The 57671-nt window shown below is 45.9% G+C and carries 58 protein-coding genes and 1 pseudogene (1 of these 59 running past the window's edge); 23 read left to right on the top strand and 36 right to left on the bottom strand.

The window, feature by feature from the left end; all coding sequences use genetic code 11:
* Positions 1-67: 67 nt before the first annotated feature.
* The 4 genes from rho to GL2_RS15075 all read right to left on the bottom strand — a co-directional run bounded on the left by rho (position 68) and on the right by GL2_RS15075 (position 3485).
* A complete protein-coding gene (rho, locus tag GL2_RS15090) occupies positions 68-1027 on the bottom strand; it encodes a transcription termination factor Rho (RefSeq protein WP_143731423.1) in 960 nt (319 codons plus the stop codon).
* A gap of 259 nt (positions 1028-1286) precedes the next feature.
* Complete coding sequence (locus GL2_RS15085; RefSeq protein WP_143731422.1) at positions 1287-1664, bottom strand: nuclear transport factor 2 family protein; 378 nt, start codon at positions 1662-1664, stop codon at positions 1287-1289.
* Positions 1665-2194: 530 nt separating this feature from the next.
* Positions 2195-3043, bottom strand: a complete 849-nt coding sequence (locus GL2_RS15080) for a PA4780 family RIO1-like protein kinase (protein ID WP_143731421.1) — start codon at positions 3041-3043, stop codon at positions 2195-2197.
* Between the two features lie 157 nt (positions 3044-3200).
* Entirely contained in the window at positions 3201-3485 is a 285-nt protein-coding gene (locus GL2_RS15075) for a hypothetical protein (protein WP_143731420.1), read from the bottom strand.
* Positions 3486-4284: 799 nt separating this feature from the next.
* Between GL2_RS15075 and csrA the strand changes: the two genes are divergently transcribed.
* Positions 4285-4473 carry a carbon storage regulator CsrA gene (csrA, locus tag GL2_RS15070; RefSeq protein ID WP_143731419.1) on the top strand — a complete coding sequence of 63 codons (189 nt, stop codon included), beginning with the start codon at positions 4285-4287 and terminating at the stop codon, positions 4471-4473.
* Positions 4474-4816: 343 nt separating this feature from the next.
* Here the strand turns inward: csrA and GL2_RS15065 are convergent, their stop codons facing one another.
* The gene (locus GL2_RS15065) at positions 4817-5260 is read right to left on the bottom strand and encodes a hypothetical protein (RefSeq protein ID WP_143731418.1); all 444 of its coding nucleotides are present in this window, start codon (positions 5258-5260) and stop codon (positions 4817-4819) included.
* 106 nt (positions 5261-5366) lie between these two features.
* Positions 5367-5897, bottom strand: a complete 531-nt coding sequence (locus GL2_RS15060) for an AAA family ATPase (RefSeq protein WP_197736464.1) — start codon at positions 5895-5897, stop codon at positions 5367-5369.
* Positions 5898-6670: 773 nt separating this feature from the next.
* On the opposite strand from GL2_RS15060, the gene GL2_RS15055 reads away from it, so the two are divergent.
* The gene (locus tag GL2_RS15055) at positions 6671-7612 is read left to right on the top strand and encodes an IS110 family transposase (RefSeq protein WP_143731417.1); all 942 of its coding nucleotides are present in this window, start codon (positions 6671-6673) and stop codon (positions 7610-7612) included.
* A 28-nt stretch (positions 7613-7640) separates the two neighbouring features.
* Here GL2_RS15055 and GL2_RS15050 read toward each other — a convergent pair whose 3' ends face one another.
* The 3 genes from GL2_RS15050 to GL2_RS15040 form a co-directional block, all read right to left on the bottom strand.
* Positions 7641-7925 carry a hypothetical protein gene (locus GL2_RS15050; protein ID WP_143731416.1) on the bottom strand — a complete coding sequence of 95 codons (285 nt, stop codon included), beginning with the start codon at positions 7923-7925 and terminating at the stop codon, positions 7641-7643.
* 94 nt (positions 7926-8019) lie between these two features.
* Positions 8020-8646, bottom strand: coding sequence for a methyltransferase domain-containing protein (locus tag GL2_RS15045; protein WP_143731415.1), 627 nt, complete (start codon positions 8644-8646; stop codon positions 8020-8022).
* A gap of 64 nt (positions 8647-8710) precedes the next feature.
* Positions 8711-9019 carry a hypothetical protein gene (locus tag GL2_RS15040; RefSeq protein ID WP_143731414.1) on the bottom strand — a complete coding sequence of 103 codons (309 nt, stop codon included), beginning with the start codon at positions 9017-9019 and terminating at the stop codon, positions 8711-8713.
* 335 nt (positions 9020-9354) lie between these two features.
* On the opposite strand from GL2_RS15040, the pseudogene GL2_RS15035 reads away from it, so the two are divergent.
* Positions 9355-10309 (top strand): annotated as a pseudogene (locus tag GL2_RS15035) (IS110 family transposase).
* A 42-nt stretch (positions 10310-10351) separates the two neighbouring features.
* On the opposite strand, the gene GL2_RS15030 reads toward GL2_RS15035, so the two are convergent.
* The 3 genes from GL2_RS15030 to GL2_RS15020 form a co-directional block, all read right to left on the bottom strand.
* Positions 10352-10966, bottom strand: coding sequence for a hypothetical protein (locus tag GL2_RS15030; RefSeq protein ID WP_143731413.1), 615 nt, complete (start codon positions 10964-10966; stop codon positions 10352-10354).
* Positions 10967-11274: 308 nt separating this feature from the next.
* A complete protein-coding gene (locus tag GL2_RS15025) occupies positions 11275-12135 on the bottom strand; it encodes a M23 family metallopeptidase (protein WP_143731412.1) in 861 nt (286 codons plus the stop codon).
* Positions 12136-12189: 54 nt separating this feature from the next.
* Complete coding sequence (locus GL2_RS15020) at positions 12190-13530, bottom strand: IS4 family transposase (RefSeq protein WP_172621166.1); 1341 nt, start codon at positions 13528-13530, stop codon at positions 12190-12192.
* Between the two features lie 433 nt (positions 13531-13963).
* Between GL2_RS15020 and GL2_RS15015 the strand changes: the two genes are divergently transcribed.
* Positions 13964-14905, top strand: coding sequence for an IS110 family transposase (locus tag GL2_RS15015; RefSeq protein WP_143731410.1), 942 nt, complete (start codon positions 13964-13966; stop codon positions 14903-14905).
* Between the two features lie 40 nt (positions 14906-14945).
* Here GL2_RS15015 and GL2_RS15010 read toward each other — a convergent pair whose 3' ends face one another.
* The 13 genes from GL2_RS15010 to GL2_RS14945 form a co-directional block, all read right to left on the bottom strand.
* Positions 14946-15179 (bottom strand): hypothetical protein, encoded by a 234-nt coding sequence (locus GL2_RS15010; protein ID WP_143731409.1) that lies wholly within the window; start codon positions 15177-15179, stop codon positions 14946-14948.
* Between the two features lie 112 nt (positions 15180-15291).
* A complete protein-coding gene (locus GL2_RS15005; RefSeq protein ID WP_143731408.1) occupies positions 15292-15666 on the bottom strand; it encodes a hypothetical protein in 375 nt (124 codons plus the stop codon).
* Between the two features lie 535 nt (positions 15667-16201).
* Positions 16202-16423: a hypothetical protein gene (locus GL2_RS15000; RefSeq protein WP_143731407.1), complete on the bottom strand. Its 222-nt coding sequence runs from the start codon at positions 16421-16423 to the stop codon at positions 16202-16204.
* A gap of 987 nt (positions 16424-17410) precedes the next feature.
* The gene (locus tag GL2_RS14995) at positions 17411-17842 is read right to left on the bottom strand and encodes a hypothetical protein (protein ID WP_143731406.1); all 432 of its coding nucleotides are present in this window, start codon (positions 17840-17842) and stop codon (positions 17411-17413) included.
* Positions 17843-17958: 116 nt separating this feature from the next.
* Positions 17959-18354, bottom strand: coding sequence for a VOC family protein (locus tag GL2_RS14990; RefSeq protein ID WP_143731405.1), 396 nt, complete (start codon positions 18352-18354; stop codon positions 17959-17961).
* Positions 18355-18425: 71 nt separating this feature from the next.
* A complete protein-coding gene (locus tag GL2_RS14985) occupies positions 18426-18839 on the bottom strand; it encodes a hypothetical protein (protein ID WP_232053637.1) in 414 nt (137 codons plus the stop codon).
* 34 nt (positions 18840-18873) lie between these two features.
* Positions 18874-19323, bottom strand: coding sequence for a hypothetical protein (locus tag GL2_RS14980; RefSeq protein ID WP_143731404.1), 450 nt, complete (start codon positions 19321-19323; stop codon positions 18874-18876).
* 478 nt (positions 19324-19801) lie between these two features.
* Positions 19802-20167: a hypothetical protein gene (locus tag GL2_RS14970; RefSeq protein ID WP_143731402.1), complete on the bottom strand. Its 366-nt coding sequence runs from the start codon at positions 20165-20167 to the stop codon at positions 19802-19804.
* Between the two features lie 159 nt (positions 20168-20326).
* Positions 20327-20779 (bottom strand): hypothetical protein, encoded by a 453-nt coding sequence (locus GL2_RS14965; RefSeq protein WP_143731401.1) that lies wholly within the window; start codon positions 20777-20779, stop codon positions 20327-20329.
* Positions 20780-20826: 47 nt separating this feature from the next.
* Positions 20827-21246 carry a HEAT repeat domain-containing protein gene (locus GL2_RS14960; RefSeq protein WP_143731400.1) on the bottom strand — a complete coding sequence of 140 codons (420 nt, stop codon included), beginning with the start codon at positions 21244-21246 and terminating at the stop codon, positions 20827-20829.
* Between the two features lie 459 nt (positions 21247-21705).
* A complete protein-coding gene (locus GL2_RS14955) occupies positions 21706-23097 on the bottom strand; it encodes a class II 3-deoxy-7-phosphoheptulonate synthase (RefSeq protein WP_143731399.1) in 1392 nt (463 codons plus the stop codon).
* A 69-nt stretch (positions 23098-23166) separates the two neighbouring features.
* Positions 23167-24357: an amino acid aminotransferase gene (locus GL2_RS14950; protein WP_143731398.1), complete on the bottom strand. Its 1191-nt coding sequence runs from the start codon at positions 24355-24357 to the stop codon at positions 23167-23169.
* Positions 24358-24382: 25 nt separating this feature from the next.
* On the bottom strand, positions 24383-24883 hold the full coding sequence (locus GL2_RS14945) for a MarR family winged helix-turn-helix transcriptional regulator (RefSeq protein WP_143731397.1): 501 nt from the start codon (positions 24881-24883) through the stop codon (positions 24383-24385).
* A 274-nt stretch (positions 24884-25157) separates the two neighbouring features.
* Between GL2_RS14945 and GL2_RS14940 the strand changes: the two genes are divergently transcribed.
* The 4 genes from GL2_RS14940 to GL2_RS14925 all read left to right on the top strand — a co-directional run bounded on the left by GL2_RS14940 (position 25158) and on the right by GL2_RS14925 (position 29563).
* Entirely contained in the window at positions 25158-26288 is a 1131-nt protein-coding gene (locus GL2_RS14940) for a homogentisate 1,2-dioxygenase (protein ID WP_143731396.1), read from the top strand.
* A gap of 54 nt (positions 26289-26342) precedes the next feature.
* Positions 26343-26987 carry a maleylacetoacetate isomerase gene (gene maiA / locus GL2_RS14935; RefSeq protein ID WP_232053635.1) on the top strand — a complete coding sequence of 215 codons (645 nt, stop codon included), beginning with the start codon at positions 26343-26345 and terminating at the stop codon, positions 26985-26987.
* Positions 26988-27452: 465 nt separating this feature from the next.
* Entirely contained in the window at positions 27453-27917 is a 465-nt protein-coding gene (locus GL2_RS14930; RefSeq protein ID WP_143731395.1) for a helix-turn-helix domain-containing protein, read from the top strand.
* A gap of 179 nt (positions 27918-28096) precedes the next feature.
* The gene (locus tag GL2_RS14925; protein ID WP_143731394.1) at positions 28097-29563 is read left to right on the top strand and encodes a ricin-type beta-trefoil lectin domain protein; all 1467 of its coding nucleotides are present in this window, start codon (positions 28097-28099) and stop codon (positions 29561-29563) included.
* Positions 29564-30070: 507 nt separating this feature from the next.
* On the opposite strand, the gene GL2_RS14920 is transcribed toward GL2_RS14925, so the two are convergent.
* Positions 30071-33565, bottom strand: a complete 3495-nt coding sequence (locus GL2_RS14920) for a hypothetical protein (protein WP_143731393.1) — start codon at positions 33563-33565, stop codon at positions 30071-30073.
* A 515-nt stretch (positions 33566-34080) separates the two neighbouring features.
* Here GL2_RS14920 and GL2_RS21975 point away from each other — a divergent pair.
* Together GL2_RS21975 and GL2_RS21970 are read left to right on the top strand one after the other, a co-directional pair.
* The gene (locus GL2_RS21975; RefSeq protein WP_232053634.1) at positions 34081-34338 is read left to right on the top strand and encodes a transposase; all 258 of its coding nucleotides are present in this window, start codon (positions 34081-34083) and stop codon (positions 34336-34338) included.
* A gap of 9 nt (positions 34339-34347) precedes the next feature.
* Positions 34348-35001, top strand: coding sequence for an IS1595 family transposase (locus GL2_RS21970; RefSeq protein WP_370452156.1), 654 nt, complete (start codon positions 34348-34350; stop codon positions 34999-35001).
* Between the two features lie 468 nt (positions 35002-35469).
* Here the strand turns inward: GL2_RS21970 and tnpA are convergent, their stop codons facing one another.
* Both tnpA and GL2_RS14905 read right to left on the bottom strand, forming a co-directional pair.
* The gene (gene tnpA / locus GL2_RS14910) at positions 35470-35901 is read right to left on the bottom strand and encodes an IS200/IS605 family transposase (protein ID WP_143731392.1); all 432 of its coding nucleotides are present in this window, start codon (positions 35899-35901) and stop codon (positions 35470-35472) included.
* A 135-nt stretch (positions 35902-36036) separates the two neighbouring features.
* On the bottom strand, positions 36037-37041 hold the full coding sequence (locus GL2_RS14905; RefSeq protein WP_143731391.1) for a hypothetical protein: 1005 nt from the start codon (positions 37039-37041) through the stop codon (positions 36037-36039).
* 605 nt (positions 37042-37646) lie between these two features.
* On the opposite strand from GL2_RS14905, the gene GL2_RS14900 reads away from it, so the two are divergent.
* Both GL2_RS14900 and GL2_RS14895 read left to right on the top strand, forming a co-directional pair.
* Positions 37647-37826: a hypothetical protein gene (locus GL2_RS14900; protein WP_143731390.1), complete on the top strand. Its 180-nt coding sequence runs from the start codon at positions 37647-37649 to the stop codon at positions 37824-37826.
* 850 nt (positions 37827-38676) lie between these two features.
* A complete protein-coding gene (locus GL2_RS14895) occupies positions 38677-39114 on the top strand; it encodes a hypothetical protein (protein ID WP_143731389.1) in 438 nt (145 codons plus the stop codon).
* Between the two features lie 181 nt (positions 39115-39295).
* Here the strand turns inward: GL2_RS14895 and GL2_RS14890 are convergent, their stop codons facing one another.
* Entirely contained in the window at positions 39296-39733 is a 438-nt protein-coding gene (locus GL2_RS14890; RefSeq protein WP_232053633.1) for a phytanoyl-CoA dioxygenase family protein, read from the bottom strand.
* Positions 39734-41037: 1304 nt separating this feature from the next.
* Between GL2_RS14890 and GL2_RS14885 the strand changes: the two genes are divergently transcribed.
* The 7 genes from GL2_RS14885 (at position 41038) to GL2_RS14855 (ending at position 49327) form a co-directional block, all read left to right on the top strand.
* Positions 41038-41652, top strand: a complete 615-nt coding sequence (locus tag GL2_RS14885; RefSeq protein ID WP_143731388.1) for a polymer-forming cytoskeletal protein — start codon at positions 41038-41040, stop codon at positions 41650-41652.
* 73 nt (positions 41653-41725) lie between these two features.
* Complete coding sequence (locus GL2_RS14880) at positions 41726-42958, top strand: class I SAM-dependent methyltransferase (protein ID WP_143731387.1); 1233 nt, start codon at positions 41726-41728, stop codon at positions 42956-42958.
* Positions 42958-44268, top strand: coding sequence for a MotA/TolQ/ExbB proton channel family protein (locus GL2_RS14875; RefSeq protein WP_143731386.1), 1311 nt, complete (start codon positions 42958-42960; stop codon positions 44266-44268). The genes GL2_RS14880 and GL2_RS14875 overlap by 1 nt, the downstream gene beginning before the upstream one ends.
* Positions 44261-44962 (top strand): OmpA family protein, encoded by a 702-nt coding sequence (locus GL2_RS14870; RefSeq protein WP_143731385.1) that lies wholly within the window; start codon positions 44261-44263, stop codon positions 44960-44962. The genes GL2_RS14875 and GL2_RS14870 overlap by 8 nt, the downstream gene beginning before the upstream one ends.
* Complete coding sequence (locus GL2_RS14865) at positions 44959-46050, top strand: hypothetical protein (protein ID WP_143731384.1); 1092 nt, start codon at positions 44959-44961, stop codon at positions 46048-46050. The genes GL2_RS14870 and GL2_RS14865 overlap by 4 nt, the downstream gene beginning before the upstream one ends.
* An 811-nt stretch (positions 46051-46861) precedes the next feature.
* Positions 46862-47959, top strand: coding sequence for a serine hydrolase (locus GL2_RS14860; protein ID WP_172621165.1), 1098 nt, complete (start codon positions 46862-46864; stop codon positions 47957-47959).
* Between the two features lie 846 nt (positions 47960-48805).
* Positions 48806-49327, top strand: coding sequence for a GNAT family N-acetyltransferase (locus GL2_RS14855; protein WP_143731382.1), 522 nt, complete (start codon positions 48806-48808; stop codon positions 49325-49327).
* A 254-nt stretch (positions 49328-49581) separates the two neighbouring features.
* On the opposite strand, the gene GL2_RS14850 is transcribed toward GL2_RS14855, so the two are convergent.
* The 4 genes from GL2_RS14850 to GL2_RS14835 all read right to left on the bottom strand — a co-directional run bounded on the left by GL2_RS14850 (position 49582) and on the right by GL2_RS14835 (position 51684).
* Positions 49582-49956, bottom strand: coding sequence for a hypothetical protein (locus tag GL2_RS14850; RefSeq protein ID WP_143731381.1), 375 nt, complete (start codon positions 49954-49956; stop codon positions 49582-49584).
* On the bottom strand, positions 49949-50503 hold the full coding sequence (locus GL2_RS14845; RefSeq protein WP_143731380.1) for a sigma-70 family RNA polymerase sigma factor: 555 nt from the start codon (positions 50501-50503) through the stop codon (positions 49949-49951). The genes GL2_RS14850 and GL2_RS14845 overlap by 8 nt, the downstream gene beginning before the upstream one ends.
* Before the next feature lie 9 nt (positions 50504-50512).
* The gene (locus GL2_RS14840; protein ID WP_232053632.1) at positions 50513-51316 is read right to left on the bottom strand and encodes a DUF6249 domain-containing protein; all 804 of its coding nucleotides are present in this window, start codon (positions 51314-51316) and stop codon (positions 50513-50515) included.
* A 71-nt stretch (positions 51317-51387) separates the two neighbouring features.
* Positions 51388-51684 carry a hypothetical protein gene (locus GL2_RS14835; RefSeq protein ID WP_143731379.1) on the bottom strand — a complete coding sequence of 99 codons (297 nt, stop codon included), beginning with the start codon at positions 51682-51684 and terminating at the stop codon, positions 51388-51390.
* Positions 51685-51864: 180 nt separating this feature from the next.
* On the opposite strand from GL2_RS14835, the gene GL2_RS14830 reads away from it, so the two are divergent.
* The 3 genes from GL2_RS14830 (at position 51865) to GL2_RS14820 (ending at position 53758) form a co-directional block, all read left to right on the top strand.
* Positions 51865-52470: a DUF924 family protein gene (locus tag GL2_RS14830; RefSeq protein WP_143731378.1), complete on the top strand. Its 606-nt coding sequence runs from the start codon at positions 51865-51867 to the stop codon at positions 52468-52470.
* Positions 52470-53087, top strand: a complete 618-nt coding sequence (locus GL2_RS14825; protein ID WP_143731377.1) for a LysE family translocator — start codon at positions 52470-52472, stop codon at positions 53085-53087. The genes GL2_RS14830 and GL2_RS14825 overlap by 1 nt, the downstream gene beginning before the upstream one ends.
* Before the next feature lie 377 nt (positions 53088-53464).
* On the top strand, positions 53465-53758 hold the full coding sequence (locus GL2_RS14820; protein WP_143731376.1) for a YebG family protein: 294 nt from the start codon (positions 53465-53467) through the stop codon (positions 53756-53758).
* A gap of 140 nt (positions 53759-53898) precedes the next feature.
* On the opposite strand, the gene GL2_RS14815 is transcribed toward GL2_RS14820, so the two are convergent.
* From GL2_RS14815 to GL2_RS14805, 3 genes are all read right to left on the bottom strand, one after another.
* The gene (locus GL2_RS14815) at positions 53899-54294 is read right to left on the bottom strand and encodes an MAPEG family protein (RefSeq protein WP_143731375.1); all 396 of its coding nucleotides are present in this window, start codon (positions 54292-54294) and stop codon (positions 53899-53901) included.
* A 174-nt stretch (positions 54295-54468) separates the two neighbouring features.
* A complete protein-coding gene (locus GL2_RS14810) occupies positions 54469-55770 on the bottom strand; it encodes an amidohydrolase family protein (protein WP_143731374.1) in 1302 nt (433 codons plus the stop codon).
* Entirely contained in the window at positions 55767-57179 is a 1413-nt protein-coding gene (locus tag GL2_RS14805) for an amidohydrolase (protein WP_143731373.1), read from the bottom strand. The genes GL2_RS14810 and GL2_RS14805 overlap by 4 nt, the downstream gene beginning before the upstream one ends.
* A gap of 321 nt (positions 57180-57500) precedes the next feature.
* Between GL2_RS14805 and GL2_RS14800 the strand changes: the two genes are divergently transcribed.
* A protein-coding gene (locus GL2_RS14800; protein ID WP_143731372.1) for a PAS domain-containing sensor histidine kinase crosses the window boundary here: on the top strand, positions 57501-57671 show its 5' end (the start). The gene runs 1461 nt beyond the window's last position; only the first 171 of its 1632 coding nucleotides appear in the window; its start codon is at positions 57501-57503; its stop codon lies off the right edge, out of view.

Genomic DNA, 57671 nt, shown 5'->3' with positions numbered 1-57671 from the left:
AACATAAAAATATCGATCTTAAAGAAACAGCCAGGCCGTCAGTTAAGGATGTATTTAGAGATAAGAACTATTCTTTTGGTAAAAAACGGCTTAGCAGATCTTCGTTTAATGGATACTTTTTAAGCAATTCCACCAATTTCCCAGCCCCTTCCATAGGTTTCAGGCTGCTTAGCGCTCTACGTAGAATTCTTATACTTTCAATATTTTTGGAGTTCAGAAGTAGTTCCTCACGGCGGGTACTACTTTTAGCTATATCTAACGCAGGAAAAATTCGCTGTCTCGCAATTTCCTTTGATAAAACCATTTCCATATTACCAGTGCCCTTAAATTCTTCAAATATTACCTGATCCATCCTGCTCCCAGTATCGACAAGAACGGTCGCCAAAATCGTAAGCGACCCACCATTTTCTATCTTTCTTGCAGCACCAAACAACTTTCGCGGAATTTCCATGGCTCTAGCATCAATGCCACCCGACATTATACGCCCTCTACCCTTTTGCTCCGCATTATGTACACGTGCAAGCCTTGTCAGTGAATCAATAACAATCATTACATTGTGACCCTTACCTGCTTCCTCTCGAGCACTTTTGAGAAGATCATTAGCTACACGAACATGTTGTTCATAGCTATTATCCGAAGATGAAGCATGTACCTGAGCAGGAACACTACGCTTAAAGTCAGTCACCTCCTCTGGCCTTTCATCAATAAGTAATGCATAGAGTTTTATTTCTGGATAAGCTTCCCCTACAGCCTGGCAAATATGCTTTAAAATAGTAGTTTTACCGCAACCTGGCGGGGCAACAATCAAACCTCTCTGCCCCATGCCGATTGGTGTAATTAAATCCATCGCCCGCACTGTGAGCTCCGAAGAACCTAACTCGAAACGAATTGCCTCTGAAGGATTAACAGCCACACCATTTAAAAACCGCTTTTCAGGGTCAATATGAGAACCATCTTCCGGCTTTTTATCAGGTTGTTGCGAATCCAGATTCCTTTTAACTTTCAGAGATAAAATCTTTCTAGCCATAGCGTATATTTGAACACCTAATTAAATATATATTTTGGCGCAAGAACAGCACCATCAAAAAACTACCAATTTGATTCTGGACTTTCTTTGAGTGTTAGATCTAGCAATGCCACACCCCTTGACTCACCAACAGTAAGATTGTCATTTACTTCTTATTTTTAAGTAAATCTCACATCCCAGTCTTTTCAGATCAGCCGCCCAAAAACATATGGCAAACTTTCAGCAAAACCTTTGAATATAAAGTTTATATTTTTCAATGTTAGGCAATGATCCCTGAGTGGGCCGCAACAACCTGCCAACTCCCAGATACCTTTGACCATACACGTGTAAAAGCAAAACACCCTCCCGCCGACTCACCAGAATAGATTCCGTCAACTTTTGCTTTTACCGATACTACAGCCAAACTATCCCCGCTAACCAATATCTTTTGATCAGACAGCTCTATTGAAGAAAGGGCAAGATTACCACTTTCATGCGCAACAAGATCCATACTTTTGCTCAAGCGCTGCCCTAGATGATTTGTAAATATGAGATTTTCACTCAAAAGCTGATCAAGAATAGGTAAATCAGAAGATATCATGGCAAGACGCAGTCTTTCTTCAGCCTCAACAATCTCTTCTTCTAAAATGTTATTCATAAGATCCATCTCTGACTTTTCTGGATACAGAAATAATAGCAGTTAAAATAGGGCTAACCTTCCGGCCCTATTAAAAATCTCATAAATTACAATCGTATATTCAAGAGTAAATTACTATGAAGGCAGACTAGTTGGAGCCGAACTTCATAGGGTTTTTCCCATGCACTCTAAGCATAGTCATTTTAGCTTTTGAAACTGCACTGGGAGATCCACTTGTAAACCCAAAAAACAATTATCGCTATCCAGGCAAATATAAACACTACCCCTATATATTGCCATTTCCTGCGGGAAACGTGGAACCCCCCTATAATTCATGGAAATTTTGCAATTCCATCGAAGAAAACAGCCGCGAAAACGCTGGCAAAAAGATACTCAATCTTGCTCAATTTATCATACATAAACAAGCAGTTATACCCACCAAGTTAGGCCGGAACATCCAGTGCGGAATCTAACCAATTTTAGCTGCAACCTGATACACATCTCAAAACTCCAGGCGCATTTGCTAAAATCTAATCCGCACTTGGTGCAGCTCACTCAACGTTACCCACGCGTTCTTGCCTTTCCAGCTCCTCCTTCATTACCGCTTTGATCTCTTCTAGTACAGCATCCACATCTGCACTATCCGATGAGTTCTCAAATTTACCACTGAGCGTCGAATTGGGCCTTAGGTTGCCCTCTTCAAAGAGTGCCCACATTTCTTGAGCGTATTGTGTATCTAATAGGGCTGGTGAAAATTCACCATAATATCGGCGCATATTGTTGACGTCGCGTATAAACATTTCTTTTGCGTTATTATTGGCGGCGGCATTAACGGCTTGGGGTAAATCAATAATCACTGGCCCACTGCCATCGACAAGCACATTAAATTCTGACAAATCACCATGTACAATACCTGCACATAGCATTAATTTAATGTAATGCATCATAAGAGCATGGTCTTCATTTGCTTGCTCTTCAGACATCAGTACATCCCCGAGCCGAGGAGCAACATCGCCCTCTTCGTCGGTGACTAACTCCATTAATAGCACACCATCAACACAACCAAATGTCTCGGGTACACGTACACCAGCATTAGCTAAATTTGATAGGGCATCAACCTCGGCATTTTGCCAGGTCTCCTCCTGTAATTTACGTCCATAACTTGAACGCTTTTCCATGGCCCGTGCACGACGACCACTGCGAACTTTTCGGCCTTCTTGATATTCCGCTGCCTTTTTAAAGCTGCGCTTAGCCGCCTCTTTATAGACCTTGGCACAACAGATTTTGTCACCACGGCGGACAACAAACACATCGGCTTCTTTTCCACTAGTTAACCGACTAATAACTTCACTAATTAAACCATCTTCTACCAGAGGCTTTAAACGCTGGGGAACTCTCACTTATTACCTGCTAAAACAAAGGGGAATCAATACTTTCTTGAATATCTGTTTATCTATTTTCGTACACCTCACACTCAGCTGCAAGCCGTTATTACCACAAACAAATATCAAAGTCAACCCCCAAAGATCAAGAAAGAGGTCATGAATTGATTAGATGCTAGCTGAAGATTGAGCCTATTGCTTCTAGCACACCAGTAACCGCATCGACCAAGCCTTCAACAAAAGCGGTCAAAACACTAGCGAAAACCTCAATCAGCCCCTCACAGGATTCGGCCACAACAGCTGGGAGGAATAGACCCGCTACTGCGGATACAGCAATAGCTGATGATATTAATTCAGCGCCATATATTGCGCTATAACAAACAACACAAACTATTGCCAGTGAGAAAACTGACTGTAAAACTTTCAATAATTTAGATTTTTCTTTGGCATTCTCAGCCATAAAACTTCCTATATAACTCCCAAATAATCGGGAGTAAATTCTTCTGAAACAGAAGCATAATTTGTTGTTCGCTGTAAAATTTCCGCCTAAAGTGTGCTGGACATTGGGCAATGTTTAAGCGATTTGTTATGCATCATCGTTACTAACTGTGGATTTCTCTCGACTGTAGTAGTCATCGCATCCCTACACCTTGCCTGCAAAAAACCTAGTACCTTTTTAGCTGTAATTCTTCATCGTGCTTAGAGGCACGCGGCCAGTTGAACCCTGATAACCCTTAGTGGACAACTCTAAGTAAATATGAATAGAAATATAGGCGCCAAAATTAACTTATTATATTCCATTAAGTTTTCTTTGGCACCAAAGCTGCGTAAAATCGATAGACACTAAATGATATTAGTGGCTTCGATTGAGCTGGCTCCTGTGAGCCAATTGCTTAAGAGCTCCAAGAGACCCCAAAACTAACGACTAGATCCATCCTCTCAACAGGAGAACGGTAGCGTGATGTAAAAGTAGATAAAAGGCGCTGACCCAAGGTGCTACCAACACCAGGGGCCAGCTAACCAAATTGATACGCTAATTATCAAAATGGCTATATGCATAGTACGCTAGAAACCCGCTCGCCTTCAATAAAGTCGAGTACATTCAGCAGCTTGGAGCGATTCCCCAGGCTCTGGGAGCGTAGCGCCCGCCTTTTCTTCTTTTACGCCTACCGTTCTCGCGCTCCCCCTCGCATTTCCTCCATACGTTACTTTCGAAGCACTCCCACCGTGGAAGATCTCTCCGTCAGCAGGAAATGAACATGTTGATCTTGAAGCGCCGGACAGGCGAAAACCTAAGAATTGGAACAAATGTCTCTGTCACAGTATTGGAGATTAAGGGTAATCAAGTGAAGATAGGAATCCATGCTCCCAAATCACTGCCTGTACACCGAGAAGAAATTTATATTCGCGTCCAAAAGGAACGAAAGCTAAGCAATAAAAAACGCTGAGAAGTAGATTCTTTCAGGGAGGCCATCTCCCTGTGAGCTCCTCCTAGAAGGCCGACTAATAAGCTAAATAATACGCAATATCCACGGCCATTCAGTTGTCTATCAATAACGCAATAACGACCATTTTGCAGCGGCTGTCGCATAAGGTAAGCCGCCCAAGCTGCAGGATTTTCGGCAACTATAACTGCTTATTGTGTTTCTGCTATAGTGTACCGGCCATCATGATTACGCCGACATTTGCGGCAAATTTGGAGTGGTTTGTTTGCGCTAGCGTAGCGTAAAGGGCAAAAAGAACCACGGAAAATTTTTCCAGCCCGCTTGCGGGCGATGCAAGATGGCCTTGTTAGGCTTTGCTACTTATTGAGTGCCACCGCTGCTTTAGGCCTAGCGTGTATGTTAAACCGAGGAGTAAACATATGCCGGAACTTAAAAACCAAAAAGTTAACGAATTATCTGGGAAAGCTGGCATTATGAAGTAAAAACCCAGCGCTCTAATAAGCAAAACTGCTGAAATTAGCGCTAAACCCAGGCGAAGCAAAGGCAGCTTAACAATTAATCCCGCCCCAGAAAAAGCGTAGATGGCCCAAAGTAATAAAACGGCCGAAATTATACTGGTAACAATCGTTGGATAAAGATCACCCCTTTCAGCCAACTGAGCCATCTGCTCACCGGCGCCGAGAAATCTATACCAGTCGCCGCCAAAAACTATGCACCCGATATGAATTAGCGCAATCAATACGGTAAGTATTCCAGCTATTTTTAGAAGATTAATTCTCTGACTTTTCATCTACTCTCCTTGTGAAGCCTAACGCCGTTAGCCACGGCCGTAGTGGAGGCGCTCAAGTGCCGAAACGAAAATCCAGCCCGCATCAGGGCGTCGTTGGCTAACTTTGTTATGTGTTGATGTTTTTTTCAATTTCAGTTGCTGACTCTTGTATTGATAGATCTGTCGTATCTAGTGTCTTTGAACTCACTCCAGGAATTGTGGCTGCGAAATCAAACCTTTCTAAATAATTGAGCAAATATTCTTTTGATTGGATTTTATTGGTATTCTTTCGACTTTCACTTGTTACGCGGCGAATATGCTCTTCTAGTTCGCACTTTAAGCATATGAAGCTGGGGGAAATATTATATTTGCTTATAAAGTCGAGTAAACCACTTATAAAGTAATCACTGTTTGGGGATACATAGCAAAAGGTGAAGACTATCCCACTCGCTCCATTTTTAACTATTGTTTCAAACGCTTCCAAACATACGTTTCGTTGATACCGTTCAAATCCATTATTTCCAAACCCAATTACGGCACTTGATAAGTCAAATGCCAGGTGTTGTGGAAATACTTTCCAGTCTTTTCTCTTAGCTAAAGCCCGAGCAATACTTTCCTTCCCGATTCCTGAGGGGCCATAGATCATCACGAATTTCAAAACACTACTCCTTTAAGTGGTACACATAACGCCCTGCTAACCGGCAGCCGTGTGCGAAGCACGCTTTAGGCTGTCCAGTGGAGGCCGCTTTTTGGCCGGAACGGTGGTTGAGCAACTTGTTATGCCTTTGCACATGCAGCGACCTGGTTTATTTTTATGAGCTGCCCCTCATTGGTTTTAAAGAACAGCTTGTTACTTTTATAGACGGCCACAAGGCTAGAACTAAAGACACCGTTACTAACAAAATTGTCAGGAATTGGCCAGCCCGAAAAATATTGAATGCCACTCGGGCTTTTTATAGTAATGCACTCTTGATACCAATTTACCTTATCTTCAGAGCCCGACTCAATTACCCAGCTAAACTCCGTTTCGAATGGTGGGACGACTACAATTTTGTGGGCAGACTCATTTTTGACAATGCCATTAAAGGTTGCAGGACACCCTGGAAGTAAGGTTGCTATAAGTACTACGTAAAATATTCGATTCATGGTTTATAGGGCATAACGCTCAAAGCAGCGGTGCGTTTACGCATCCGCTGCCTTTGCTTGTATGGTTGTTCTTGTCCGATTCTGATGTTGAAAATCCTTTTCCCTAACGGGTAAATTGAGACCCACCTTCGGCGGCCACCGAAGGCCTTGTTTATCACCGTTCGCTGCCTGGCCGGTTCATAAAAGACCGATAACAAGTATGAACGTGATAAGCACTCACTAGGCATAACTCGAATAATCATGTGGGCCTCGAGCCCGAATAGCAAGGCGGAGATAGCTTATCTTATGGAACCTCAAGAGATCAATGTCGGTATCGATACTAGCAGCAAACAGCTCGATATTTCTGTGAGACCAACTGGCCAATTCTTTAGTGTTACCAATGATAAAGATGGTATTAAGGACGCCATTAAACGACTGCAACCCCTTAAACCCAAAAGAGTGCTTATCGAGTCCACCGGAAGACTTGAACTGGAGTTTGTCTGTGCTGCTCACAAAGCGGGACTGCCGATTGTTGTTTGCAATCCTTCGCAGGTAAGAAACTTTGCAAAGTCAGCGGGGCGACTCGCCAAAACTGGCAAGCTGGATGCTGTCGACATTGCTCACTTTGGGGAGGCAATGAAGCCGAGGCTATCATCGATAAAATCTGAAAAATTAAGGAATATCAGTGATTTACTGGTTGTAAGAAGCCAGTGCTTGGAGATGAGCACCATGCAAAAGAACCGTCTCAAGCGAATGCCTAAATCCGTACACAAACCTATTCAATCCATATTGAAAGCCATCAAAAAAGAGTTAGAAGTAATTGACAAGCAACCGGATAAACTCGTCAGCAGTATTGCCGAGTGGCGACAAAAACGTGACCTATTGTTAAGTGCTAAAGGGGTCGGGAATGTGTTGGCCTACACCCTGATGAGCGAACTACCGGAATTGGGAAAACTGAACCGAAAAGAGATTGCTGCACTCGTTGGTATCGCCCCAATGAACCGAGATAGCGGCAGCTTCCAGGGCAAGAGATATATTCGAGGCGGAAGGCATCGCGTACGCACAGTTCTGTTTGTTTCCATCATGTCGGCCATCCAGTGCCATCCTAAATTAAAGCCAATGTATAAACGCTTAGTCGACGCTGGCAAGCCTAAGAAAGTGGCCCTCATTGCATGTATGAGAAAGCAACTTACCATTCTGAATACGATGGTAAAAAACAACACATACTGGGATGAAAATATGGCTTAAAAGCTTGACGAAGAACCATAGTTAATTGTTATGTGTGATTACGATTAGCCTTAACTTTATACATGACAAAATGAATTAAGCTACGTGCGAATACTACGATAGCAAAGGCCAAAATTGAAACACCTAAAACAGCACTATCACCTACCATACCTGCATCATAAGTCGGATTACTTTCACGCTCTGCTTGCAAGAAAAAAATAAGCCACAAGAAAAACCATACAGCAGCACAATAAATCAGTAGTTTTTTACCCCAAGGCAATACTAATGGGAAAAATACTATCACCAAAAGTGTGCCCAATATGAAAAGTGCCATAAAATCCTTTTACACATAACGCTTCACATCACCGGCAACAAAAAGCATAGCGAGGAACGAGCAGCGCTTTTTGCTGTCCGAGTGCATGTGATTGTTATGCTTTTTTGCATTCAACACCGAGGCAATTTTCCCAACGCCCCTTATCTTCCACTTCTGTAAACGATGTGTCAGTAGCGTCACCATATTCTGCTTTTCTAATATCTATGAATCCTGCATTCTCTAATTCTTGTGCAATTGATTTGTAATCCCACATCCAGAGGTGTTGACTATTACCATACCATTCCAGCAAAAACCCCTTTAATCCTCGGCTTCTTTTTTCTTTTCCTAGTGATGTTTCCTTCAAAAATACAGATGCAGAATCAGCAGAAGAATCGTTGATGTATTTATTTATTGAATACTCCAAATCTGGAAGAACAAGCCGAAAACAACCTCCACTTTTCAGAACCTTGTGTGTATTGATTATTGCTTGCTTGAAGTCATCTAAAGAAAGATGTTCAAGAATATGTGAGCAATACACGCCTTTGCATGAATTATCAGGGATTGGCAATCCCTTGACTATATCACCATATTCAACATTCTGTGGAAATCTTGCATCATTTTTTGTATAGAGCTTTCCTATAATTGGTATCCGCTCAAAACGCAACGTAGGTGATGCGTCAAAGTTTTTCCAGTTTGCTGCGGCAGACCACCCACAGCCATATTGCACATACTCATTATTCATTAACTCGATCCTCCTTTTTGAGCATAACGCCAAGCTCACCCGCGGAGTCGGGTGCAGCGCCTAGTTATGCATTTTTACCTAATTCGCCTAGCAGTTGTTTTGCCAGAATGTTTTGGTTAACACCTTTTTTAAAGGCATTTTTTATTTTCAAATACACAGCCTCTGACTCCTTGGTATTGAATTTTTCGATAAATTCTTGCTCTACTAACTCCTTTAGCGAAAAATTGTTTCCGCCTAATCCGTGCCCCCAACCTTCAGAAACTCCAAATGGCTTATCAGATTCAGGGGTTATGGACAATACTTTTGGATGGGTGCCGTGATGGCCACCTTGCCAATTTCCCCTAATCACAACTATGTCGGTATATTTATTCATAGTGAAGGTGCATAACGTTGCAATAACCGGCGGCCGGAGCTGTTCATGCGTGAAGCGCATAGCGTTGGCGGTCCGGCGTGCGTCTTGTGCGCGCGTAGTTCATTGACTTGTATGGTTGTTCTTGCCCGATTCTGATGTTGAAAATCCTTTTCGCTAACGGGTAAATTGAGACCCACCTTCGGCGGCCACCGAAGGCCTTGTTTATCACAGTTCGCTGCCTGGCCGGTTCATAAAAGACCGATAACAAGTATGAACGTGATAAGCACTCACTAGGCATAACTCGAATAGTCATGTGGGCCTCGAGCCCGAATAGCAAGGCGGAGATAGCTTATCTTATGGAACCTCAAGAGATCAATGTCGGTATCGATACTAGCAGTAAACAGCTCGATATTTTTGTGAGACCAACTGGCCAGTTCTTTAGCGTTACCAATGATAAAGATGATATTAAGGGCGCCATTAAACGACTGCAACCCCTTAGACCCAAAAGAGTACTTATCGAGTCCACCGGAAGACTTGAACTGGAGTTCGTCTGTGCTGCTCACAAAGCGGGATTACCGATAGTTGTTTGCAATCCTTCGCAGGTAAGAAACTTTGCAAAGTCAGCGGGGCGACTCGCCAAAACTGACAAGCTGGATGCTGTCGACATTGCTCACTTTGGGGAGGCAATGAAGCTGAGGCTATCGTCGATAAAACCTGAAAAATTAAGAAATATCAGTGACTTACTGGCTGTAAGAAGCCAGTGCTTGGAGATGGGCACCATGCAAAAGAACCGCGCCTAAATCTGTACACAAACCTATTCAAGCCATATTGAAAGCCATATTGAAAGCCATATTGAAAGCCATTAAAAAAGAGTTAGAAGTAATCGACAAGCAGCTGGATAAACTCGTTAGCAGTATTGCCGAGTGGCGACAAAAACGCGATCTATTGTTAAGCGCTAAAGGAGTCGGGAATGTGTTGGCCTACACCCTGATGAGCGAACTACCTGAATTGGGAAAACTGAACCGAAAAGAAATTGCTGCACTCGTTGGTATCGCCCCAATGAACCGCGATAGCGGCAGCTTCCAGGGCAAGAGATATATTCGAGGCGGAAGGCATCGCGTACGCACAGTTCTGTTTGTTTCCATCATGTCGGCCATCCAGTGCCATCCTAAATTAAAGCCAATGTATAAACGCTTAGTCGACGCTGGCAAGCCTAAGAAAGTGGCCCTCATTGCATGTATGAGAAAGCAACTTACCATTCTGAATACGATGGTAAAAAACAACACATACTGGGATGAAAATATGGCTTAAAAGCTTGACGAGCAACCATAATCACTTGTTAGACGCATTTCGTTAACCATTGTATAGATACATTACTGTTTTTTTACTTGGACTTACGATTATTAAGCCTATTCGTCCAAATGAATAGAAATTACCTGACTCATTCACCATCTGATTTGCTAGCTCAACCATTTCAGGATCGATATCAATACAAAAACCATACGCACAAACATAATCGCAGATATCTAACTTCTCAGCATCTTTGCTGTTCTTCCAATATTTAGAAGGCTGAACAGGTGTTCCAGACCACTCTCTAAACGAGCGTGTAATTCGTCTTTGAGATCTATCGACTTCCAGATTCTGGAAAAAATTAATTCCGTAAGCTGTAATTTCTGAAGTAACTGATGGAGTTAGCCTAAACACCCTAATTCCTGCTTCATTACCACCAGGGCCGAATCCCCATGACCCTTCTTTATTATAGAGAACTTCATGAACCTTTAAACCAGAAGGGATAGAGCCAATAATAAAGTTTCTTTCATAGAGCTTGAATATAATAACAGGCGAGACGATAAGTATAAAAGTTATGAAAAAGAAATACTTTTTAGGAAGATTTTTGAATGCATAAAACCCCATGAATGACACGAGTAATATTACAAGTACTATGGTAATTAAAATAAAATAAATCATCTATATTAACTTTCCTAGCCGCCTAACGTTGCTAGCAAGGGCAGTCGAAGCGGAGCGTAGGCTGTCCAGCCCAGCCGGTGGCGCGAATATTCCAGCATTTCGGCGCTTACCTTCAGCGCCTTGGTAAAAAGTCTCCCACCTGTTGTTACTTCTTTCAATCAGGACTTTCCTACCGAATATATTGTATTTATATCGTTCCATGACTTTGGCCAGTTGCCTAACGCCTCAAACACCGGCGCAGCTTTTCTGCATCCGTGTGCGTTGAATTGTTAGGTGTTTTCCCCCAACTCGTCAATCACCATACCCTTCTAAGGAGTATAGGTAATACCACTATCCGAAATAAATTTGAAAGGAATGGAAACTGTTTTTAGGCCTACATTTTTACGTATGGCAAAGTGAAGGTGAGGCCCAGTTGAGTAACCCGAGGATCCAGACCTTGCAAGCACATCGCCTGCCTTAACCATGTCACCTGGTTTAACCGTGGCAGTTCCTATCAATATATGAGCATAAGTTGCGTAAGTGCCATCTTCGTGGAGCACTTTTACATAGTTTGCCTTATCAAGAAAGTACTTGTTCTTACCACCCATGTGATAATCATCTTTCACCCAGATAACCACGCCATCCCTAGCGGCACTGATATCCGTTCCGACAGGAAGCGCTATGTCTACTGCATATATGTTTGGTCGCTTAGAGTGTGAGAAACTTCCATTGAATCCCTGGGTAATCCTATGAAAAAACTTTGAGGATACCGGAAATTTGTAGAGATGGCCGTGCTCCGACGCAGAGGGGTCACCCAGCCGCCAGCGATAACGGAAAGGACCAATCTGTTGAGGGCTTGTATACAAATCTTTTTGACTCGCGGCTGGGACGACATATTTGTTTGAACCGTCTGCCAATTGAGACGATTTTATAAGAAACTCTACCGGAGCATGATAGGGGTTATCTGCGACCAAAATATTCATGCGACCTGCGTTACGACTGAAGACCCTCGGCGCGGACTCAATTACTTCTCTCTTATACTCTACGCTTTCAAATTCATTATCATTTATGTCTGATGGGCGCTTATCGGTGAACACCCACTTTCCTGATTCATCCTTGTACTTGTATATTTCTTGGCAAAATGCCTCTGTAGATATTAGTAGAGTTAAAACTATGAGCCTTATGAACATACTATGTTGACTACCTATTGATCCACCTAACGCCCGCACTGTGTGTTATACACATCATTTAAGTCCATTTAAAGCCTCCGCTGCCTCCATATAATGGAGAAGTTTAGTGTACCCCTGCCAAACGGTTTTAACTCCAGGCTCACCATCGCCGCTCCGCCCCAGAAAGCCTCCAAGTCCTGCCAACATACGCGTTATATCTCTCATACTTGGAGCTTCATTTGGTGGGGGAGTTTTAGCTTGCATTATCCATATCATACGCCACTCTTTTTCAGAGTAGACTTTCGTACACGATGTATCAGGAAGCGTTCGTGCTCGTGTTGTCATGGAGTGTAGACGCCACCCAATAATCATATAGATTGCAATACAGTTCAGCATTCGCTGCTCGGTTCTAAAGCGACTACTTTCTATCTGGCATCCGCCTTTCACCACTCTAAAATAGGTTTCAATTTCCCATCGACTTCGATACCACTCAATGATGATCCTCGCTTGCTTAAAGTCCTCAACTGCAAGATCGGTCAGCAGCATCCATTCAATACCTTTTTTGCCTTCTGGTGGGCTTAATTCCTTAGCAAAAACTGCGTAGATAGAAAGAGGTCGTTTTGATTTTCCTTTTCCCTGTAATCTTACTTCTGCAATGGATACACTGACCTTAGCTTCCCTTTCTGGCTCCCCATTCCTTTTGGGGATACCTACTGAGTATTTTCCGATGGACTTCTGTTTGGTCAAATAGTCCCAAAGTAAAGTCGTATCTTCTCCTTCGATCTCTAAACTACGATTAGCCTTGGCTCGAACAATATAGCTTGCACGCCGCTGTTCATTTTGATCTTCAGCTAATTGAAACCACTCATGAATATCCCCCTCTCTATCCGCGATACTCACAATCGTGGTTTCAGGGCAGCGCTCTTGTATCTCACAAGCTGATTCATAATGGTCTAGCCAGCGTCGACTCTCTTTATCTTGTATCGACTTGGTATAGCGAGAATTAGCACTAGATTCTTTATCTCGCTGCCACATGCTACCCTCAATAATTCCCAGATTATCTCTGGATGGTGTTATAGCGATAGACGTATGTAGGAGCTGCTGATTAGTCTCTTTGCGTCGGAGTGTTCCCATTTCTTTGCTTTCTAAATCGGTAGCAAAATTTAAGAAAGTGGTATCCTGAGGGATAAGAACAACTGGCTGAACCTTGATTCTTTCAAGAGTGGCTGATTTATGGCCACTCATAATGGAGTCAAAGCTGACTTTATCATTTTCGATAAATCGATAGGCTGCAAAGGTTTCTGCCCAAGACTTGTTTGCACAGGGTATACTACTCTTTGGGTCGGAACTTAAATTACTGAGAATATTGGACAAGCGCTTATTCAATCGTGTATCACCCATAACCTGATTTTTCACTTCGTCCCTGACCCAGTCCTGCATAATTATCCAGCCAAATCTGTAGCTCCTATACCGTACAAACTGTAACTCATTGATTTTTATAATAAAACTGAAAAAACTTGTGTATAAAACTTAGCGCCTTGCTCAGCGGCTTGTAAAAATGACGCTTGTTTTGCGAAGTTTTGTAAAACAAGTGACAGTTTTACAAGTCCGTTGCAGCAACTTGTATGGTTGTTCTTGCCCGATTCTGATGTTGAAAACCCTTTTCGCTAACGGGTAAATTGAGACCCACCTTCGGCGGCCACCGAAGGCCTTGTTTATCACCGTTCGCTGCCTGGCCGGTTCATAAAAGACCGATAACAAGTATGAACGTGATAAGCACTCACTAGGCATAACTCGAATAGTCATGTGGGCCTCGAGCCCGAATAGCAAGGCGGAGATAGCTTATCTTATGGAACCTCAAGAGATCAATGTCGGTATCGATACTAGCAGCAAACAGCTCGATATTTCTGTGAGACCAACTGGCCAATTCTTTAGTGTTACCAATGATAAAGATGGTATTAAGGACGCCATTAAACGACTGCAACCCCTTAAACCCAAAAGAGTGCTTATCGAGTCCACCGGAAGACTTGAACTGGAGTTTGTCTGTGCTGCTCACAAAGCGGGACTGCCGATTGTTGTTTGCAATCCTTCGCAGGTAAGAAACTTTGCAAAGTCAGCGGGGCGACTCGCCAAAACTGGCAAGCTGGATGCTGTCGACATTGCTCACTTTGGGGAGGCAATGAAGCCGAGGCTATCATCGATAAAATCTGAAAAATTAAGGAATATCAGTGATTTACTGGTTGTAAGAAGCCAGTGCTTGGAGATGGGCACCATGCAAAAGAACCGCCTTAAGCGAATGCCTAAATCTGTACACAAACCTATTCAAGCCATATTGAAAGCCATTAAAAAAGAGTTAGAAGTAATCGACAAGCAGCTGGATAAACTCGTTAGCAGTATTGCCGAGTGGCGACAAAAACGTGACCTATTGTTAAGTGCTAAAGGGGTCGGGAATGTGTTGGCCTACACCCTGATGAGCGAACTACCGGAATTGGGAAAACTGAACCGAAAAGAGATTGCTGCACTCGTTGGTATCGCCCCAATGAACCGAGATAGCGGCAGCTTCCAGGGCAAGAGATATATTCGAGGCGGAAGGCATCGCGTACGCACAGTTCTGTTTGTTTCCATCATGTCGGCCATCCAGTGCCATCCTAAATTAAAGCCAATGTATAAACGCTTAGTCGACGCTGGCAAGCCTAAGAAAGTGGCCCTCATTGCATATATGAGAAAGCAACTTACCATTCTGAATACGATGGTAAAAAACAACACATACTGGGATGAAAATATGGCTTAAAAGCTTGACGAAGAACCATAGTCACTTGTTAAGTGCTGAACTACTTGCACGCCAGACACTCCACACTATTAATTGTTGAATACTCCGCATACCAATAATGCGGGTCGTTTATTTTACGGTACTCTAAAGACTCGAAGGTATAGGGCTTGTGGAAACGATGCTTTAGGATTACCAAGTTCTTGCACTTGGGTGGCCAAGCAGAAGCTTCAGCTACTTCGTTACCACGAGCCAACTCTGCACTTAGAATTTCATTCAGTTCACTTGACTCGAACAATGCTTGACTCTCCTTGTGCACTTAACGCTAAGCTAACCGGCAGCCAGTGCGAAGCACGCTTTTGGCTGTCCGACGGAGGCCGCTTGCGGCTGGAGTGTAGTTGAGCGCCTTGTTAAGCCTGGCACACGATAAAGAAGCGCTTATCATCTATGTTTTCCCCAAAGCCTATTACTGGGTTATCTATTCTTACCCATGAATCATCAAGTGTTTTCTCTAAGGCCGACACTAGTGAAAACCCAGAATCAATCATGGCTATTTCAGTATATGCTTCAGAAACTTTTAATGCCTCTTTGCCAGATGACACATGAAAAAGACATTCTTCATGCTCTATATCGACACCAATTTTATTAATTGGCTCAATTGATTCAGTTTCATATATTTCACCTGAATCATCTATTTTTACTGAAATCACGAACAAACCAAAGTCGTTATCTATGACCTCTGATTCTTCAAGCTCATTAATAATACAACCAACATACTTGCTCAATGGGTATATTCCTTTGGGGGCTTAACGCCCGCAGTAACCGGCCGGAGCTGCAAAGCAGCGGAGGTCCGGCGTAAGCCACGCAGTGGCTGGAGCGAAGTTCACTGCTTGGTTATGTTTTACCAACACGAAAGCTCCTTAATATCCTACCGACAACTACAGAACAAAAGAAAGAGACTACAGCAGAAATAGTGATTGTAAAAATCAGAGCTGTGTTTCCTGTTAGGACCATACCGTTTTCACCCGTCACTTTGAAATAGTCGAAGTCAGAGAAAAGCAAATATAGTGGAATGGGTAGACTACAGGCTATCACTGAAACGATAACAGCCAGCCAATATCGTTGCTTGAATACCAGATGAGCAGACAGCGATACCAATAGCATGATCGACAATACTAAAATCGCACCTTTCATCTTAAAACCCGATACTCTCTTGGTGAAACATAACGCCTTTGTAATGGGCCGCGTTGTTGCGAAGCAACGCTTTTAGCGGTCCAGCACGAAGTGCGTTCATTGACAAACTTGTTAAGTGTTTTTGCTTTAGTGCTTTCTAAAATCACGCCTCGGTGCCTCTATGCCGTGTTTTTCTTCTCGGATTTCTTCGAGCCATAGTAATCGCTTGAAAAATGATTTACGACCAGCGGTAGTGCCGCCATTTTTGGAACCCCGCATGCAGCGCTCAATTTCCTTATTAATATCGGGGAGCGACATGCTAGAGAATTTCTCTAATTCTTTATCACTCCCTTTTGAGCCACTTTTCACTCAATTGCTCCTGACACTTAACGCCGCTAGCAAGGGCAGCCGAAGCAACGCGTAGGCTGTCCAGCCCAGCCCCGGAGGGGTTGGGCGAGCTTGACTAGCCTGGTTATAGCTGGCGCACTCGGGACCGACTACTAGCACTTTGCCAGCCATAGTTTGGCTGGCCGCTGCCCAATATTTACGAGGGAAGAATACCGCACTTTCCCCAACCAATTCCTATCTTACTGGCACTCCACGAAATTGCAGCAGACTGCCCCTTTTTACAGCAGCTGAGCGAACACTCTAGGAACGAAACTGCTTGAATTGCAATCAGCAAAATTTGCTCAATGCTGGTTGTTCTTTAGTGGTACTAAACCTTCAGTTACCACGAAAACTCAATAAAACTGACCGCCACAATAACGCCGTGCTTACCGGCGAGTAAAAAGCGTGCTTTTTGCGAGTCCCTGCCTACACAGTAGGCGGTCCGGTAGAGCACTTTGTTATGGATTAGCCAGTACACACTAGCTCACGTTCTTGTACTATATTGCTGCCTTCAAAAATGAACTCGTAGATAAAGCAGCCCTCGACCGATTCATCGAAAAATCCAGGTTCCAACTCCAGAGTTGGCGAACACAACCGAGTTTGCTTCCCAGACGTATACCAGTAGTACTTTTTGGGCGTTTTGAAGAACACCGACTCTTTTGGGATTAATTCCAAATAGACTCGCTGTGATTCAGAGGTTAGATCAACTAACTCCCATTTCTTTTTGTTATCGGGATCACCGCAATAATACTGGGCCCCCAATGAAGAGCAACCTCCCAACGTCAAGAAAATTACCAATAATAGATTGAGCTTAGGAAAATTCATAATAATCCATAACGCCCGCAACAGGGGCGACCAATGCCATGCACATTTTGTGCGAAACTGGGAGCGTAGCGACCCGCACATAATGTGCATGGCGTTGGGCGTCCCGCGGAGGCCCGAAGGGCCGTAGCATACTGCTTGCGATTGTTAGCATTGGCGCTCTCCGAGGTAATTGAGCAGCTCACCTAATTGAACTTTTGGTATTGCTTCGAGTAAAATTGACGATGCTCCATCCGCCGAAAATACCTCGAGGGTTTTAATATAATTAGGAACATGTGATTTTATGAAAACCTTCTGAACTTCATGAACCTTTATTTTTACATAGTTTCTTGAGCCAACATTCTCTGGAAGCCAAACCTCACCATTACCATATTTTATTGAAAGTGGCTTATACCGAAGTGTCTTCAGCCCAAGTAAAATGAAGGCCAACCCAAAAACGCCAATAGATATGCTGAAGAAGGCCAGGGTTTCAAGATTCATAGATGAAGCCCAAAACAGATAAGCACCCGCTATTGTGGCTCCCCCAAGTATTATCTGAACAACTCCATTTCCGCGATATCTAAGTTCGATGATTTTCATAATGCTAACGCCCAGCGCAGGCGCAGCCAGCGCGGAGCGCATTTTGTGTTAATGTTTGAGCGCCAGCGAGTAACACAAAATGTGCGTAGTGTTGGCTGTCGCTCTGCCGCTGCTTGTTATGCATAGGCCTCGCTCATGGGGTGGATCAGCTCTGAGTAGTACTTAAACTCAAGGATGTTCCCCGATGGATCTTTTATAATGTATTTTCCAGACTCGGCTTCAGTATCTATTTTTATTACATTTGGCGAAAGAACATAACCAGTATTACTTGCGGAAACTCTTTCAGAAAGATTATGCCACTCATCTTTATCAAGAATCACACCAAAGTGATCAATAGGGCTTACTTCGGATGGGCAATTATTCCTATGGATAGTTAGTTGGTGGCCGAAAAAGTGAATATCAAGCCATGTCTCTTTTTCCCTACCGGTACGACACCCAAGCACTTCCTCATAAAATTTTCGGGTGGTTTCAAAGTTGTCAGCCACAAAAGATAAATGGAATATTCCTTTCACTTCTTCCTCACTTCTTTAATGCACAACGCCCCGCGGAGGCCCGAAGGGCCGGAGCAAACTGCCTGCGATTGTTATGAGTTCCACGCCTCGATGGAGGTAATGGTGTACCTTTTGCTCTCATAAATCCTTTCACCAGGGCAAAAATAATCGATGAATACGCCCATGCTAGTTGAGTTCTTACTAACCAAATAGCCAACCGTTTTTGGGCTTTCTGCTCTCCTGGGAAGCTCTGTAATGTAGACTGAAATTTCTTTGCCGCTCTTATCTAAGATAAAGCTTCCGCTCCTAGCCGGTAGGCAGCCATTATTGATGGCCGGCGGGCCAATAATTTCTACCATTGTCGCGCTGCCTTCAGGAGCGATTTTTACTTTAAAGCCAAGCTTTAACGCAGAGTCTGGAGATAGCTCTACCTCTTCAGGGCCTCCGCTACCATAAGCCGGAACGACAAGGAGCATATTTAAAATAAGTAAAAATCTTCGAATCATGCTCTACTCATAACGCCTCAAACAGGGGCGCGCGTTAGCGCGTCCCGGCCGAAGGCCCTTGCTGCTTTGACTTGTTATGTTTTATTGCCCAGTACGTGCCTTGAACTAACAGGCAGCTTACATACAAAACAATTGCGATTACACCTAGTAATATAGGCCATGTTGCAACATACATATGTGATGCCCCTTCGTAGTATTCGGGGCGCTCACGTATAAAAAGTAGATAAAACCACGCCAACAGACTTAACCCAAGTACAGAATCAGAGGCCAAACGGTAAATATTAATACCACCAAGTTTAAAGCGAGTTTTGTATGATATGAGCAGCGCTATACCGGCTGGAATGCTAGTTGCAATACCTGCGATTAATGCTGAAGTTACTACATTTATATGAATATCAGATATTGATGCATGTCGCAGAAAATCAAGAACTACGTTTATGCATGCCATTACCACTAATACTGATATCAATCCTATTCTCGGCATATTCTCAATTCATTGCGAAAACATAACGCCGCCAGCACAGGCCGGAGCACGCAGTGCGGAGGTCCAGCCCCGAAGGGGCGATTGTGCCTGGCCTTGTTAAATGCATGTTACTCCCAGCCTTGCTCGGAATATGTTTTTTTATCTTCTTCTGGGTAATCACTTTTGTACTCACCCCACCCCATGTGCTGATAGTACTTTGTCATTGCTTCGAAGTACGACGACGCTTCACATGTCCACGCGAGTTTTGCTCCGGGTTCTAGCAAATTGCGTGCGCTGTCGCCATGCGGTCCCGCTAGGCAAAACGTCTGCTCATCTTCATTCTCTATCCAGAGTTCGTGCTTCATAATTCTTGGGGCATTTAACGCCCGCAACAGGGGCGACCAATGCTATGCACGTTTTGTGCGAAACTGGGAGCGCAGCGACCCGCACAAAAGGTGCATAGCGTTGGGCGTCCCGCGGAGGCCCGAAGGGCCGTAGCTTACTGCTTGCGCTTGTTAAGTTTTGGGTGTACCTGGGACTCATCATACTTGCTGTCGAAGCAATCCTGGAATTGCGCGTATTCAATATTCTCTGCTTTAAGAAGTTCTAACATTGAACATTGCGTATAAAGAGTGGCGGCCTTTTCAATTTCACTAGATGATGAATTGCTTGAAAGTTGAGAAAGCTCGCTCCCCACACAAGGTTTAGAATTTTCAACCACATAATCTATACACTGTCTAGACTCAAAGTCGATCTCCGGCTTTATACATGCCAAGAAATTTTTGTTTCCTTGACAGAAATAACTCGCGGATTTTTCAGTCACCACGTCAACCTCTACTGCCGTAGCAGCCAAAGGAACTGTCATTAGGAATATCAGTAAATTTGAGAATTTCACTTTTACCTCGTGAAAACTTAACGCCCAGCGCAGGCGCAACCAGCGCGGAGCACCTTTTGTGTTAATTTTTGAGCGACAGCGAGTAACACAAAAGGTGCTCCGCGCTGGTTGTCGCTCTGCCGCTGCTTGTTAGGCTGTAGTCGTGACAAATACAGCGCCAGTAACTAAAGCTATGATAGCTAGAATAATCAGTACACTAATACCAAAAGCCTTCCAGTTAGAGGACATAGTCCCCCCCGAACTAATATGCTCATTAATTAGAGCTTCTTGCTGGCTTTTGGCGATTTGAACCATTGCAATAACTTGTGGGATTGTGAATGCTATATTAGGAATATTTATGTCCTCGGGAATTAAATAGACAACTCCGAAAATCGCTATTGTTGCAACAATTGAAATGACGATACATTTCGTTGCTTTGTCATATAGCCCGAGCCTTTTGTAATTCAAGTACATAAGAACCCCCCCAGCTAAGATTGATCCGACAAATGTAGCCACACCGATGCCAGAGATCTTATATAAGGGGGAGACACTTTTCTTCTTAGTCTCTAACTCAGATGCGGGAGGGTGGTAGATTTCATCCATGGTTTTTTATCTCTATTTGAAGCCTAACGCTCAAAGCAGCGGCGCTCTTAGCGTCCGCTGCCTTTGCTTGTTAGGGCTCGAAGTTTCTCCGAAGCCCTTTCCCTGACAACTTGCCAGGAATCATTTATTAGAACCCTCAATACCGCTTCAGTAATTTTACCGTTGTTCGCGAGCGCATTCCTTACGGATTCATCTTTATCTTTTGCTAGTTGCAGCATGAGCGATTCTGGAATTTTCCTTTTACGAGCAACCATGCCTCGGACTTTTGGGTCATCGTGCGCTGCTAGATTTTCTAGTATTTCGACTGGTACAGTTTTGTTCTGCGCTACCCAGAATGCCAGTTTTGGATATTTCTCGAGAACATCCTCCCATATTTTCGTGGGAGCCTGGTCATGAGCGGCGCGAGTATATTCATCTATTACTTCGCTTTCTCTAAGCCTTTTAAATTCTTCTGCAGACTCAATCATGAGGTGCCCTAACATTTATATAGTGATCATCACGACCACTATTATCTTGATTACTATTTCAGATGCAAATTCCCGCCACTGCTCTGACTTCCCTTTAAAAATCAACTAGATACAATCAGTTGGTACCATCTTCACAAATGGAAAAATGGTCATCATGACCACTATCACAGATTTTCTTACCGTATCCAACCCGTTGATTTCATTAGGCTTTTATCTCCAATCTACAAATACTCAGAAATAACGGTCATGACGACCGAAATCTCTGGCCTGTTTTGGTCACGAAATGGGTGTAGGTTTGAAATTATTGAACGCTGGAATTATTAACTGGTACTCAACCTGGGGGCCATTTCTTAGCTTCCGGCTCTTAACTCTCAGCTTTATTTCCAGTAAAGAAAAACCCCTTGCCCAAGTGTCGATCTCAGAGCAAGGGGCCAATGTGATAGCATTAAAATTAAGCGGTTAGGCAATCCGCCCTGCGCGCAGCCACTCCGATACGCAGAAAGCCAGCTCCAGCACTTGGTCGGCATTCAGTCTTGGGTCGCATTGGGTGCGATAGCAGCTGGCAAGATCGGCTTCTGATATTTTCCAGGCGCCGCCAGTGCATTCGGTAACGTGTTCACCGGTCATTTCCAAGTGGATACCGCCAGGGTGACTGCCTTCGGCCCAGTGTACGGAGAAGAAGTCACGAATTTCACGTAGGATTTTATCAAAGTCGCGGGTTTTGTAACCATTGCCGGCTTTTACGGTATTGCCATGCATGGGGTCTGTGCTCCAGACCACGGAGCGGCCTTCCCTTTGTACTGCACGCACAAGTTCTGGCAGCTTGTCCCCTAGAGTATCGGCCCCCATACGAGTGATCAAAGTAAGGCGACCTGCATCGTTTTCGGGATTGAGCTTGTCAATCAGGCGCAGCAGCTCATCCGGCTGCATACTGGGGCCGACTTTTACACCGATCGGGTTACAGACTCCAGACAGGAACTCCACGTGAGCACCATCCAGCTGGCGGGTTCGCTCACCGATCCAGAGCATATGCGCGGAGCAGTCATACCACTTGCCGGTGAGGCTGTCAGTGCGGGTCAATGCCTGCTCATACTCCAGCAACAGCGCTTCGTGTGATGTGTAAAGTACTGTCTCACGAATGGCAGGGGTGTTTTCTGAAGTCACACCACACACCGCCATAAATTCCAGGGCTTCCTGCAGGCGCTCAGCCAGCTGTGCATATTTTTCGCGCTGAGGGTTGTTCTTGAGGAAGCTCAAGTTCCAACCGTGCACTTGGTGAAGGTCCGCCAGGCCGCCTTGGGCAAAGGCACGCAACAGGTTGAGTGTGGCAGCCGACTGGTTATAGGCGGTGACCATGCGCTGGGGGTCTGGTTGGCGGGCCTCATTGGTAAAGTCAATGCCATTGATAATATCGCCGCGATAGCTGGGCAGCTCAATACCATTCACAGTTTCAGTATCCGCAGAGCGAGGCTTGGCGTATTGGCCGGCCATCCGCGCAACCTTAACTACAGGCAAATTACCGGCAAAGGTGAGAACCACTGCCATTTGCAGCAACACTTTAAAAGTGTCACGAATACGGTTTGCATTGAAGTCAGCAAAAGACTCTGCACAGTCACCGCCCTGTAACAAAAACGCTTTGCCTTCTGCTACCTGGGCCAACTGACGCCGCAGCTCGCGTGCTTCAGCAGCAAACACCAATGGCGGGTGGCCCGCAAGCTGCTTGGCTACCTGGGAAACGTCTTCAGCGGAGGCGTATTTGGGCTGTTGGTGTGCGGTGAAGTTTCGCCAGCTCTGTGGGGTCCAGACTTGGGTGGGGGATTCAGACACTGGGACTCCTAGCTCAACTTCCATCTTTCACTCTTACTTCTATGGATAAATCTTAAGGGGTGAGTATTCAGCTCACCCCCAAATGTGCCGAATTTACAGCACGCTGGCAACTGCCTTACAGAAGTATTCCATATTATTGGAACTCAAGCCGGCAATACTAATGCGGCTGGAGTCCACCATATAGATGGAATAGTCACTCTGAAGCTGCTGCACCTGCTCCGGGCTGATACCCAGGAAGGAGAACATGCCTTTCTGCTGACGGATAAATCCGAAATCGCCGGCAGCCCCAGCGGCTGCAAGGCCCTCTACCAAACCAGCACGCAGCCCGTTGATGCGTTCACGCATCTCAGTAAGCTCCGCTTCCCAGTTAGCCTTAAGGCCTGCATCTGTAAGAATAGATTCCACAATCGCTGCACCGTGAGAAGGTGGCATGGAATAGTTCCCACGAATCGCACTCAACATCTGACTGTGGCCTTTATCGGCGCTCTCAGCATCAGCATAAATCACCATGGCCAGGCCAACGCGCTCACGGTATAGGCCAAAGTTCTTGGAGCAGGAAGCCGCTACCAGCATTTCGGGTACAGATTCCGCCATCAGGCGTAAGCCATAGGCGTCGTCCTCCAGGCTTTCCCCAAAACCCTGGTATGCCATATCAATAAACGGGGTAAAGCCCTGCTTCTGGGCCATTTCCGCCAACACTTTCCACTGCTCACGGGACAGGTCCGCGCCACAGGGGTTGTGACAGCAGGCGTGAAACAGGACCACATCGCCCTCGCCCACGTTCTTCAGAGTCTCCACCATCTTGTCGAACTGCAAACTGCTGGTCGCACGGTCGTAATAGGGATAGCTCTTGATTTGCAAACCAGCGTTACCCAGCAACGGCACATGGTTTGCCCAAGTAGGATCACTCACCCAGACGGTGGCCCCTGCCTTGGCCCGGTTGATCAGTTCCGCCAAAGCGCGCAGGGCGCCACAACCACCAGGAGTTTGGGCAGAACGCACGCGGCCTCCGACCAGCGCGGGGTGTCCGGCGCCCAGTACCAGCTCCTGCATCACAGAATTGAAGCCTGGCGTGCCAGCAGGACCAATATAGGCTTTAGTCTCTTCGCTATGCAGAAGCCGCGTTTCAGCTTCCTTTACCGCCTGCAAAACCGCAGTATGGCCGGCCTCATCCTTGTAGACCCCTACACCAAGGTCGATTTTGCTGGGGTTTTCATCCGCACGGTAACTGGCCAGCAGACCCAGGATGGGGTCTGGCGGGAGGCTGCTTAAATGCTCAAACATCTGAAAACTCCTTTATTTATCCTATTTATTCATCAATCAAGCCGCGCTCAGACCACTCCTTCGCGCGAACCATCAGTTTTTCGATAATGCCATCCAGTTGCTCCCTCTCCTCCGTGGAGAGCGAGGCAATCAAATCATTTTCGTATTGCTGCGCCAGCGGAACTATGCGTGCGTAGACTTCACGCCCCAGCTCAGACAGGTTCAAGACCTGGCGCCGACGATCCGCAGGGTCTTCGCTGCGAGTGATGTAATCATTCTTCAGTAGAGAAGAAACCGCTCTGCTGATTGCCACTTTATCCATGGCTGTCTGTTCTACCAGTTCCGCGGCTGAGAGGTCGGGAAAGCGCCCAAGGATTGCCATCACGCGCCAAGCGGGAATGGTGAGATGGAAGCGTGCACCATATGCTTGCGAAATGGCGTTACTCACACGGTTTGAGAGTACCGACAGGCGGTACGGCAAAAATTTCTCCAGGCGCAACTCATCCTGTTTTACTGCCGTTACCGGCGTATTTTGGTCATTGATCATGGCTGCTCTCACACCTGCCTGTCTGCAAATCCGGGTTGTACCAGATGCCCAATTTAACTAACATTGGTTTCAATTGTAACCACTGCGCGTGCAATTATTACGCTGGGTTTACTTGGAGCACCGGACAAAATTGGTCGCACAGTATAGGTTTTTTTGCGCCATCTTTGTTAACCCAATGCCGGTTAAACGCAAGAAATATGCGCGACACTGCTGTAGAAACGATCAACTTTCCACCTGCCGATAAGCGCCCTGCCAAGCAGAAGCGAGGCTGCCCATGAACAAGTGGATACGCTTTCCCCGCATTGAAGGCACAACCAGCCGCCAAGCCCACGCAGACTTTCCAGCCAATACTTTTGAAAGGGAGATGGGCAAGGAAGGTTTCTTTGGCCCCTGCACCCATTTCTACCACGGCCATCCCCCGACCGGCTGGAGCAAATTTGAGGGACCACTACGTCCTCACGCTTTTGACGGTACAAAAATGACTCACAAAGGGGGTAGCCCCTGGGATCAGAAGCCAATCCTGCGCAACAATAACAGCCTTATCGGCCTGTGGACCTGTTACGAGCCTATGGATCACTTGGTGCGTAACGGCGATGGAGATCAGCTGCTTTTTGTCCACAATGGCAGCGGTGATCTGTTTTGCGATTTCGGCCACCTATATATCCGCGATGGCGACTATATTATCCTGCCGCGCGGTACTATGTGGCGCCTGGTACCCACCCAAGACGAACCTCTGGAACTTCTGATGGTGGAGGCGAGCGGCGGTCATTTCCAGCTTCCAGAAAAAGGGATATTGGGCCCCAATGCGATTTTCGATCAGGCAATCCTGGACGTGCCCAAAATTGACGACGCATTTCAGAACCAGCAAGGTGATACTGAATGGCGGGTGATTGTAAAAGCCCGCCAGCAACTCTCCACGATTATTTATCCTTTTAACCCACTGGATGCCATCGGCTGGACCGGTGACAACCTGGCTGTGCGGGTGAATTGGCGGGATATACGCCCACTAATGAGCCATCGCTACCATCTTCCCCCCTCAGCACACACTACCTTTGTTGGGCCCGATTTTGTGGTAGCCACTTTTGTCCCTCGCCCTCTGGAGAGTGACCCCGGTGCGCTCAAGGTGCCGTTTTTTCATAACAATGACGATTACGACGAACTGATTTTTTACCATCGCGGAAATTTTTTCAGTCGCGACAATATTCATCCGGGCATGCTTACCTTACACCCGATGGGCTTTACCCATGGCCCACACCCAAAAGCTTTTGCCGTCGGCGCCAAGCACGCCAGGAAGGAAACCGATGAAGTCGCAGTAATGATCGATAGCCGTATACCGTGGGACATATTGCCAGACGCCCATGCGGTAGAATTGGCAGACTATGTCAATTCATGGAAGGCAAAGTGACTCGGGGCACAATATCAAGCCGACAATTAACTTTTACCCAAGCAATAACAAAGAATGAAAGGAAAGAAAATGGACCTTTACGGATATTTCCGCTCCTCAGCAAGCTACCGTGTTCGCATAGGCCTCAACCTGAAAGAGCTGGAGTATAACTACCATCCAGTCAATCTGGTGAAAGGGGAACAGCTCGGCGATAGCTACAAAGCACTCAACCCGCAAGGGATGGTACCCACTATTGAAGAGGATGATTTTAGCCTTACCCAGTCCATGGCTATTCTCGAATGGTTGGACGAGGCCTACCCACAGCCCCCCTTATTGCCGAAAGGACGCGAAAACCGCGCTCACATCCGCGCCCTGGCTCACACTATCTCCAGTGATATCCAACCCATACAGAACCTGCGTATTCTCAAGTATCTTCAGGGCGAACTCGGGATCAGCGACGAGCAGAAAATACAGTGGATTCAACATTGGATTCACCTGGGTTTTTCAGCATTGGAACAAGAGCTAGACCCCAAACCGTTCGCCGCTGGCGACAAACCAGGTCTATTTGAATGCTGCTTGCTACCTCAAGTCTATAGTGCTGAACGCTTTGGTATGGGTTTGGTTAAATACCCCAAAATCCAGAAAATTGCCGAAGCCTGTAATGAGTTGCCGGCTTTTATCAATGCACGCCCGGAAAACCAACCCGATAGCACTCTCTAGCCACGTTATTTTGTTCGTAGGGGCACTTGTTAAAACCAAGCGCCCCTACGCCACTTTACCGATCAGTGAGGGCAAGCTCATACCACTTTCAGCGAGTATCGAGCTAATCATTCTGCAATAAACCCAGTTCTGATTACCCATATCTAGCGGCCGGCTTAGCAAACACAAAAAGTCACCATAAACTTTTATCTAGTTAGGATAACCCATTCAAATTTAAAGCTGGCTTGGTCGTTAAATAACTTATCACACAGATATTTGATAAGGTATCGAGCTACAATGGAACGCTCACACCGCCTAGGGAAAAAGAGTGTTTTAGTTGGGGTTACCGCTATCAACTGACAGCATAACCAGGTCCTAACTTATTGATAATAAAGATAATGTCGTAACGAAGTCACCTAGATGCCAGTTCCCGACAGCTGTGAAATTCACTATAAATATCTCCAAAAGCCAATTTAAAGGAGCTGTATGATCATCAGAAAGCTAAGACTTCAACGCGGATGGTCTCAAGAACAACTGGCCAGATTAAGCGGGCTCAACATCAGGACTATCCAGAGAATAGAGCGAGGGCAAAACCCTAGCCTAGAATCACGAAAAGCTTTAGCTGCTGTTTTTGAAATCGACTTATCAGAGCTACAGGAGAGTGAAGTGAATACAGAGCAGGATATATCCGACCGAGAAAAGCGGGTTATAGAACACGTTCGCGATATTAAGGCATTCTATTCCCACGTAATCACCTATGTACTGGTGATAATTGGCTTGTTCATACTGAATCTGATTACATCGCCAGGTTACTTTTGGGTACTATGGGCCGCACTTGGCTGGGGCATAGGTTTAATATCTCACGGCATGAGTGTATTTGAGGTATTCAGCTTATTTGGGCCCGAGTGGGAAAAAAAGCAAGTGGAAAAGAGGCTGGGGAAGAAACTCTAACTTTCATTAAAAATACGTACACTTAAAAAGCCGGAAATTGTGAGGAACTCAGCAAAAGTTCAGATGTATTCTTTATAGTTTCCCGGCGTCATATGTTCTTCATAAGTTGTTCATATAATCCAACTTTAACTACTTCTTTCCATAGCAATAAAAAACATTCAACATAAGCGGACACCCCAATGTCGAAGCCCTTCTTCAGCAAACTTATTTTGTCAGCTATGACAATGTTAAGCTCTACAGCTTTTGCCAGCACAATACTAGCCGTAGCAGACCCAGTACAATCCAGCCATCGCGTTGATCAGCTTTACTACCTGCAACCCCACAATAGTTATGAGCGTTTAGCCAGTGGGGAAACACTAACTGACTGGCTGGATAAGGGCTTCCGCTCCCTTGAACTGGATGTAGTCGATCACGGCCCATGGCAAGGCAGCAGCCACGGCCCCTATGTCGCCCATGGTCAGAGTGATATCGGCAATCATATGTGTAAAAGTAATGGCAGAGATGATCGCCTGGAAAACTGCCTGGACGACATTAAAGCATGGCTTGCCAATAATGAGCTTGATGCCCCACTGATGCTGTATATTGACATGAAGCCGAATAGCAATTGGTTTGCAGCATGGTATGCGGATGAGATTTATCTGCTGGATCAATATATCAAGCAAGAGTTGGGGAGTCTTCAGTTCAGCTACCAGGATATGATCAATCACCTTAAACAAAGCTCAACTTCAACAAATTATCGCAGCACATTAAAGAGTATCGGCTGGCCTACTATCAGCGAGCTTTTCACTAATGGTAAAAAAGTTCTGGTAATTTTCACTGGAGGGCAATCGGGCGATGTCAATGATCGTATGGAATCGGCACTGGATAACTACCCATTACATGCTTTCCTCTGCCCTGATGTAGATACTGCCGATCCTGAAGAGTTTTCTGGCAATATCGACTCCATGGATTCCAGCAGCTCCCAGAAGATATTTTGCGGTAATGTAAAAGCCGGCGATCATTACCAAATAACAGCCAATGAAGCGGCGAACAGTAAACAATTAATGCATTTGTGGAGTAGCTCTGGCGATTTCAGCAATACAGATTTTGGCTATTCCTATATCGCGGTTGCACACGGCGCTACTGCTATTGGTATGGATCCAAATACGGTCAACGACACGCCGAGCTATACCAGCCAAGCTATACCCTTTGTCGGTGTGCGAAGAAGCCTACCTGGTTATTTTCGTATCCAGTCCATTCAAAACCCAAATCTCTGTATGAATGTTTCTCAAGGCTATGGCAATGGCTCCAACCTGACTTTGGCCAACTGCAGCTCGAGTAACGAACAGCAGTTTGTCTACACCGCTGAGGGACAGTTAAGACCTAAAGGCAACAACAAATACTGTGTCGACTACAACTCAGGCTCCGCTGACAACGGAGATAAAATGCACCTGTGGGATTGCGACGGCGGCAATTCAGAAAAATGGCAGGTACAGGAAAGCGGTATTATTCAAAATCGCGACAAAGACGGGCAATACTGTATTGATACACCTGGGTCAAGTGCTGACAATGGAGAACAACTTCAAATTTATAAGTGCAGCAGCAGTGACACTGGACAGAAATTTTCCCTGAGTGCTGTGAATGAATGGAAACAAACAAGCTTTTAAGTGTTACTTTTTATTCGGACTCTCAGGAGTCAAGAATAAAGAGGAGTATTGTTGCAGTTAGCAAAGGGGTCGATCTTAAGATTGACCAAAGATCGACTACCTTGCAGTATAACTGTCTGTTAACCTGGGTATGCAGAAATCTCTTAACATACCCAATTAAACCAGCAGTCAGTTCAGTTCGCCAGTTCCGACTGTCTCCAGTCACCGAAAGTGCCATCATCTGCGGCTATCCAGGTTTCATAGGTAAAAGTAATCGCCGAAATATCCTTAATAAGTGGAAGCCTTGTCAGCAGTGCGAATACAAGGTGTAGTCGGCATCCAAGTCTGGAACTTAAGAGATTCATAGGTTCAGACTAGCTGTCCTCGTATAGAAACCCTCACTCAGGTAAGCCCTCCTATATAAAGGGCTCATTTAGTTTGAGTGCAAAAATCCAATCCAGAAAGAGATTCTACATAATCAATTAAGGCACCCCACCACATCTAGTTGAGGTGCCCATTTCGTACTGCTTAATTAACGATCAGGTTATGTACAGTAAATATCTCCCATAAGTCAAGAATCTTGCGATTTGCATTTGCATCACCGTTTCCTTCAGCAACAATATAGTTACCATGTCGGACATTGAATAAGGAGATCCGATCACCATCCTCCAAACATCCTGTTCTGTCCGTATGATTAATTAATTTAAATGTTTCCCAGCTATATCTGGCAGAAACGGCTACATCAAGTGCTCCCCATTCTTGGGCACCATAATAATAACCATCGGTGGTTTGCAGCCACACATCGTCACCATCGACAAAGCAGCCCTGCTGGTTGCTATTACCGCTGAGAATAATAGTCTCATGGCTTCCGATTGTTGAAGCATTGGCATTGACTGTTTGCCCACTACCACCATTATTAGTTGCGGTCAAATATTTACCATGGGCGCCCCTTAAAGCAATTTTCATTGATTTAAGTGCGGGTTTACCAATAGCTATATAGCCCACTACGGCTTGCAGATTTTCTCCTTTTTCTTTGTGGGCCTCTTGCACCATTAAACTAATGTCAAAAGAACCTGTTTGTTTATCCTTGATACGAGTACCAATTGTTTCATTCATATTCTTGCCTTGTACCTGGCTCACTAGGACGTAATCCTGTAAATCAATACCTACGGTTTGAAACTCAGGGGTACCAGTTAGATTATCTTCCAGCAATACAGCATTCACATGAATTTCAGCGCCATTAGCTGTTGTATAAGTGCCGGCTTCCATCACCACATAATGCACAGTTTCAGGCAAGTGAACACCATCATTCCATGAAAATTCTGCTACCCGAACCTCAAAACTATTGGAGGTTATATTGCGAATTTCAGTCGTAATAGGGTCGGGACCGGCGATACCAATGACAGAAGTGAATACCACTGGGTTGGTATAGCTAAAATCCAGCTGAACTGTGGTCCATTCGTGGTCTACAGCATAGACTTTATCCGCTTCCCCTCCAACAAAACGTCGATTCTGAAAATGCACCACATCGATTTGCTCACCGCCGTGGTCAGTTTCAGTATCCAAAGATTGCTCCTCAACATTCAGTAGAAAGCACTCGCCGTTAGCGTCTTCCGATATTCGTGAAATAATTGGATCAGGACCATGGTAGCTCACATTTTGATGTAGAAGAATATCATTGGAACTTTCACAGTTACCTTGGCCTGTGCGAGTCAAATTACTAGTTACATCATTTACCTGGTAACCACGTACAGATGCCGTTTCTATGGTAGAAGAGCTATTGGCACCCGCCAGATTCCACATTTCCTGATCGGTTAAATCATCGACATTGGCTTCCCAGCTGTAACCCAGTGTTTTTCCGTCTACCTCAAGAGTAGTTTCCCATACATGTCGCTTATCTGCCCAACTCCAACGCCACTTGCTCTGGATCTTGGCTTGTGAAACTGTGAATATAAAATTACTAAAATCTCCATGAGTCTGAGTATTACCAACAACGGTTGCCCAAACCTGCTCGTCGTCATTGCAGCTGAAAAGCTCTATAGTTTTTCCGTGATCTATAAAGGTTTTTTTATCCTGGCAATGACGATAGACAGCTACGTAACCTTCCCCTTCTCTTGCAAATAACCAGTTATTGAAGCTGGATGTTTCATCAAACTTATCAGCTGGCCAAGTTAAATTAACTGATTCTGTAACAAAGTCATCTATCGGTAGAAAATCCGTGGCGTTACCTACGCCATCCATAAAGCGCAACTCCATAGCCGGCTTGTACAAAACCAGAGCCACATTCTTGTTTTGCTTAATATAGGGCAAGTTCGTATTCATCATATTCTGGCCACCAGCTTTCCAACCACCATTTCCCGCTCCTGAACGTGTGGTAACCTGAAGCGTGCCGGTTGTGGCAACCCAAGGCTGTTGTTGCCAACCGGCATTGCCCGCATGGTAATCTTGGTAAGAGCTCAACTGCACTACACCATGGCGATAGAGATCCAAGGTTTTTTCTGAAATTATAGAACTGGTAGTAAAAGGCGCACTGGTCTCCGTAAGCAGGACTCCAGACATATCAACCAAATCGTCTGCTAGATTGGATTCCACGATAATATCTTCAAAGAAAAAATTTAATCCGGCAACAGGCGTCAGGTAGTATTCCAACATTTCGTCAAGCAGTTCAGGATGAGCATAAGCACCAGCAGATTGGGAAAAAATAATCTTATCTTGCAAATCTAGACCTGCCCATACCGAATCCACCTCATTGATGGGGTGGCCTGAGTAATAGCTGATATTGACCTCGCCACTTAGTTTTTCCAGACGATTATAAGCAACACTGCTAACATCAAGGCTAGTCGTGGCAAATATATCGATATGGTTACCAGCGGTAAATACCTGTGGACCCATGCCGGTGACTAATGCCATATACTCTGAGAAGCTATTTTTCATAGTGTTTACTCCTCCATAACTCCACCCATAGGCCCTTGAATCTGCAGCCGTTGCAGCGCCAAGATCATTTGTCACCATAGCTATATCATTGAGAAATATTAATGCGACCTGCCCGGCTAGCTCCTTAATCTCTTGATCCTTGGCATAGTCGTAAAGATTTAATAACGCGGATATCGAAAATCCACTATAGGTATTTGAAGTAGACTCATAAACACCATATCGTTTTTTAACTTCTAAATAACGTATAAGGCGCTCTTTGATCTTCTGTGGCCCGCCCCCAATATTCCACCCTTCCATTTCCCATAACAACCAGCTAGTGGAAAGCCACATAAGCACATGATTTTCAGAGGTATACACACGTACTCGCTCGGTGTCTTCGTCCTGCCAATAAGGGAGCTTACTAATTTCATTTAGAATCAAGTCATCGTACTCATCACTCTCCGCCAACACACGAATATATAGAATCAACTGCATGTCTGGATTTTTATAAGCATGCTTGCCCGGAGTGAAAAGTTCTGTTAATCGCTGAGCCAATGCTGCCCTATCCAAGGGCAAACCAAGATAAGCCCTGAGAACCATGTGGTCATTATTTGGCTCCTCTCTTGCTGAATCGAAAACTCGCTCTATATAGGCTGCCTGGCGCTCACGAAAGGCTGCTCGATAGGCTGGGTATGATCGAGTATCGTAGTCTGCTAAAGTCCACGGCTGTGCGCCATCTTCAGAGTTTCGGGGCCCCGTGCTAAACCAATCAGATATATCGACATCAAGACCAAAATAGTTTAGTGCGGTAACTGAGTTATCAGCTACCCCAAAGAAAAAATCAAGTGACCCCTCAACTGAATTTGTCAGGCCATCATATAGCCATTCACCAGTGTCTACTAAGAATCCTACAGAGGCAGTTGCGGCATCCTCTACTGTAGTAACTACATCTTCGCTAGTTTCTTCAGCACTCTCCTCAACTTTATCCCAGGTTTCAGTAATCCAGCTTGTGAAATTATCCCATATGCCTGCATGAGCGTATGTGGGCATGATTAGGCTAAATAGAAGCATGATATACACGATATGCAGGCCAGCTCTCTTAAAATTCATAACTAAATCCAAAATTTAATTTTTTTGATAAAAGGATATACCGAACAAGATCTCCCGCCCTTAACGCCAAATAAATAATCAATAAGAAAGTTAATTATCAACAGAGCATTACATTTCCTACCAAAAAAAATCTAAACCCTGATGAAAAAGATATGTAAATCAAAGAGACCCTAATGGCGAAAAAATAATATTAACTTAATCCAATCAACTCAAATTTCACAAACAATCCAGAGAAAAAATTATTTTATCCTACTGTTTAAAATAAAGTTGGTATAAAATAACAATACACACAAAAATATAACAACTAGAACTTTTTACAATTAGAAACTGACAGTAAATCATTGTTTCAAATTTCACAATAACGTGTTTCTAATTAACGAACAATATATCAAGAAATCATCAGTAGACTTAAGCTATAAAATATAATTAAAATTATTCCTAATTACTATCCTTGCCAAGTCACACCTAACTGCATATAAATACAGTTATCTCGTTGATCTGCAAGGGAATGCGCCATGGCTCGCAACAAGGTACAGCTCCAGAAGGGTATTAGTTTGACACAATTCCTTAAAATATACGGCACCGAGGAACAGTGCTTCGATGCTCTCTGCCGGTGGCGTTGGCCCAATGGCTTTAGTTGTTCTTACTGCGGACATGACAAACATTGTGACCTCGCTTATCGAAAGCTTAAGCAATGTAACCGGTGTCGACGTCAGACTTCGATTACTTCTCCCGCGATTTTTGATTCCACCAAGCTCCCCCTTACTACCTAGTTTCTCAGTATCTTCCCGATCACCCTGGATAAGAAGGGTATTTCCTCTATAGAGCTAGCTCGTCATCTGGGTATCTCTTACAACGCTGCATGGCGTTCGAAACAGAAATTCATGCAAGTGATGATGGAGCGGGGCCAAGGGTACAAACCGTCCGGTTTTATTGCGTTGGATGAGCCTATCTCGGTGGTGAGCGTACTGGATGCAAGCCGTGGCGCGGAGCCAAGGATAAAACCCCCTTTGTGGCTGATGTTGAAACAACCAAGGAGCGATGCACCATCCCGTATCAAGCTCACCATTATCAAGGACTTCAAGAGCAGTGAGATTTCTAACTGGAGCAAAAAGTACCTTTGCAGTGGCAGCACAGTTATCTCGGATGGGCCTCCATGCTTCAATGCCATTACAGAGGCCGATTGCGTGCATGACAAGATAGTTTGTGGTGGTGGTTTGGCTTCTGCTGAAGAGCCAGAATTTTATTTTGTAAGTACGGTACTTGGTAATTCAAAGAGTGTACTTCGAAGTACCTACCATTCAATTAAATCGAAATATGCACAGCATTATTTGGCAGAATTTCAATACCGATTTACTCGGAGGTTCGACTTGTCGGCACTTATTCCAAGACTTATTTACCTCTCTCTTCGGACGCCGCCATTGCCGGAAAGGTAGCTGAAAATTGGCTTAGCATAAGTGGTAATTAGAAACTTATTTAAAGCAGCACTAGAAACACTGAAAATCTAGAGCGCCCGTGAATAATACCGCAATATCTCTAAGGACCGTGAAGGCTGTAAATGATAGTCACAGCTCACCGCGAATGGCCGCAGTCCTTTCCAAGACCTGCAACGCAATAGCTGTGGGCTTCAAGACTCGTCCTACGGGGATAGCAAAGCAATTCACTATCTGCGTTGCAACCTCTTAAAAAGACTAGATATTTCTGCGAAATCGCGACTTGATTGCGAGCCGCCCTGAAAGCCGGAGGAATCGTGGAATTATTCAAGGCCTCCATAGTTGAATCATCATGATCTTTGTTGTGTTGTCGCGGCCTTCAGAAATCTATTTTTAGCACAGCTTGAAAAAGCACAATCAACAGCCACCCGCATAGCGGGTGGTATGGTGAAAGCTCCCAGAGGGGGCTAGTTACAACCCCGCCAGTTGCATCTGCTCCTGGCGGTGCTCTTCAACCTCTTGATTCTTGATGTACTCTCGAATCATCTGCTCATCAAGCCCCACTGTACTCATACAGTAGCCCCGAGCCCAAAGGTGTCTTCCTGTGAAATTTCTCTGTACCTGCTTGTATTTCCGAAATAGCTGGATTGCAGATTTCCCTTCCAGGAATCCAACCGTATTGGAAACACTGAACTTCGGAGAAATCATTAACAATAAATGGATGTGATCTCTCATTGCGTACCCCTCGACTAACTCAATGCCCTTTTTACGACATAAGCCTCGGAGTGTTACTCCAATCTCTCGTCTCAATGCCCCAAATAATGCTTTCTTTTGATACTTGAGCACAAATACTACGTGGTACCAATAATGTTTCACATGAGCTTGGCAGTACCAATCTCGCATATGGCCGCCTTATAGAACTTGCCGGTTCATGGAGGCCATATTTTTACCCTGCACGCCGAAACGGCAGAGCTCTGTCGAGTCTCACTATTAGAGGCGGTGGTTTACCTATATGTTAATTAAAACCACCATAACAGATTAAAAAATTTCTTCCAAATGCTGTAGAAAAGGTACCACGGTTTGATCTCTTACAGCTGGATACATATCTCGATCAATAGTGATATGATCCAAATTGACCCAACTTTGAGCATACCAACCTAAATTAACATCTTCTGCCGCATAGACAAAAGAATGCACTCCTGTAAATTCAATAACTTCATCACCACCTGCCAATTGGCGGATATATAAATTATCTTTATAAGGAAACTGAGCATTGAGATCTGTATAGTAGCTCAAGTATTTTGAGTTTTCCGGGTTGCGAAAAAATGAAGAAGTTACCCCCATTTCATTCTGATCCCACTTACAGACCCCATCAAAACTATGAACAATAGTTCGAATGTTACGAAATTCTGGATCATTTCTCAGAGCTTTAGCCAAACGCATTGCTAAACAACCACCTCTGGATGACCCCGCCAAGTAGATGCTTTCAAGATTGGAAGCATAAGCTTTTGACTTTAGCCAATTGAGGTAAGCGCTTTCTATACGAAATTTTTCACCACTACTCACCAAATAGTTAAATTGTGCATCAAAAGCTACGGCAAAGAAGGTATCATCTGCTGGAAAATGCTCTGAATCTAGAATCTGCCGAGCAAGGGAGCGGCCATCTATGTTTCGGGGACAGGATTTTTCTGAGATGCCACAGTTTCTTTTGTAGTTATCCTCCTGGCCTGTTACCGCACTTTCAGAACCGTATCCTGGTGGCTGTTGTCCAGCTGCAATAAATACCAAATTCCGCACATCTTCTCGCGCTGGCTGCCGCACTCTTGCAATCTGAGTATATAATTGATAAGTGTTACTAACACCTTCTTGCTCCCAAGCAAGATACTCAGTTTGAGTATCCTGCCGGGTGCACCAAAAATTTTGACAAAAACGGACACGCTCCAAGTTCACCGATAAATTTGATTTAGGCTCAAGCGCCTGGACCTTGATAGCGCCAAAAAAAACCATTAAGCACGTTAAAAATTTTATTATTTGAATATTCATTTTCCACCACTCTTAAATTAATTTCTTTATAACATCTGGAAATGCCCACTTTAAGCCAAATAGATAAACTCCCTACTTGACCACACGAGATTCTAGCAACCTCAAAAGCCACCAAGAAGAAAACTCAAAAAATATTAATTCTAATTTATTAAAATAGGTAATGAACGGCTCCGAACACACCTAAAGCAACCATCAGGGGTACACAAGCGCCAAACCCTAAAGAGATATAAAAGCCATAAATTCAGACATATACCAACCAGCCAAGCTTCGATAACTCGATAATTAATCGATAACAAACACCACTGTCTAAAATCAGCTAATAGCATTAAACGCACAGACAACAATAAATGGCTTTATGGTAACTTTGCTAACCATATTATTACTAAAGCATAGATAGATGAAGACAAGTGTAACTACCCAATTGAATCACAATATGCTCAACCATAGAGAGCAAAAAAGCAAGGTTGCAAATATTATTGTTTATACCAACATCTAAGAACGATACATAGGAAAAGCGAGCGCACGGACTCACTTAGGTAAATTTACTTTTAGCTCAGGCCGAATCTGACACACCTCTCTTGAGAAAGAGAGATTTACCGATTTTGATGGAGGCACCTATTACAACAATGATCGTTCCCGCCAGGGCCAAGGCCAAGGCCAAGGCCAAGGCCAAGGCCAAGGCCAAGGCCAAGGCCAAGGCAAAAAATATTGAGATCGCACTCGGATGGCAACAATTGAAGATGAAAAAAGCCGAAAGGGGGAATCACAAACCAAATTTGGTCTGATAGAACACCTTCTGAAAAACCGGTAACCGTCAGATCAAGTCTTAACTACTATAGATAATAAGAAAGTAATTAATTTAAATTGGTCAAGAAAATCATTTTCTTAATTATCGCCCATCGCTCAAGGTTAGATATCCTGCTGCCACATAGAAGGAAAATCAACACACTCTCCCCCCATAAACACTCAATGTATTTTGGACACAGACTCACCTCCCGGCCCCCATGATTGCTGACTAAGTCCATCCACTATCTCACATGCATATGCGACCAACCAGTCATGAATATCTAAAAATTTAGCTTCTTATTGTTTTAAGAATGCTATATCCACCTATAAAGTTAAAGTAAAATCCTATCTTGAGGCACTGCTCACTATTAACCAATACACAAGTACCACCTACGGAATTTATCTTGTATTACATAAAATCCTTTTCACTATTCGCGATCCTTGTTATATCGGGTTGCTCATCAAATCAGAGTCAATATATCGTACCCGGTGTATCCCTCAGCAAAGCCTCCAAGTATCATGTTGTTACAGAAAAAGATGATAAGCGAATGCTAGGCAACATCATCGTCAAAGAGCTAAGCAAAAGGGGATATTCTGTATCTAGCGGGCCCAAAGTAGAAATACCGAGTAACGTTAATTATCTAATCTACTATGGATCTCAGTGGCAATGGGATATGACATGGTATTTATTAGACTTTGATCTTAGGGTACATACTTACATAGACAATCTCTTTGTTGCCTCCTCAAACTCATGGCAAACCTCTTTAGCTAGAAAACCTCATAATGAGGTGATTTCTGCTACGGTAGATCAATTATTTGTCACTAACCCCTAATTATATAGAGTTCAAAATGAAAAAAATCATTGCGTGTATGTCACTGGCTGTTATCACATTGACCGGCTGCGTTTCCGCCCCAGCTATTCGTGTGGCTGATGCCGAGGGTATTGAAGCTGTATCAGGGATCAGCATGGGCTGCGAGAATCCCTTTAAGCTCACTCGTGATTGTTCAGGCTTCTCCGGCCCCACTAAATCTATAAACTTGAATGGTCATAAAGTCAAAGTGGCTGGAAACGAAGAGCAAACGATCACCGTTATTTTTGGTGGGAAATTAGTAAGCGGAGTTACCCAGGCGACCAATCTCGGATATGAGCTACTAAAACGAGAGTTATCAAACAGAAACATTAAGATTTTAAAAGTAACTCCAATTGAGTCCTCTGGACTTATGTTTGGCTATGCCGTAGAAACAGATGTTCCACATTACCAAATTTGGGAAGATTACAAAATCTAAATAAAGCAAGGAGAAGTAGTGGCAGCTCCTTTTCTGCCACTACTTTTTCTTAAGAGTTATCATGCCCACCTATAAAATATCTAGCTTATCTATTCAATAGCTCGCCTGATTTTAATATTTTCCAAAACTCAAAAAGCAGCCTTTACGAGGCGAGGCTACTCAATAAAGCAAAAACCTATTATCAACTCCACAAAATCCCTCGCGGCAAACTAAAACCAGTATACTCCAAATGTATAATCCGGCGACGTCCTGGCAGCTGAGTCTTACTTGATGAGTGAATAATATGAGGGCGTATAGCCAGAACGTCCCCTGCTTTTGCTTCAAATGACACAACATCACCCTTGGCTACATAATTCTTTATTTCTTCAGACTCCAACAAGCCATCACGTTGACTATATGGCAACACTTTTAAGCACCCGTTCTCAACATTAGCATCATCAAGGTGTACTCTTAGAGTGATAATCTCTTCCAACACACTGAATGGAGGCTGCACATGCTGGGCTCCATCCTTTACAGTCCAGGGTCCCCATCCAGGCCTATTAAACTTTGAGGACACAGCTACTGTTTTATCCGGATGCCATGCTACATACCAGTTGTTACTATCAGTTTTGTCAAACAATATTGCTCTTACCGGCTGAGGGGGTGAGCCAAATACGATTGGGCCAGATTCAAGACTTTGTCAGATTCTGCAAGCTTTGCTATTAATCGGAATTTCTTATTCGCATTACGTATACCTCCAGAATGACTGGCAAGCTTTAAATCTGCCAAATCACGCTGAAGGTCACTTAACTGGTTATCAGACAGGAAACTACGAATTAGGGAATAGCCGCACTCAATTCCATTTACTTAAAGCAACCCCACAAGACTGGCTGTAAAAAACATAACAAGCACCATCACGATACAAACTGGATTGAGTTTGTCTATAGCTTATTACTGAGCCCCTGCCGCCCTTTGCTCTCACAAATAGCCACAGTTATAAGTTGAATTCGCTACACTCTCTCAACGAGCTTGCCACAACTTGTGAAAATGCTACCCCACACATCATTCATCATCAGACTATCAATTTAAATCGACCATTACTTTCAAAAAAATGTGACTTTTGAAAAAATAAATGAAACTGCAGATACAAACTAACCATGCCAACAAGCCCCCATCACATGCTTCTTTTTTTTAATGGGCACCTGCATACCTTTGACCCTAGATAGACTTTACCTATGTGCAAAATTTCCACTGCCATACTCCACGACGAAGTTTTTGGACCAGCTCACCTTTCTCGCAAGCAAGAACCAATAGTAGTGTTGCCATTCCCTGAAAAACCAATAAAGTAGGACGAAAATAGCACAATAATTACCATAAAAACAAAAAAGTGCTTTGCGTCACATTTTTAGCGCGTAATCCGTGCTAAATTCAGCCCATTCAAGTCGAGGTCAGCTTGATTGATTGCCATGCCGTTAAACGGTAACAGGCTCGCTGTAAGGTAGTACACCCTAACTCGTATTGATATGTGCCTAATAGGCTCAATACCCGTCAGCAGACAATTTAGTAGCATGTCCTCCATACTAAAAAGTGAATATTTACTTACGAGCTTCTTGAAGAAGTAAATTGCCTGAGTGCTGCGATATCAAGAAAAATCGCAGGAGTCACTCATGGTTCAAAATTTCGTGAGAAATCTTCTTGGATTGACTCCGTAAGAAATAGAAATGAAGAGCTCGGGTAGTGAAACAGACTTCACAGTTACGCACAGATTTTTACAGGAAACCAACTGTATACATGCCAGCCATTGCGAGTAATCTACAGATGGTCATGGTATCGATGATTTTTCGATTCAAGGTATAACCTTACGCACCAACACTGCTTCAATTATGCGCAGAGGTGCAAGAGATTCAACAGCTGACTTTTTCCACAACGAAGAGATTTATTTCGATGAGCACTGACAAAAGCAATGACTCCACACCGTTTCTAGCAGGTATGAGCGCTGGTGAACAGCAATCATCTCTCTCGAATTCAGGCGCCAAATCAGTGCTTGGTGAGGGTATCAATTTCCGCGGCGAGCTGATTGGCACCGAAGATCTTCACGTAGAAGGCACTGTGGATGGTACTGTAATTATGGTCGGCCACAACCTTTCTGTCGGTACCGGTGGTGCAGTCACTGCAAATATCCATGCAAAAAATATCGTCGTGGAAGGCACCTTGGATGGAGATGCACTTGCTGACGAATTGATTGAAATCCGCAATACTGCACAGGTCAATGGAAACCTAATCGCACCAAGAATCAAGCTGGATGACGGCGGTAAATTCCGTGGTTCCATGGATATGGTAGATACCGATTCCGAAATGAAGGAGCGTCACAAGGAGTTCTCCGATCGCCTGGTTCACCCAGACCTGCCAGCAACTGAAGATAAGCCTGCAAACCGCTCCCAGAGCAACTCGTCTTACACTTCCAGCAGTTCCACTGCTAGTGATTCCTCCCGCTTGTCCGACACAAGTGACTATCTGTTCGGCGCTAAGGAAACTGAAGAGGAAGCAGAGGAGAGCTAAACCAAGCCACCTCGTGTGATCCTCAATTCAGGCCCCGGCTATTGCCGGGGTTTTAGCTTTTGGTGTGGAAAATATGTTGCAGCATCATTCGTTTGGCATTGCCGCCTTGGTGGATGAAGTCATCCAACCGGGCAGTAAAGTTTTGGATTTGGGATGCCTTTCATTTGGCACCACACAAACCTTTCTGGAATTGTCTTGCCAGACATTTATTGAAGATTTACGCAGTCTTCTTTTGGAAACCTATGCTTCTGATACTCAGAGCAGGGCCAAGCAGCTGTCTGAACATCTCACGAAAAAACCACAGCGAATTAAAATTGACGTTGTGCTCTGCTGGGATCTATTCAATTTTATGGAGCCCGAGCTTATTACTCGACTCATTGAGGAGATTCGTCCTCACTTGAAGCCCGGAACCATTTTCCATACGATGCTTTATACCGGCACAATGCCCGAAGCGCCTGCAGACTTTAAACGCCTATCTGGATTCACTTTTAATACTGCCCCCCTGGCATTGCAGGAGCCGCTGCCCACCCATAGGTACTCCTCACTTAAGCTGATGAAAACGATGGGCAACTTTTCGCTACGCTCTTCCCTCCTGCACAGAAAAAGCATGCGCAAAGACCTTATCGAATTGATGTTCGAATATGGCAACGTAAAATCGCAAAATACTGTCAGGGCTGGGGGCTCCTCAGGGGCAATCTCCGCATTCAGGAAAAATCGCCTTACAGAACTTCCCCTGGCAGCACTCAGTACAGCACTCACCCATACTGCACGCTCACCCATGAGCAAAGCCCTTGATGTTGGGCAGAAGGCCGGCAGGAATATGCAGTACCTCCAGCGCTCGGTTGGTGAGCTGTTTATTGCTGATCTTTATTCTGCAATTATCTGGCATTGTAGTCGCAAGTTACCATTTGATAGTGTGGTACAGGCAGCATTACGGCAGGCGACCCTGCCTGTCAATTTGGATTGTATTTTACTCTGGGATCTGTTGAATTTCTTTTCCGCCGAGGAAATACAATCCATCACCAGCGCCCTTTACCAATACCTTGCGGATGGTGGGGTGATGCATTTTCTGCTATTTAAGCAAGAGCAACTTCCAATCAATTGTGGAGTTTTTGAGATTCAACAATCTGGCCTTGTCGGAACCTATATCCACCCAGCCGGAAAGAAGCAGATAAAGTTTCGCACCATAACCGATGTAGTGAAGTCACTGCCGCAAATGAAAGTGCTTGGCCAGGGCACCGGTCGAGTACCCAACGGGCCTTTTTATCACGAAATAACAATGCAAAAAGTTGTAAAGGATCAATAATGACCCAGTTCTTCTACCACTGGTTGACTAAGTTATCTCCAGAACAGGTGACCGACACCTTTCTTATAGTAATGCTTGCCCTCAGCGCTATCGCCTTGATCTTTTACCCTTTGGGCAAGTTTCCGCGCTTTGTAAAAGAGACTCCATCACTTCTGACCGGCCTCGGTATCCTAGGCACCTTTATTGGTATCATTATCGGTATCTATGGCTTTGACCTGGCTGATATCGACACCTCTATTTCAGAACTCATGCAGGGCCTGGAAACTGCCTTTTTAACCAGTATTTTGGGGTTATTTCTTTCCTTAATACTGCGTACGATCTTTCAAGTATTCAGTAAGGATCAACCAACCAAAGCAACGGCAGATGATATTTTGTTGGCAATTAATGCCCAGCGCCAGGATTTGGCCAAGTTTCAACACGGCATCAGTGAAGAAGTACTACAGTCGCTTAGCTCAGTTGTAGAGAAGTTCAACGAAGGCCTCAATGCACAAATGGGTGAAAACCTGCAGCAGTTCACCCAAAAACTGGAAGCAGTATCCCCTGCCTTACAGGCTTTAATAGATCAACATGAGCAACATGCTGAGTTAGCCACAATCTATCGTGAGCAAACTACGTCACTGCTGATCGAAATCAACGGCGCCCAGGAAAATCTTCTGCAGTTACACCAGCGTATCACCGAACTTCCTGAAATATTTAACGTTATCCCTTCGTTGGTTGAGCAGCAACGTACCCATTCAGAACAAATTTCAGTCATGCTCAATGAGCAGCAGGCATCCATTGAAATCCTGCAAAAATCGATTCCGGATATAGCACCAAAATTCGAATCTCTTACCCAGGGTATTGATAAAGCGAATCAGCAATTGGGTACTCAAGTTCAACACCTGATCTCCCTGAGCGAAACTCAGGCCAAGGTCTTTGAGCAAAGAACGAATAAAGTGGTTGCTCTCGCCGATGTTCTAACTAATATCGATCCCAATCAATTCTCCAGCATCATTCAGGAGAGCGCCAGCAGCCATCGCGAATCAATGACAGAGCTTGCGCAGCTTATCGCCAAGACTCACCAGCAAATGATTACCGAACTATCCCAGGTGATCACTCACGATTTAACCAATGCAGATGTAAGCATCAAGCGGCAGTATGAACTGCTGGATCAGCGATTACACAGTGAAGTAGAAAGCGTAATGGCGGCAATGGGCGATGCTCTCGGTACGCTAAGCGGCGAGTTCTCACGGGACTTCCGCCAGTTGATCCAGCAAATGAAGCGTATCGACGCTCAAGTGAAACAGGTCGCCGGAGAGGAGCATGTTTGATAGCGCTCACTCCAGCAGCGAGTCAAGTGAAAGCCAGTGGATCAGCCTATCCGACATGATGGCTGGCCTGATGATGGTGTTTCTCTGTATCGCCGTCTTTGTGATGCGTTCCCTGATAGATGAGCGCGCCAAGATTCGAGAACTTGCGGAGTCTTATCGGGATACTCAGCTTGCGATTTATCAAACACTGCAGCAGGAGTTTTCCCACGATCTGGACCAATGGGGAGCCTCCCTGGATAAGCAGACCCTTGCCATCTCTTTTAATAACAGTGATGCACTGTTCAAGACTGGCGACTTTACTCTGAGTGACAACGCGCGCGAGATTATGTCTTCATTTGTGCCGCGATACATCGCTGCACTCACTCCTTATATGGATACTATTGCCGCAATCCAAATTGAGGGGCATACAAGCTCTGAATGGGGTGACCAATCCGCACCAGAGGGGGGTTACTTTCACAACTTGCGCCTTTCACAACAGAGATCACGGGCAGTAATGCAATATGCGCACTCCCTGCTACCACCAGCTCAAGCAGTACTGGTACGCGCAAAGGTCGCAGCTGTGGGTTACTCCTCCGCCCGTCCGGTACTCAATGCCAGTGGTATAGAAGACGCAGATCGCTCCCGCCGGGTAGCCTTTAGGGTCGTGCGGGATTCTGAAAGTCATATCCTGCAAATTCTTGAGGAGGCGCTGTGAAGCTAACCAACTTTCAGCTTATTCCCAACCGTAAAACTCAAGTGTCACGGTCTGATATCAAGCCTATGCCTGCAGCGTCTCTCTCATATCTTGCCAGTGGCCAAATAACATCTGTTTCAGGACGCAAGCGTATTCCGCAACAACAGGCTAACAGGAAAGTAAACCGAAATAGCTTGGCCCACGCTATTCGTACAGGCATTCAACTGGATTCCTCAGATCTCGATAGCCTTTCATGTAGCTGGCGCTACCGGGGTATTCCGGTCTTTGTGTTTGGCCTGCAGCACCCCTCTTCCGCACAGGCAGATTCCTTTGGGCAAATTCATTTTTCTCCCAAATGCCCATCGGTAATCAATTTCCAGGGGCCGCTTTGGGCGAGTAGCGACTACGGTGCCGTACTTAAGTCATTTCCACAAGATCAACTAAAGCCCTGCCCACATTGCCTGCGCTACCTTTATAGCTTGGATATTCCCGACCTAGTGCGCAAAGACCGCTTTGGAGCCGTTACCGATATCGACTGGCTGAACTATGCACGATACTTTGCCAGCTCCATTTTTGACAAACACCCAATCTTCTGGCGAAACGGCGAACGCCCCCAGAAAGTGAACTCATTATTCACGGCTGAAAACCCAAAGTATGCCTGCTCAATTTGCCAGTGCCATATAAAGACTCACGGCTGGGCATTAAACCCAGAGCTTGCAAAGCAAAGCGGACTGCCCGAAGAAATTTGCCTTCTGTGTGCCGAGCGGCGTGCACGTGCAGTAATAATGCCATCTCCACAAGCGGCTCTCCGAGCAGCGACACTGCGTTACGAGTCCCTTACAAAGCAGTTGGGCAGCGAACCCCAGGCATCATGGATGGTTGCCGAACAGGTTGTTCCGGCATCATGGTTACCACTGGTACAGAAACTGAAAACCCTAATGGGGCCACCCAAGGTCTTCCAGGTCATTACCCCAAGAGTACTCGCAGTTTTATGCTGGCCAAGCATGGGACGCGCAATCATCGCTGACAACACCAAAGAAGCAAAAGTTCCTCAAAGTTATTCAGTATGGCGTAAATCACAAATAGAAGGGGAGCTGGGCCTCAGCTAGGCATGAACTTTTGAATGCTGCCTTTGGGCAGCTTGTCTTTATAAATTTCTCTGCCCTTACGTTTCACAAACTTTAAGCAAGAGAAGTTTTGGAAGATAGGCAAAATTAGGAAAAAATTTAAATAATTTGCTAATTTCGAACACTACTTAAAAGCTAATAAGTTAAGCTGACCACTACAGTGAAGAATAATTAATGTGCTACGCATGGAGTTTTACTGGCAATACTGCAAGTAAAAACCACTACTACTTTCAAGGACAGGACACTAAATTTCAAGAATTGCTTGTCGTGCAAAGTTCACATCAAAATATTTGTCTTACAGGATGAATATCTTTATCAGCCACTTGATGCCATTGTGATTTTTCCATCTCAATCAGTTTGACCGATTATTGGCGGGGCCGCCTTGTGCCAGTTTTGCTCTTTACACTGGCTAAAAAGCAAGTGACTCCAATCTCTTATTGGATCATCTTCAGCTTAGAATTCTAAAAATATATATTTTTGCTTTCAGCTTCCTTTAGGCGCCCCCTCACAACTATTCTCTTGCCATTAGCGAGCAGTTTATATATAAAACACCAATATAAATCGGATACTTGCATTGGGCTTTATTTTACTAATTCATACCCATGCTGGACTTATGCAAGGCACTGCAGTTGACCATCAAAAAATGGGGCTCAATTAACTTTGAAACTACGTACCATTTTTACCGATGGCCGTGACCGCCATAGACTTTTTACTATACTTTTAATACAGGCTTACTAAGATGCGTCGTCGGCACCTTCAAATTCCGTCAAAGTTCCTCCTTACAGTCGCTCTAATGGTAGCAACCATTACCGCACATGCCGACGATACGCTGCAGACATTTCTCGAGCAGACACTTAGCACAGCACGCGACAAAAACAGCCTCCCTGCTATCGCTGCGCTGATTCAAATCAACGGTAAGACCGCTGCTGTGGCAGTGGACGGTGTTCGTGCACAGGGTCGTCAGGAACTGGCCACTATCGGCGATCGTTGGCACATTGGATCCAATACAAAGGCGATAACTGCAACAATGATCGCACGCCTTGTTGAACAAGGCGTTATGCAGTTTGAGGATACACTTGCGGATTCGTTTCCCGCTTTCGCGAAAAAGATGGATCCCGCTTACCGCGACATAACTATCACGCAATTGCTCAGCCACACTGCGGGCTTAGCGCCCCTGACCGACGATAAGGAGCTTCCTCAATTTGAAGCAGTAATCGAACCAGTAAACGGAATACAAGCACAACGCATGGCGGTAGCACGCAATTATCTCACGATGCCGCCCGCCTCCGTAGCCGGCTCATTTGCATATTCCAATCTCGGTTATATTATCGCGGGCGCCATCGCCGAGGCTCGAACAGGCAAAACCTGGGAGGATCTCATCAATGAACAGATCTTTGCTCCGCTTGGGATCAAGGATGGGGGTTTTGCAGCACCCGGATTCTCAGACAAGTGGGACCAACCACGTGGTCATAAAAAGACCTTCTGGGGCAAGCTCACACCACTTGATCCCGCTGACAAACATAGTGATAACCCCCAAGCTCTCGGCCCCGCCGGCACGATCAATATTTCTCTCAAGGATTGGATTCTCTTCGTAGAAGACCAACTCAATGGCGTACATGGTCACGGCAAACTGCTGAAGACCGAAACCTATCGCAAGTTGCACTCACCGGTGACTGGTAATTATGCACTCGGTTGGGGCGCAGTGTACGACCCTGAATTATTGCTTCTTACACACACCGGCAGTAATGGTTATTGGCTCGCTGACATGCGCATTATGCCCAAGCACGACATAATTTTTCTAATTGCGATGAACTCCGGTGATGATGCTGCGGAAAAGTCGATGAAAGAAATCCGCAAGCGCCTTATGGAACGTTTGAAACCATTCGAGTGAATCAACCAGGCGGACTTGGTTATCCAGGTCCGCGATCCAGCAACTCTTAGCCTGCTAGATCAATGGCTAGCTAGCTTGTCGGCGATACTATTGCGGGAGTCGGAGCTAACTAACTTCCAGGTCATAGACCCATAATTATTAGCGTTTATACTGGTCAAGCATGGAGTATACAATTATTTCAAATAGTATCATTGCCGGCTTCAAATCTCTCAGGGATGCCAAGTATAAAAATCCAAGTTTCTAACTTATTTTTAGTCTCATCGAATGTTTTTGTAATTTCAAATAAAGCTTATAGTCATTTAACCAAGGCTGCAGTGAGTATTAGAAGTCAGGAGGGAATTCCGGTCATGTCCGCTGCCATAGTTAGTTCTGGAGAGTTCATACGCACCTATGACCCCTCATTCAAGCCAAGTGAGAGGCTAATTGCAGGCACAGATAAGCTAGAGGTTAAAATTGACTTTAGCCATAGATGCGCCACTCCTCAAACAGTAATTCTTTCAAGCCATGCTAAAAAAATTCAGAATTACTCGAAGTAAAATATATATGGCGCTCGGCTGACAACTCTATGAAAAAGAAGGGAAATCTACCAGCCCCACCAGTAAGGTTCGAGGGTGCAACTCCCTATTAATCAGTTACCCCAAGAAAGAAGTACCTTAATAGTACTGAGCAACTCAAAAAACCTATAAACTTAAAACCGTTTAATTGATAGAAAAATCATGGGAGATGGCTCCGCACGGGAATAAACCAAAAAAACTGAAAATGAACACGTAAAATTTTTATTTCAGTCACTCCTTATTGTTGGAATCCAGCTACCCACTGCAACATTAAATTTCAGCAGGAATCATAATGGAACTTGAAATTAGAGCTGCAAAGAAAAGTGATTTTGGAGCGATCTCTGAAATATTTGACCATCCAACCGTGGTAGCACAGAGCTCTCAACACCCTTATCTTGGCATTGAAAGAATTTCCAACTTACTTGATGATAAGGACGATAGTTTAATTCTTCTTGTAGCTGAGCTAGAAGAAAGGATCCAGGGATATATCTGTATAAACTTGAATACGAAACCCAGAGCTAAGCATGTGGCAAGCTTTGGAATGGCTATACATCCAAATAGTCATGGAAAAGGTATTGGGAGTATTTTACTGGAAGAAACTATCAATATGGCAGACAACTGGTTAAACATTATTCGCCTTGAGTTGGAAGTTTATACTGATAATGAACATGGTATTTACTTATATAAAAAATTTGGCTTTAAAGTTGAAGGGGAGTCAAAGTTTGCTTCGTTTAAAGATGGTGCATACGCTGGCCTATATCGTATGGCTAGAATCCACCCAAAATTTCATCAAGCATTGCGGATTGAAGATTAAAATCGAGGACTACTTTTTAGCAGCCGGAACAGCCGCCAATCCTAAAATTTCCGCTATTTAGTTTTCGGTTAGTCTTCTTTACCAAGCACAGCAAGGGACACAAAAACGTAGTACGGTCAAAACAATAAGGAGAGAATGGGGGATAAAAAGTAAGGAGGATAGGACCGTAAACTAAAGAATGCCTTGCCCACCTCCAATACATCGCTAGAGGTGGACTTTGAGCTTTATTGGCGGGCTCTTGAGCGCAGTAATATTCAGCGACGGGCAGCGAAAATACCTCCAGCCATCACCACCAGAGAGGAGAGCATCCCCACGCCCACCAGACTATAAAGACTGATGGACTGGTGCGCAGCTTCGCTCAGCACTTCACCAAACGGAAATTGCCAGGCAACAATGCCCGAGGCCGCCAGCACGGCAATATACTGGAATCGACTGGCGCGACGCTCACTCTGCTGCGAGGGCGCAGGCAGTTTTGCCATCACGCTTTCGCAGAAGCCATCATCATCCAGGTAAGGCTCATCAAACTGCAGCTGCTCGCTTAGCCAGGCATCGAACTGTGGATCTTTGCCCTCTATAGCAACATTACTCAAGGTGCCACCCTTTATGTTCCGCTGTTCAAAATTAACCATTTACCACCTCCTCGCGCCATGGCTGGAGCAAGCTACGCAGCTTGGCCCTCGCGCGATTTACATGGGATTTTACCGTACCTAGCGGCAACTTCATAATGCTTGCCGCCTCCTCATGGGAAAAGCCCCTCTGCATACACAAGTGTATCGCCTCGCGCTGGGCGTCGCTCAGGCTCCCCATTGCAGAGTTCAGGTCCCTTGCCATGCCCAGCTGCTGGGACTCTTCCACCGTCTCTTCCGCTTGTGCTCTGTCGACCGCGTCCTGATCCACTTCCGGGGCGTTCTTGCGCTTATGGCTCATGACGAGATTGTAGGCGATACGGTACAACCAGGTGCTGAACCGGGCATCCCCCCGAAATGCCGGCAACGCCTTATAGGCCTTAATAAAGGCCTCCTGCGCCATATCGTCCGCCAGGCCCTGGTCACCATCGCACAGCTGGCGGAGCGAGAATCGCAGCTGTGACTGATAGCGACGAACCAGCTGGGCATACGCCCGCTGGTCCCCGTCTTTGACGGTACGCCTGATCAATTCCTCATCATTGAGGTCCATAATCCGGTCCTACACCTGCTTGTTATCGAGCTTCCAGTTGATAAAGCGGGCCAGGCCGATGAACAGAGGGATCAGGCCCAGGCTACCCACACCAATTCCTGCCAGGGCGGTAAGCCAGATAAACACTGCGGCACCCACCGCAATCAGAGTAATACCTCGATCATTGGGATTCCTGGGACTATCGCCCTCAAGCATATCCAGCATCTCAGGTGGTACATCCCGGCCTTCAGCCACCATACGATTGATATTTTCCATCACCAGCTGCTTCTTGCGATAACTATTGCGAGTTACCAGCCAGACAATCAGCACCGGCATACCAAAGACGCAGATCAAAGCCAGCATTGGCAGCGTCACTACCTGGTGGAAAGCCTCGCCAGAATGAGATTCCTTCGAGTCATTGAATCGAGAATCATATTTTTTGGACAGGCCGATCTCAACATTCTCTGGAACACTGTCTAGGGCCTCCTCGACCACCTGTCCACGCTCATCGAGAATGCCCTTGCTCTCCAGCTTCTCGATAATTCGTTGACTCAGGGGGCCGCCAAAATCTGAGCCAAGATCTACCCTGACCTCACTGCGCTCTCCGTCCTCTCCCTCGGTTTTGATGGTGAGTACGCCATTGTCATCGCGCATAATGCGGACCCGTGACTCGGGAGCCTCCGGGGCCTCGGCATTTAGCTCAGGTGGAGCCGGGGGCTCGGGCAGTGCTATGTCCTCATCCTGTGCCCAGCTACCCAGGGCAGCGAATGCAGCTACCAGGGTTACCAGCCAGCGGGCACTCGCTCGCATGGATTGTGAATTTCTCGCTCTCATTGTTTGCTCTCTGATCTTTCTCTTTATTTGTGCTATTGCACCGTCGGGGGTATTCAAAACTGCTTTCGGTCTTACATGACTGTCAGGCGGCCTTTTGAATAGGGGCTCGGCGTAGCGCCTTGCTGGGGCTTATCCTCGGCAATATATATCGGATGGGGCAATCCGATGCCCTTAGAATCGCCCTTTGCTTGGCACTCGTTTAGCTTCAACATAAAGTGCTGGTCGGTCTTCTCGGTGAGTTGCCGGTGGATGTCTTCCACAGAAAAACCCAGCTCTGCCGCCTTGGCCTGTACGGCTTGCATGCCGCTAAGCGCCAATACCAGTACGGCGCAAAATTGTACCTTCTTAAATGATCCCGTAGTAAACATTGTGACCTCCAGACCGTTTTTCCTTGTACACCCTTATGACGGGCTCAGGCTGGAGTTTGGATGCAGGCGCGTAAAATTTTTCTCGCGCCACTTGCCGGGTAGCACGATACCCTTGCCTCCCTGGACCAGCGGGTGCAAAAGTCGCAATAATTCGGGATTCATTGCAGCGAGTTCAAATTGATGTCTTCAATAGCGGAAGTGCTGACATTCTGGTTCGGAGGCCCGGCACTGGATCACCCCCCATCCAATACACAACAGCAACGCTGGTTTGCAGCGACACCAGAGCTGGACCACGAGATACAGCACGATTTCAGAGAGGTTACCGACAGAGCCCTTGGAAATGCTCTAAGCCACTGGCGCCAGACCCTGCAAGGCGAGCTAGCTCTGATGCTGCTTTGCGACCAGTTCGCTCGTAACATCTATCGCGGCAGCAGCCTGGCCTTTGCAGGGGATCCACTTGCCCTCGATATCGCCGAGGGCATTCTACAACGCGGTGATACGGGGAATCTGGGCCTGTTCCAGCAGATTTTTGTCGGTATGCCACTGGAACACAGTGAAAAGCTCCCGATTCAACGCCGCTCCGTGGCATACTTCGGCCAGTTGCAGCAACAATACCAGGGTGACCAGAGTACTGCCCCATACCTTGCAACCCACTATCGATATGCCCTGGCCCACCAGGCAGTGATCGAGCAGTTCGGCCGCTATCCGCACCGCAATGCGGCACTTGGCCGCGAATCCACAGAAGAAGAGAAACATTGGCTGGCACAAGGGGGCGGCTTTAAATAATGGAATTACTTGGTTGGTTATCACTCGCAGGCATCTGCGCTCTCGGAGCCATGTCCCCTGGCCCCAGTCTCCTGATTGTTATGCGTTCTTCTGCCTCAGGACTCCAGCAGGGCCTGGCCAGTGCGATAGCTCATGGGGCCGGTGTCGCCATTTACGCAGCGCTCACCGCTTTTGGCCTCGCAGTTCTTATTACCAGTTCGCCACTGCTATTTAATATTCTGCAATGGGCTGGTGCCGCCATGCTGGTTTACTTGGGCTGGAAGGCCCTGCGTGCTCCCGCTCCGGGTTCCTCTACCACCCAACTGGAAGCACCCCGGCAGAGTGTCCGCCGCTCCATAGCCCAGGGGTTCGGTGTGGCTTTCTTTAATCCCAAAATTGCCGTTTTCTTCACTGCTTTATTCAGCCAATTTGTGTCTGAACAGCAGACTCTCACCACCAAACTGGGAATGGCTGCAATCGCTTCCGGGATAGATACTCTCTGGTATTGCATCATCGCTCTGGTTGTACACGCCAGTCGCAAGCGCCAGTTGGTGAATAAGCACCTTGGCCACCGCATCCAGCAGCTGTTTGGCCTTTTACTGATTGGCTTGGCCGCAAAGCTTGTCCTCACCATTTGATCTCCGCGGTGCTCGCCGCACCCATCCCCCTCCCATGCTAGATTCAGGGGACCAGTTGAGATACACGGGAGTAAAACCATAGCCCGGTTAATTGATTTTTTACTTTATCTTTTTTCAAAAAAACAGGCCCTGTTTAAGGGCCTGTAATAGCGGAGATTGCAGCCCGGCGCCTGGGGGGAGTACGCCGAACTGCGAAGCCAGATTATGACAGCCTGAAAAATTACTTGTGATCAGACTACCGCAACCCTCACTCCCCTGAGCGCAATCAATTCCCCGCCTATTTCTCAGCGGCTTCCGTTGACACTGAATATTTATACAGTTACTGTATTGCCATACAAACAAGTTGGAATGTCTGAAAGGCAATTGGGAGGCATAACATGGCCGTAGTAGCTGTTTGGAAATGCGATCGAGACGGAGCAATGTTCGACAACAAAAAAGATGCTGAAGAACACGATAAGATGCTGGAACTGGCTGCCAACATCACTTCACTCATTGAGCGCCACATCGAGGGCATTGATGAGCAGGTTGGCGAAGAGATCGGCCTGCTTCTGGCCAAACGTCGCGATGCACTGGCCAAAGCCTGTAAAGGCAAACCTGAAGCCTTACTAGAAGAGGAAAGCACAGAGGAAACCTCTGCAGAAACTGTTACACCTTTTGCTGCCAATCAGTAAGCGCTTGAAGTTTCATCCCTGTACTCTGCCCGGTTCAGCCGGGCTTTTTTATTAGGGCATCTTCGGCGGTCAAGCGGTTCCCTGGTGTCGCTGGCCATTCTTACCTCTCTCTAACCAACGGCACCTCTCTTAAATATTGTTTATAGCGCCTTAACAACCATAACAATATTAACTACCGCCAGCGCCAATATCACAACCCAGCTAATCAAGGTGCCCCAAAAACGCCCCATATGCGTCCCACCTTTACCTGCCGTCAAACCATAAGCATGAAAAACACGGGATAGGAAAAAAGAAATCCCAAAAATGTGTAGCCATAAATGTGACAGACCACCCAGCTCAGCAACCAACAGCAGCAACAAGGCTATAGGTGTATATTCAATCGCATTCGCATGCACCCTCACACGAATCTCATTGGAGCGGTCATCCCCTGTACCAATTCCTACACGTTTAGTGCGACGAAAATGCACTACTCTCAATGCCAGGTAGATAATCAGGATTGCACAGAGACTGGTATAAAGTGCCGTAACATAGGCCATTGGGTCGATCCTTTTTCTTATTTCTCAAGCCAATCGAATATAGCGCTAAAGATTGTGTCAGCGCCACACCGATCCTATACAACGGGCAAGGCTTATATGCTCATATTTTTAGCTGGTAACAAAAAAGAGCGGGCAATGCCCGCTCTTTTTTGTCACAAAGCTGACTAATCAAACTCAGTACTGATAGCCAAACCCATGGCCTTTGGCGGGCTTCAAATGGCGATCGCGCAGGCGGGTGGAGCGGGTTACCAGAGATTGAGGTTCACCCCCAATCAAAACCTGCTCTGGATAGCTGGTAACTTCCAGCGGATCACCGCTCCAGACTACGATATCGGCCACTGCGCCCTGCTCCAGGGTGCCACCTTCCAAACTGAAGATATCGGCTACGTTACTACTGATAGATTTCAGTGCTTCCTCATAGGGCAAGCCATGGGCAACAGCGTTACCCGCAGACTGACGAGAAAGGTACACATTGTGGGTTGAGGCGTAATTCGGCCCACTAATAGCCACTTTGACACCAGCCTTGGTGAGCAGAGCCGCGTTGTCCAGGCGTGCTCCCAGGCTTGAGAAGGAAATTGGCAGGTTATTAATAGCATCAATAACCACTGGCACCCGGGCCTCGGCCAGTTGATCCGCCACCATCCAGCCCTCGGCTGCACCCAGTACAACCAGCTTCACATTGAAGGCTTTGGCCAACTCAATAGCCACCAGAATATCGCTGGCGCGATTGGCAGTAATCACCAGCGGCTCTTTGCCACTGATTACTGGTTGTAGCGCTTCGAGGTCGGCCAGGCTGTAATCCAGCTCGCGCCACTCACCACGGCGAATAGCTGCACGGTTTTCCCGGTACTCACGGGCTTCCTTCAGAGCATTCTCAACCTTGGCGTAGGCATTGGCGCGACTGCCACCAGCTAACTGCGCACCCGCCTCCCCTAGGTAGGCCTTCTGGGCAACGTCCTTGGCTTCAACACTATCGAATTCACCGTTTAACTTTATAGCGAAGCTACGCCCGGCAAAAACCCGCTGCGCTTCAACAGCGCCAGCATCCCAGGTGCTGATTCCAGGGAAGACTACAGCACTGGTCACACCACCTGCGCGGTTAAAAGGAATCAGGGTGGACCTGGGGTTGTAAGCGGGCAGTGGATTAAACGCACTACCGATGCTCTCACCGGTTACCGCCTGATCATTTGTCGAGCTGGCAGCACTGATTTCCACCAGACCAAGCTCAGAAATCGGCGCTATCACCCCCGGGGTGACCACCTTGCCACTGGCATCGATAACCCGATCTGCAGAAACACTCAGTGAAGGAGCTACCTGCTCAACTTTACCATCCACAACCAGTACATCAGCAGATTCCAAGCTGCCTTTACCTGCCAGGGTATGTACCTTACCACCCTTGATCAGGATACTCTCCGCGTGGGTACCAGCCGCCAGCGCTCCGAGAGCCAGCGCACAAAATACAGCTACTCTTTTCATTGCCGCTCTCCCTCTGCATTGATAATGCCCAGCTCAAAATCGCTGCGCGGTTGGCGCTTTTTATCCGCGCGGTCATACATCAATTCACCGTCAATAAATACCTGGTCGACATGTGTGTATACACTGAACGGATTACCGGACCAGACTACAACATCAGCCATCTTGCCCTTCTCCAGACTGCCAGTTTGCTCTTCAATACCCAGCGCCTTAGCGGGGTTCGAGGTCATCCAGGCAACGGCGTCTTTAGGCTGGATATCAAAACCCGCGCGCTGACCTGCAGTCATCGCCTTGGCCACCTCTTCATTCAGGTGTTGCACACCTACTCCGGAATCGGAGTGGATCATGGCACAGGCCTTTGCCTGATCGACAATCGCAATATTAGCTTCAGTCATATCAAAGGCTTCATGCTTAAAACCCCACCAATCAGCCCACATTGCCGCACAGACATTATTCTCTGCCAGCAGGTCTGCCACTTTGTAGGCCTCAACCGCATGATGGAAGGTGGAAACCTGAAAATCGAACTCTCTGGCAACATCCATCATCACGGCCATTTCCTCACCGCGATAGCAGTGGTTATGCACCAGGATATCGCCATTCAGCACCCCCGCCAGGGTTTCCAGGCCCAGATCGCGCTCGGGCTCATCGCCACCATTCTCGACGTAATCTTCCCACTTTTTCTTGTAATTGCTGGCTTCAATCCAAGCTTTGCGATAACCGGCCACATTCCCCATACGCGTTGAAGGGGAAGTGCCTTTGCCGCCGTAAACGCGCTTGGGATTTTCACCACAGGCCATTTTCAAACCATAGGGCGCACCGGGGAATTTCATATCCTGAACACTGCGGCCAGGTACGTTCTTCAGGGTCACACTGCGGCCGCCGAACAGATTGGCAGAGCCCGGCAGAATTTGCAGGGTGGTGACACCGCCGGCCAGAGCCAACGGGAACTGAGGGTCTTGGGTCCAGACAGAATGCTCAGCCCACACTTGCGCAGTATTGGGCGAAGTCATTTCATTGCCGTCCTGGGAGGACTCAATAGAGGGTGCAGGGTAATCACCCAAGTGCGAATGCACATCAATAATACCGGGGGTAACCCACTTGCCCTTACCATCGACCACCAACGCCCCTTCTGGCGCCTTCAGGTCTTTGCCGATTTGGGCAATCTTACCCTCTTCCAACAACAGGTCAGCCTTCTCCATTTGTTCACCGGTACCAGTGAGCAATGTGGCCCCCTGAATCAGGACCGGGCCGGATTGACTAACAGAATAAGTGGAGGGGAAGGCATCCAGGCGGGCGAAATCCAAGGATCTCTGCTCGCTCTCGACTTTCTTCTCTCCGCAAGCGGACAGCAGCAACGAGGCACAAAGCAGAGCCACGATACCGCGCCCGAAAACTCGAGAATGCAGCTGCATAGTAAATCATCCAATGGTTTTGAATATAACGGCGAATGCTATCAGGTTGTTCGGCCTTAGCCACTACTTGACCTAGTAAAAGTTTTAGTTAGCCCAATTAGGGGAGGCATTTGATCAGGCTCGGCACCACCAGCAAATACTGGTGACCAGAATCACAATAGCTAAAACAGGCAATTACAAACAGGCTTAAAAATAGCGGCGTGTCAGCTAAGACTGTGCGCTAGATCAAAAAACCGAATTAGTTACCTATATACTTTTCAATTTCTTCGTGGTGCAATTTCTGGTGAAAAAACGTTCAACGGTAACTCAGGAGGAGAAAAGGTGATCAAGGAGAGCAATTTACCGTTTTTCCCATCCTCCCCTGCCCTCGCATCCACACATGATCTGGATTCTAATCAGGTTTATGAAGCTCTGCGTAAAAGTGAAGAGCGCTACCGGGAGCTGGTCGAGCACGCTAATTCCATCATTATGCGCTGCGACAGAAATGGGCGT

Source organism: Microbulbifer sp. GL-2 (genome assembly GCF_007183175.1).
In the GTDB taxonomy this organism is placed as follows: Bacteria; Pseudomonadota; Gammaproteobacteria; order Pseudomonadales; family Cellvibrionaceae; genus Microbulbifer.
Note: the sequence above shows the minus strand (reverse complement) of the source record. Positions and strands in the feature narration are given on the sequence as shown.

What these genes read in the sequence shown, in the direction of transcription:
- rho (WP_143731423.1), bottom strand. Translation starts at nt 1,027, where the DNA reads ATGGCTAGAAAGATTTTATCTCTGAAAGTTAAAAGGAATCTGGATTCG.
- GL2_RS15085 (WP_143731422.1), bottom strand. Translation starts at nt 1,664, where the DNA reads ATGAATAACATTTTAGAAGAAGAGATTGTTGAGGCTGAAGAAAGACTG.
- GL2_RS15075 (WP_143731420.1), bottom strand. Translation starts at nt 3,485, where the DNA reads ATGGCTGAGAATGCCAAAGAAAAATCTAAATTATTGAAAGTTTTACAG.
- csrA (WP_143731419.1), top strand. Translation starts at nt 4,285, where the DNA reads ATGTTGATCTTGAAGCGCCGGACAGGCGAAAACCTAAGAATTGGAACA.
- GL2_RS15065 (WP_143731418.1), bottom strand. Translation starts at nt 5,260, where the DNA reads ATGAAAAGTCAGAGAATTAATCTTCTAAAAATAGCTGGAATACTTACC.
- GL2_RS15055 (WP_143731417.1), top strand. Translation starts at nt 6,671, where the DNA reads ATGGAACCTCAAGAGATCAATGTCGGTATCGATACTAGCAGCAAACAG.
- GL2_RS15050 (WP_143731416.1), bottom strand. Translation starts at nt 7,925, where the DNA reads ATGGCACTTTTCATATTGGGCACACTTTTGGTGATAGTATTTTTCCCA.
- GL2_RS15045 (WP_143731415.1), bottom strand. Translation starts at nt 8,646, where the DNA reads ATGAATAATGAGTATGTGCAATATGGCTGTGGGTGGTCTGCCGCAGCA.
- GL2_RS15040 (WP_143731414.1), bottom strand. Translation starts at nt 9,019, where the DNA reads ATGAATAAATATACCGACATAGTTGTGATTAGGGGAAATTGGCAAGGT.
- GL2_RS15030 (WP_143731413.1), bottom strand. Translation starts at nt 10,966, where the DNA reads ATGATTTATTTTATTTTAATTACCATAGTACTTGTAATATTACTCGTG.
- GL2_RS15025 (WP_143731412.1), bottom strand. Translation starts at nt 12,135, where the DNA reads ATGTTCATAAGGCTCATAGTTTTAACTCTACTAATATCTACAGAGGCA.
- GL2_RS15015 (WP_143731410.1), top strand. Translation starts at nt 13,964, where the DNA reads ATGGAACCTCAAGAGATCAATGTCGGTATCGATACTAGCAGCAAACAG.
- GL2_RS14995 (WP_143731406.1), bottom strand. Translation starts at nt 17,842, where the DNA reads ATGAAAATCATCGAACTTAGATATCGCGGAAATGGAGTTGTTCAGATA.
- GL2_RS14985 (WP_232053637.1), bottom strand. Translation starts at nt 18,839, where the DNA reads ATGATTCGAAGATTTTTACTTATTTTAAATATGCTCCTTGTCGTTCCG.
- GL2_RS14980 (WP_143731404.1), bottom strand. Translation starts at nt 19,323, where the DNA reads ATGCCGAGAATAGGATTGATATCAGTATTAGTGGTAATGGCATGCATA.
- GL2_RS14970 (WP_143731402.1), bottom strand. Translation starts at nt 20,167, where the DNA reads ATGACAGTTCCTTTGGCTGCTACGGCAGTAGAGGTTGACGTGGTGACT.
- GL2_RS14965 (WP_143731401.1), bottom strand. Translation starts at nt 20,779, where the DNA reads ATGGATGAAATCTACCACCCTCCCGCATCTGAGTTAGAGACTAAGAAG.
- GL2_RS14960 (WP_143731400.1), bottom strand. Translation starts at nt 21,246, where the DNA reads ATGATTGAGTCTGCAGAAGAATTTAAAAGGCTTAGAGAAAGCGAAGTA.
- GL2_RS14955 (WP_143731399.1), bottom strand. Translation starts at nt 23,097, where the DNA reads ATGGAAGTTGAGCTAGGAGTCCCAGTGTCTGAATCCCCCACCCAAGTC.
- GL2_RS14950 (WP_143731398.1), bottom strand. Translation starts at nt 24,357, where the DNA reads ATGTTTGAGCATTTAAGCAGCCTCCCGCCAGACCCCATCCTGGGTCTG.
- GL2_RS14945 (WP_143731397.1), bottom strand. Translation starts at nt 24,883, where the DNA reads ATGATCAATGACCAAAATACGCCGGTAACGGCAGTAAAACAGGATGAG.
- GL2_RS14940 (WP_143731396.1), top strand. Translation starts at nt 25,158, where the DNA reads ATGAACAAGTGGATACGCTTTCCCCGCATTGAAGGCACAACCAGCCGC.
- maiA (WP_232053635.1), top strand. Translation starts at nt 26,343, where the DNA reads ATGAAAGGAAAGAAAATGGACCTTTACGGATATTTCCGCTCCTCAGCA.
- GL2_RS14930 (WP_143731395.1), top strand. Translation starts at nt 27,453, where the DNA reads ATGATCATCAGAAAGCTAAGACTTCAACGCGGATGGTCTCAAGAACAA.
- GL2_RS14925 (WP_143731394.1), top strand. Translation starts at nt 28,097, where the DNA reads ATGTCGAAGCCCTTCTTCAGCAAACTTATTTTGTCAGCTATGACAATG.
- GL2_RS14920 (WP_143731393.1), bottom strand. Translation starts at nt 33,565, where the DNA reads ATGAATTTTAAGAGAGCTGGCCTGCATATCGTGTATATCATGCTTCTA.
- GL2_RS21975 (WP_232053634.1), top strand. Translation starts at nt 34,081, where the DNA reads ATGGCTCGCAACAAGGTACAGCTCCAGAAGGGTATTAGTTTGACACAA.
- tnpA (WP_143731392.1), bottom strand. Translation starts at nt 35,901, where the DNA reads ATGCGAGATTGGTACTGCCAAGCTCATGTGAAACATTATTGGTACCAC.
- GL2_RS14905 (WP_143731391.1), bottom strand. Translation starts at nt 37,041, where the DNA reads ATGAATATTCAAATAATAAAATTTTTAACGTGCTTAATGGTTTTTTTT.
- GL2_RS14900 (WP_143731390.1), top strand. Translation starts at nt 37,647, where the DNA reads ATGGAGGCACCTATTACAACAATGATCGTTCCCGCCAGGGCCAAGGCC.
- GL2_RS14895 (WP_143731389.1), top strand. Translation starts at nt 38,677, where the DNA reads ATGAAAAAAATCATTGCGTGTATGTCACTGGCTGTTATCACATTGACC.
- GL2_RS14885 (WP_143731388.1), top strand. Translation starts at nt 41,038, where the DNA reads ATGAGCACTGACAAAAGCAATGACTCCACACCGTTTCTAGCAGGTATG.
- GL2_RS14880 (WP_143731387.1), top strand. Translation starts at nt 41,726, where the DNA reads ATGTTGCAGCATCATTCGTTTGGCATTGCCGCCTTGGTGGATGAAGTC.
- GL2_RS14875 (WP_143731386.1), top strand. Translation starts at nt 42,958, where the DNA reads ATGACCCAGTTCTTCTACCACTGGTTGACTAAGTTATCTCCAGAACAG.
- GL2_RS14870 (WP_143731385.1), top strand. Translation starts at nt 44,261, where the DNA reads ATGTTTGATAGCGCTCACTCCAGCAGCGAGTCAAGTGAAAGCCAGTGG.
- GL2_RS14860 (WP_172621165.1), top strand. Translation starts at nt 46,862, where the DNA reads ATGGTAGCAACCATTACCGCACATGCCGACGATACGCTGCAGACATTT.
- GL2_RS14855 (WP_143731382.1), top strand. Translation starts at nt 48,806, where the DNA reads ATGGAACTTGAAATTAGAGCTGCAAAGAAAAGTGATTTTGGAGCGATC.
- GL2_RS14850 (WP_143731381.1), bottom strand. Translation starts at nt 49,956, where the DNA reads ATGGTTAATTTTGAACAGCGGAACATAAAGGGTGGCACCTTGAGTAAT.
- GL2_RS14845 (WP_143731380.1), bottom strand. Translation starts at nt 50,503, where the DNA reads ATGGACCTCAATGATGAGGAATTGATCAGGCGTACCGTCAAAGACGGG.
- GL2_RS14840 (WP_232053632.1), bottom strand. Translation starts at nt 51,316, where the DNA reads ATGAGAGCGAGAAATTCACAATCCATGCGAGCGAGTGCCCGCTGGCTG.
- GL2_RS14835 (WP_143731379.1), bottom strand. Translation starts at nt 51,684, where the DNA reads ATGTTTACTACGGGATCATTTAAGAAGGTACAATTTTGCGCCGTACTG.
- GL2_RS14830 (WP_143731378.1), top strand. Translation starts at nt 51,865, where the DNA reads ATGTCTTCAATAGCGGAAGTGCTGACATTCTGGTTCGGAGGCCCGGCA.
- GL2_RS14825 (WP_143731377.1), top strand. Translation starts at nt 52,470, where the DNA reads ATGGAATTACTTGGTTGGTTATCACTCGCAGGCATCTGCGCTCTCGGA.
- GL2_RS14820 (WP_143731376.1), top strand. Translation starts at nt 53,465, where the DNA reads ATGGCCGTAGTAGCTGTTTGGAAATGCGATCGAGACGGAGCAATGTTC.
- GL2_RS14815 (WP_143731375.1), bottom strand. Translation starts at nt 54,294, where the DNA reads ATGGCCTATGTTACGGCACTTTATACCAGTCTCTGTGCAATCCTGATT.
- GL2_RS14810 (WP_143731374.1), bottom strand. Translation starts at nt 55,770, where the DNA reads ATGAAAAGAGTAGCTGTATTTTGTGCGCTGGCTCTCGGAGCGCTGGCG.
- GL2_RS14805 (WP_143731373.1), bottom strand. Translation starts at nt 57,179, where the DNA reads ATGCAGCTGCATTCTCGAGTTTTCGGGCGCGGTATCGTGGCTCTGCTT.